The following is a 57,671-nucleotide window of genomic DNA, read 5'->3' as shown; positions in this document are numbered from 1 at the left end:
CGAACACCAACTCACCCACCCCGCCACGCCCGTCGGCCGCCCCGGCTTCGGCCGCCCCGGCTTCGGTTGTGCCGCCGAAGGCGGCTGGGGTGGCGGCCAGTGAGGCTTTGAGGTCTTCGAAGTCGATGGTGACTGTCAGGTGCGGGACGCCGGGTGAGTCGGGGTTGCCTGCGGCGCGGTCCAGGATGATCTTCAGCGCGTCGGCGCCTCGCTGGTCGGCCGTGCGTGGGTCGCGTTCGCCGTCGACGGTCTTGTGGGGTTTGGACAGGGTGTGGAGCTGGGTCTTGAGGAGTTCGGCGTAGGCGCCGGCCACGAACCCGGTGATCTTCACGCCGTCATCAGTGGGCCGCAGCCGCAGGAACTCTTTCGCGCGGGCCTGCTCTTCGGCTGGTTCGGGGCCGTCGGTGTCCAGCGTGGACAGGACCTTCACACCGAACCTGGTCAGCTCACGCGGGTTCGTGATCCGGGCCGCTTCGACCATCTGCTCCTCGGCCACCGTCAGGGTCTCGACCGGGACGGTCGCGGGGGCTTTCTCCAAGGTCTTGACGATGACCTTGGCCTGGTCGGGAGACACCACCGCGGGCCGCGCGAGGTCGGCGGGGTCGGGCAGGGCGGCGGTCACGGCCGGGTACTTGTGCAGAGCGCTGGTGAAGGCGAGGTCTTTGCGGACCTCGACCGGATCGCGGCGGTAGCGTTCGGCGACCAGTTCGACGGTGTTGCGGGCGCCCAATTCTTGGGCGATGCCCATGTCGTCCAGGCCGCCCAGGAGTTGGAGTTTGTAGGTATTCAGCACAGCGGTGGCGGCCTCGACGGTGTCGAGAGTGGACAGCAGTTCGCTGCCGCTCAGCGACCACACCGGGGGTAATGCCAACGTCTCCATACCCAATAGCTTAGACATGGCCACCGACAGTTTTCGAGGCCAGAAGCCCTTATTTACAAGGGATGTGTGGGCTGTTTGGGGGCTGGTTGTGCGCTCAATTTGCCCACAGTTGGGATCAGGGTTTGTAGGTGTGGGTTGTCGATGGCGGGGGCGAGAGAGCGTGCTCTGGTGGTTGCTTGCGGGTCTCCGAGGGCGGCTAGGTGGAGGTAGGCGCGGGCTTGGAGTTCGCGGAGGTCGCAGCGTGCAGCGAGGGTCGACAGGGCGGCGGCTAGTGGGTGGGCTCGGTTGGTGTCGTTGCGGGCCAGGGCTGCGGTGATGGCTGCGTCCAGGACGTGGGCGTGGACCCATTGGTAGCGGTCGGGTTCCTGGCCGGCGCGTGAGAGAGCGCGATCCAGCCATTCGGTGGCTGTTGAGTGGTCGCCGCGGGCGGTGTGTAGGAGGGCGAGGCCGCGGCCGGCCATGCCTTCCCAGCAAGGGTCGTTGAGTTGGCAGCCGAGGGCCCAGGCCTCCTCGAAGCCGGTGGTGGAGTCGTTGAGGTTTCCGGCGTACAGGTCGAGTTCGGCTGCCAGGGCTTGCGGCCATGGGAGGAAGGCGATCCAGCGTTCGCGCCGGACTAGGTCGAGGGTGCCCTGGATGGCGGTAGTTACCGAGGCGTACTCGGCCCGCAAGAGGTGTGCGCGTCCGACGAGGGACCAGGACCAGGCTTGCTGGCGGGGATCGCCGCAGCTCGCGGCAAGTTCGACGGATTCGCCTAGTTGCTCGAAGGCTGTGGGGTAGTCGCCGCGGTCGGAGGCGTTCATGCCGCGGACGCCGAGGATGGCGGCGCGTTCGCTGGCGGTGTCGGTCAGTTGTTGGGCGCGCGTGAGCCAGCTGTCGGCGGTTTGGCGGCGGCCGGCCTGGACTTCGATGAAGCCGAGTTCGCGGAGGGCGAGAACGGCCGTAGAGCGCTCTCCGGCCTGTTCTGCCACGAGAAGCGCTTGGTGCAGGACGATGGCGCCTTCCTCGTCGTGACCGCGGATCGCGTGGACGAGCGCACCGCCGAGTGCTGCGAGTGCGCGGGCTTCGAGTGTCTTGTCGCGACATTGGACGGCCAGGGTGGCGGCTTGGCGCAGGCACTGGAGGCCGGCATCGACGGCTCCCGCGACGATCGCTGCTCGGCCGGCCTGGAGTTGGCTCACGGCGGCGGCCCGGCCGCTGAGCGGTGGGGTGGGATCTGGGACGAGTGTCGCAGCTTCGTGTAGTGACGAGGTGACCTCGACGCCGAGCTCGCGGCGGAACAGTTCCGCACACTGCGAGATCCGTTGCAGGGCTGCGACCCGGTCGCCGGACGCGGCCAGGCTGCGGACGAGCAGCTCGTGATTCCCTTGCTCGTGCGGACTGATGGCAACGGCCTTGGCGGCAAAGGGAATGGCCGCCTCGGCCTGGCCGGACGCGAGCCGGGAGATCGCTCTCTGGCGTAGCTGAGCCTCGATCTCACTCGCGATCCGACGACGTTCGAGCAGCAACCAGGACTCGAACTCCGGGCAGGACTCGAGCTCGATTCCCTCGAGCAACTCACCGGTCGCGAGCAGGTCGTCGTCGCTCGCGGCTGCCAGGCGCAGTACGTCGGCAGTCATGGCGCCGGTCAGGACCGGGTCGCCGGTGAGCAGGCCCGGTACGCCGATCGCCCGGCGGAGCTCGGCCAACGACCAGCGCAGTGCGCCGAGCGGATCGTCGGCGTCGGCGAAGAACAGGTCGGACAGTCGTCGGCGGCTGGGTGGCCGCTCGGCCAGTAACAGATAGCCGAGCAGCCCCCAGGCCTTCCGCCCTCGCGGTTGCCGGACCGCGGCGCCGCTCCGCTGCACCCTCGGCGGACCGAGCAACCGGATCTCGACGACCGGAACATCCCGCACCAGAGATCTCGCCCCCTCGCCTGAGGTCTCCAGTGTCACCCGGAGAGCGCGATCCGCCGAGGCTTCGCCGTACTGGATCAGCGGCGGATTCCCACCACCTCGAGATATTCGGCGCGGGCGGCGACTGTGCCGTCGGTTGCGTAGTCGAACGCTCGCGGTACGTCGGCGAGTTCGGCAGCGAACCGTCGGTGGTCCTCACCGTCGAGCGTCCCGGCCAGCCGCGTGATCGGACCGTAGTTGTCGATGAACCACTGCGCGAAGTGCTCCGGCGAGTGGTAGCGGAACACGTGCTCCCGCTTGGTGATCGCGGTGAATTCGACCCGGTCGCCGAACAGCTCGTGCAGGTGCTGTTCGGTGCCCCACAAGGTTGGCGGCCGGACGCCGGCCGGCGGCGGGGCCCACTTCGACACGGCCTTGAAGAGCTGGCCGATCATGCCGGCCGGAGTCCAGCTGGAGAGCGCGATCCGGCCGCCCGGCTTGGTGACCCGGACCAGTTCGTCCGCGGCCTGCTGATGGTTCGGCGCGAACATCACGCCGACCGTGCTCAGCACTACGTCGTACGACGCGTCCGGCAGCGGAAGGTCTTCCGCATCGCCCTCGACGAAGGTCACCGGAAGGTGTTCGGCGATGGCTCGTTCGCGACCCTGATCGAGCAGGTTGACCGCGTAGTCGACACCGGTCGCCTCTGCGAACCGCCGAGCTGCCGCCAGCGCCGCGTTGCCTTGGCCGCAGGCGACGTCGAGAACGCGCTCTCCGGCGTGCACATCGGCGGCCTCGGCCAGCAGCTCCGCGATCAGCTGCAACGTGTTGCCCACCCGCGGGTAGTCACCGGTCTCCCAGCCCGCCCGCTGGTTCTTCTTGATCGCCTCGTAGTCGATCGTCGTACTGCTCACTTGTCGTTCCCCCAAAGTTGCCGATACCGGCCACGGGATGCGGCCGTTGCACCAAGAGAAACCGGTCACCGTGTGACGCGGCGTGTGACCACCACGGTGTGACCACTCGTTCACGTGGTCACGGACAGCGAAACATCGTTGTCAGAGGTTGGTATATCGACTGATCTGCGGGTTTGGGCTCAGTTTTGCAACGTGGCAATGAACTCTTGCCAACGTTGTCAACGCTACTTATAGTCCGTGGCACCTCTCGGTCGGTGATGGTCCGGTCAACGCAACGGAAACTGAGGTGACTTTCGTCATGAGCACAGTCCCTGACAGGAACACCGCGCCCGCCAGCAACGAAGGGCCGCGCCCGCAGTTCGAAGACGTCGCCGAGGTTGTCCGCTACCAACTCAGCCGGCGCAGCCTGGTCGGCGGAGGTGCCGCGGCCGCGCTGACCGGTCTGCTGGCCGCGTGCTCGGGTGGCGGCTCGTACTCGGACAAGCCCGCGAACAACAAGCCCGTGGCGACGAAGTCGGTGCAGATCGGCAAGGCCAACATCCCGGTCCCGCGGGATCAGACATTGATCGTCGGCCAGGTCGAGTTCACCGTCTTCGACAGCTTCAACAACCTGATCCCGAACGGCGCGCCGGGCAGCGGCGGCTACGAGATGTGCCGCGAAGCCATGTTCTACCTCAGTTTCGCCACCGGTGAGCTGACGCCCTGGCTGGCCACCGGGTACAAGTACAACGCCGACCACACCGAGCTGACGATCAACTTCGATCCGGCGGCGAAGTGGAGCGACGGGAAACCGCTCACTGCGAACGACTTCAAGTTCACCGTGATGCTGCTGCGCGACCGCCCGGAGCTGTTCGGTGGCGGCGGTGAGCTGAAGGAGTTCGTCAAGGAGATCACGGTCCCGGATCCGCAGACCGCGGTGATCAAGCTGACCAAGGCGACGCCGCGGTTCCACTACAACTTCATCTCGGCGATCTACGCCGGGTTCGACATCATGCCGGAGCACATCTGGAAGTCGCAGGACCCGACGAAGTTCAAGAACAACCCGCCGGTCAAGAGCGGACCGTACAAGCTCAAGCAAGCGATCCGGAACCAGAAGATGTTCGTCTGGGAGAAGGACCCGAACTACTGGAACAAGGGCAAGCTCGACGTCGGGCCCCAGTTCGTCGTCTACCAGAGCACGTCGAAACAGGCCGACCAGGCCGCGCTCGCGTTCGAGCGGGCCGAGTTCGATGTCGGCTCGATCGACGAGCAGCACGCCAAGCAGCTGCGCAACACCGGGTACCCGAACCTGGTCACCACCCAGTTCAACGACCCGAACCCGCGGGTGCTGTGGCTGAACTGCGACCCGTCGCGCGGGGTCATCTCGGAGCCGAAGATGCGCTGGGCGATCAACTACTGCCTGGACCGGGAGAAGATCGGCAAGTCGATCTGGCCGGTCGAGGTGCCACCGGCGATCTACCCGTGGGCGGACTACCCGACCAACGAGAAGTGGAAGAACGACGAGATCGCGAACAAGTACAAGTTCGAGTTCAACCCGCAGAAGGCGACCGAGCTGCTCGACCAGATCTGCCCGAAGAACGCCGCCGGGAAGCGCGCGTACAAGGGTAAGGAGGTCAACCTCGAGATCATCACCGCGTCACCGGTCGACGGTGGCGAGTACGCGATCGCCAACGTGCTCAAGACCGAGCTGGCGAAGGTCGGCGTACCGGCGACTCTCCGCAGCCTGTCCGGCAGTGTGCACGGTGAGAAGTTCGAGCGCGGTGAGTACGACATCGACTCCAACTGGGCCGGCATCTCGTTCGACCCCGCGCAGCTCTACGCCGACTGGGAGAGCACCCGGGCGCAGCCGATCGGCAAGAACGCCGCAGGCAAGAACAAGATGCGCTACCGGAACCCGAAGTTCGACACCCTGTCGCGCCAGCTCGCCGCGATGGACCCGGCGGCTCCGGAGGCGAAGCCGCTGCTCGACCAGGCGCTGGAGATCTACTTCCAGGACCTGCCGCTGCTGCCGGTGATCCAGACCGGCTACCCGTCGTACTTCAACACCGTCTTCTGGACCGGCTGGCCGACCGACGAGGACCTGTACCAGGTGCCGCTGAACTGGTGGCAGCACTTCATGTTCATCCTCGCCAAGATCAAGCCGACCGGTACGAAGGGCCCGGCGTGACGGCGGAGGCCCCGCCGACGGTTGCTACAGGCAACAGCCAGGACACCGCATCCCCGACGTCGGGGGTGCGGGCCTGGATGTCGCGGCACCCGCTGGCGGCGTACGCCGTGCGCCGGTTCGGGCTGTACCTGGTGGAACTGTGGGGAGCGCTCACCATCGCGTTCTTCTTCTTCCGGTTGATGCCCGGTGACCCGATCCAGACGCTGATCCAGAGCCTGCAGCAGAACTACATCTACAACCAGCAGGCCTCGGCCGAGATCATCGCCCGGTACCGCGCCGAGTTCGGACTCGACGGAAACCTGCTGTCGCAGTACCTGGTCTACATGAAGAAGCTGATCCTGCACGGCGATCTCGGGCCGTCGCTGATCAGCTATCCGACGCCTGCGCAGGACGTGATCCTGCGATCGTTGCCCTGGACAATCGGTCTGCTCGGGATCTCCGCCGTACTGGCCTGGATCCTCGGGCTGGCGCTCGGCGCGGTCGCGGGCTGGCGGCGCGGCAAGCTCGGGTCGCGGATCATGACGAACCTGTCGATCGCGCTCTCTCACGTTCCGTTCTTCTTCGTGGCGCTGATCCTGGTCTACATCTTCGCGTACTCACTGGGCTGGCTACCGGCGCGCTCGGCGTACGACTCCAATATCAATCCGGGCTTCAGTCCGGCCTTCATCGGCAGTCTGCTCAAGTACGGGTTGCTGCCGGGGTTGTCGATCGTGCTGATCGGGACCTTCGGCTGGATCCTGTCGACGCGGATGCTGATGGTGCCCGTGCTCGGCGAGGACTACCTCGTGTACGCCGAGGCCAAAGGCCTGAAGCCGTGGCGGATCCTGACCCGGTACGCGCTGCGCAACTGCTACCTGCCGCAGGTCACCGCGTTCGGTATCTCGCTCGGCTTCATCTTCAACGGCAACGTCCTGGTCGAGCAGCTGTTCAACTATCCGGGTCTCGGGACGACCCTCGTCACCGCGATCCAGCAGCTCGACTTCAACACCATTCTCGGCGTCACGGATATCGCGATCTTCTCCGTCCTGACCGCCGTCCTCCTGCTCGATCTCCTCCTCCCGTTGCTTGACCCGCGCGTCAAGTACTGGAAGTGATGCTCATGAGAATCCTGACAGCTGTACTGCGGACGATCCGGAACAGCCGGCGGTTGGCGATCGGGCTGGCGATCCTGTTCGTGATGGTGCTGATCGCATTGCTCAGCCCGCTGATCGTCAAGGGGATCGGCGGATCGACGGACCCGCTGGAACTGGCGGCGTACGAGCGGTGGCTGGTGCCCGGGCCCGATCATCTGCTCGGCACCGACCAGTTCGGGCGGGACGTGCTCGCGATGGTGGTGAGCGCTCTCTCGGTGTCTCTCCAGATCGGGGCGATCGCCGGCGTGATCTCGACGGTGGTCGGGGTGATCGTGGCATTCGTGGCCGGGTACAAGGGCGGCTGGATCGACGGGATCCTGTCGACGTTCACCGGGATCCTGCTGGTGATCCCGACGTTCCCGTTGCTGATCGCGCTCTCTGCGTACGCCAAGAACGTGAGCCTGTTCCAGGTCGGCGTGATGATCTCGATCTTCGCCTGGCCGTTCGCGGCCAAGACGATCCGCGCCCAGGTGCTCAGTCTGCGGTCGCGGCCGTACGTCGATCTGGCCCGCGTGAGCAAGGCCCGCGACCTGGAGATCATCACCACCGAACTGCTGCCGAACCTGCTGCCGTTCATCGGGGTCGGGTTCGCGTCGTCGGCGCTGGGCGCGATCTTCGGGCTGGTCGGTCTGGAGATCATCGGGCTCGGGCCGGGTGGCGTGATCGACCTCGGGCAGATCATCTTCAACGCGATCAACACCGGCGCGCTGACGCTCGGCGCCTGGCCGATGTTCGTCGTACCGATTGTCTTGCTGACGTTGCTGTTCGCCGCACTGAACATGGTGAACATCGGGCTCGAAGAGGTCTACAACCCACGGCTGAGGGGAGTAGCCGGTGAGTGAATCGGTGAAGGAATCCGCCAAGCACAAGGGGACCTCGACCGACTCCGGGTCGGTGCTGGAGATCAAGGGTCTCGACGTCGCCTACTCGACCAACCGCGGCGACGTACAGGCTGTTCGCGGGCTGGATCTCGCCGTCCGCCGGGGCGAGATCCTCGGGATCGCGGGGGAGTCGGGCAGCGGGAAGAGCACGCTCGCCGTGGCGCTGCTGCGGCTGCTCAAACCGCCGGGCAAGGTGACGGCCGGTTCGGTGATGTTCCATCCGGCCGGGCGCTCGCCGGTCGATCTGCTGAAGGTGAACGGCGAGGAGCTCCGGGTCCTGCGATGGAGCGCTCTCTCGTATCTCCCGCAGGGATCCATGAGTTCGCTGAATCCGGTGATGCGCGTTCAGGACCAGTTCAAGGACGTGATCCTGGAACACGCTCCGGCGCGCAAGGACTCACTCGGTGAGCTGATCCCGCGGCTGCTGAGTCAGGTGGGTCTGGAGCCGCGCGTCGCCCGGATGTACCCGCACGAGTTGTCCGGCGGCATGAAGCAGCGCGTGCTGATGGCGATCGCGGTCGCTCTGGAACCTGATCTCGTGATCGCGGACGAACCGACCACCGCTCTGGACGTGACGATCCAGCGGGTGATCCTGCAGTCGCTGGCCGATCTGCGGACCGACTTTGGCGTGACGCTGATGGTGATCTCGCACGACATGGGCGTGCATGCGCAACTGGCCGACCGGGTCGCGGTGATGTACGAAGGCCGGCTGGTCGAGGTCGGCGACGTACGGCAGGTATTCAAGGATCCGCAGGACACCTACACCCGCCAGCTCATCGACTCGATTCCGCGGGTCGGAAGGAGAGCACAGTGAAGTCTGGTCGTGAGCATTTGGCCGAGCTCGAGCTCCGCAATGTCCAGCAACGATTCCACGCCCGCGGGGTCGCCGCCGGATACATCACCGCGGTCGACGACGTGAGCTTCACCCTCGCCGCCCAGCCCCCACAGGTCGTCAGCCTCGTAGGCCAGAGCGGCAGCGGCAAGAGCACGATCGCTCGCAACGTCCTGGGTCTGCAGAAACCGACTTCAGGAAGCGTTCTCTACGGCGGTAAGGACATCTTCAAGCTCAGCCGCGCCGAGTACGACGCCTATCGGCGCGATGTGCAGCCGGTGTTCCAGGACCCGTACGCGATCTTCAACCCGTTCTACCGGGTCGATCGCGTGCTCTGGAAGGCCGTGAAGAAGTTCGGCCTGACCAAGATCCGTTCCAAGGGCCTCCAGCTGATCGAGGAGTCCTTGAGAGCAGTGCGTCTCGAGCCGGAGAACGTTCTCGGGCGTTACCCGCATCAGCTCTCCGGCGGTCAGCGCCAGCGCATCATGCTGGCCCGCGTGCACATGCTCCGGCCGTCGTTCATCATCGCGGACGAACCCGTGTCGATGCTGGATGCCCAAGTCCGCAAGCACTTCCTGGACATCCTGCTCGACTTCCAGCGCGAGCACGGCATGACCACGCTCTTCATCACCCACGACCTGTCCACCGTCTACTACCTCGGCGGCGAAGTCATGGTGATCACCAAGGGCGAGATCGTCGAACGCGGCCCGGTCTCCACAGTCATGCACGAGCCGAGCCACCCGTACACGAAACTCCTGCTCGACTCCATCCCGCAACCCGACCCCGACAACCGCTGGACCAACCGCATCACGGTCGACGAACTCGAGGACCAGGAACGTTCCGACGCCAAGGCTGCCCCGGCGCCGGAAGCTCCCATCCTCTAGGTCAGACCGTGCGGATGGCCGGATCGCTGAGACCAGGCGCGCCGGTTTCGACGTGGCCGGCGAAGCGGCGTTGGTACGACGTGTCGGTCGGAGTGGTGACGGTGACGTCGTACCAGCGGCGGGTGGTGGTGATGGTGTGAGTGGTGGTGCCGGGTTGGAGGTTGAGGGTTTTGGGGGTGCCGCCGTAAGCGTTGGTGATGGTGACCTTGCGGGCGACGTCGGTGGTGAGGGTGAGTTTGAGGTCGCCGGTCCGAGTGTCGCGGGCGGTGATCTCGAGGGCGGTGGCCGGCTTGCCCTTGAAGCCGCGGAGGAAGCCGTTCGCGCTGTGCACAGTGAGGTCGTAGATGCCGCCGTACACGGTGGCGTTCCAGCTGTCAGAGAGCGATTTCCCGGCCGAGGTCGTGTAGGTCCAGGGGCCGTCGGTGCGGTTGGCCGCGGTCACCAGGAACTGCGCGCCGGCGTGAGCTCCGGAGGCGAACGTCAAGGTGTAGCGGCCGTTTGCCGAAGCGCCGTCGATGGTCGATGCATAGGGCAACGGCCTGGTACGGCGGGAGCCACGTTCCTGAGCGGGGACGGCGCCGACCGCGGGTGGCGCGGGGACGTACGACGGGTGCCGCTCGTTGTCCGGCGGCTCGTAGTCCGAGGTGTCGGGGAGCGGGACCGGGCGGCTGTCCGCCGTACCGAAGTCGAAGGCGGAGGTGAGGTCGCCGCAGATCGCGCGCCGCCACGGCGAGATGTTCGGCTCCTCGACACCGAACCGCTTCTCCATGAAGCGGATCACGGAGGTGTGGTCGAAGACCTCGGAGCAGGTGTACCCGCCGGTGCTCCACGGGGACACGACGAACATCGGGACGCGCGGGCCGAGGCCGTACGGGCCGGCGGTGTACTTCTTGTCACCGGGGAAGTTGTCCGGGGCAACGTCGACTGTGGACAGACCTTGGTTCGCGTCCTTCGGGGGGAAGGGTGGGACGATGTGGTCGAAGAAGCCGTCGTTCTCGTCGTACGTGATGAAGAGCGCGGTCTTGCTCCACACCTCGGGGTTCGAGGTGAGCGCGTCGAGGACGCGGGAGATGTACCAGGCGCCGTAGTTGGTCGGCCAGTTGGAGTGCTCGCTGAACGCTTCGGGGGCCGCGATCCAGGAGATCTTCGGGAGCCGGTTGGCCTGCACATCCGCGCGCAACTGGCCGAAGTAGTCCTCGCCGGCCTTGGCGTTCGTACCGGTCCGGGCCTTCTCGTAGAGCGCTTCCCCGGGTTTCGCGTTGCGGTAATTGTTGAAGTACAGCAACGAGTTGTCGCCGTAGTTGCCGCGGTACGCGTCCTCGATCCAGCCCCAGCTGCCCGCCGCGTCCAGGCCGTCGCCGATGTCCTGGTAGATCTTCCACGAGACACCGGCCTGCTCGAGCCGCTCCGGGTACGTCGTCCAGCCGTAGCCGAGCTCGTCATTGCCGAGAACCGGACCGCCGCCGGTGCCGTCGTTCCCGGTGTAGCCGGACCACAGGTAGTACCGGTTCGGGTCGGTCGCGCCGATGAACGAGCAGTGGTACGAATCGCACAGCGTGAACTTGTCGGCGAGCGCGTAGTGGAACGGGATGTCCTCGCGCGTCAGGTACGCCATCGTGGGGACACCCTTGGCCGGGATCCACTGGTCGTACTTGCCGCCGTTGATGCCCAGGTGCCCGTCCGGCCAGCTGTGCGGAAGCCCGGTCAGGAACTGCAGCCCGAGGTCGTCAGCGTCCGGGTGGAACGGCGGGATCTCCTTGCCTGTCTTGTCCCGCTGGTAGTAGACCGGCTTCCCGCTCGGCAACGTCACCGGCCGCGGATCCCCGAAACCGCGAACCCCTTTCATGGTGCCGAAGTAGTGGTCGAACGACCGATTCTCCTGCATCAGTACGACGATGTGCTCGACGTCGTTGATGTCGCCGCACTGGCGATGCGCCGGGATCGCAGCGGCCTGCTCGATGCTGTTCGCCATCGCAGCGAAGCCGGCCGAAGCGCCGGCCAGCTGCAGGAACCTGCGGCGATTGATGTCTGGCATGGGTGTCTCCTGTCGGACGGGTGGGGCGGATGGAGTGTCAACCACGGGCACTGCATCGCAGGCACCCTAACCTGAACGATTAACCGACGGAAGATGAACTTTCCTGTTCCCAATTAAGCAGTTTCACACCTTTATGATCACTCGAAGCGGAAGGCAACTCTCGGTGGATCGCGTCTGGTACGTCGCGTACGGCTCCAACCTCGCCCTCGATCGCTTCACCTGCTACCTCTCCGGCGGCCGCCCAACCGGTGGAGCCCGGACCTATCCAGGCTGTCGTGATCACACCGCGCCGACCCGGATCGAGGGCGTCGAGGTTGACGGCGGCCTGTTGTTCGCGGGGGAGTCGAAGGTGTGGGGTGGCGGGTCTGCCTTCTTCGATCCCGCGGCACCGCGCAAGGTCGCCGGGCGCGCCTACCTGCTGACCGCGGATCAGTTCGGCGATGTCGCGGCGCAGGAGATGTGGCGAGAGCCTGGCGGGGAGTTCGCGCGCAAGCTGGCGGCGTTGCTGCCGGAGGTCGTTGAGCTGCACACGATGGGGCCGGGGCGGTACGAGACTGTGGTGCGGCTGGGGGAGTACGACGGGTTTCCGATGTTCACCATCACGCATGGGGCGGTGGCTGAGCTTGAGCCGGTGGCGCCGGCGGCGTCGTACTTGCGATGGATTGTCACCGGGCTGCGCGAGGCGCATGGGTGGGAGGACGAGCGTGTACGACGCTATCTGTTGAGTGCGCCCGGCGTGGAGAGGTGGAGCTGATGGTGGTGGACGCGTGGATGCAGCATCCGACTCGGCGGATGTTGGAGCAGGACTGGCTGGAGTCGTTGCGGCGGTGGACTGGTGAGGAGTTCGCGGCCGAGGTGCCGGTGGGGCGGACGATTGCGGCGATGGATGGGGGTGGGGTTGATGTTGGGCTGATCAGCGCTTGGTACGCGCCGGAGGGCGTGCTTGTCAGCAACGACGAGGTGGCGGGGTTTGTGGCGCAGTACCCCGAGCGGCTGGTGGGCGTCGCGTCGGTTGACGTACGGCGGCCGATGGACGCCGTACGGGAGTTGCGGCGGGCCGTCCGCGAGCTGGGGATGTGCGCGCTGCGCGTGGTGCCGTGGTTGTGGGGGTTGCCGCCTAACGATCGGCGCTACTACCCCTTGTACGCCGAGTGTGTTGAGCTCGGGATTCCGTTTTGTACGCAGGTCGGGCACACCGGTCCGTTGCGTTCGTCCGAGCCCGGACGACCGATCCCGTATCTCGACGAGGTCGCACTGGACTTCCCGGAGTTGACGATCGTGGGCGGTCACATCGGGTACCCCTGGACCGTCGAGATGATCGCGCTCTCCACGAAGTATCCGAACGTCTACATCGACACGTCGGCATACACGATCAACCGCTACCCACCCGAGCTCGTCGCCTACCTGCGCACGCACGGCCGCAGCAAGGTGCTCTTCGGGACGAACTACCCGATGATCTCGCCGGAGAAAGCGCTCTCTGGTCTCGAGATCCTGGATCTCGACACCGAAGCTCAAGACCTGTTCCTGAGCGGCAACGCGCGCCGCGTCTTCGGCCTCACCTGAGACCGAAGACGCGGCGAACCGTGGTCAGCGCTTGATGGCGACGCAGGTCGCGGTGGCGGTCTTCGAGGGATCGCTCTCCGACTTCGCGGTCAGGGTGATCTTGGCGACCGGGCCCTGACCGGCCTTCGCGTAGACCGGGACGGTGACCTGCTGGCCGGCGTTGGCGGTGGTGAGGGCGTTGGGGAGCGAGACCGACCACTCCTTGCCGTTCACCTTGGCGGACAGGCGGTAGACGTCACCCTTCAGGTACGCCGAGATGTCCTCGGGGTGCTCCGACGTGGCGCCGGCCTTGCCGGTGTTGGTGAGTTTGAAGTTGCAGGTCTGCACACCGGCACGACCGGGTACGGCGACAGTCGGCTGCACGCGGACACCGCGCTTCTGCGCCCCGGAACCGTCGAGTGAGCGGATCGCGACCGTGTACGAGAGCACACCGGCGCGGTCCCGCCGTACGTTGGTGATGTAGAACTGCAGACGGTTGGCGGTGTCGGTGTACTCGTACTCGCTGCCCGAGTTCGTGCCCGCGTGGAAGAGGGCGTCGGACAACTGGCGATAGTCGCCGATCGTGATCGGGACCTTGGTGCCGTCCGGCAGCACGTAGTCCGTCATGTTGATGTCCTGCGGGTTGGCGTCGATGACCCATTCGAACGGCGCCGCGTCCTGGTTCTTGGTCTTCGCCAGCAGGACACCGGAGTCCGGAGTGAACGAGTCCGTGCCCATCCGGTCGACGACCTCGACCGTGTAGTTCTGGTAGCCGCGGCCGTCGCAGAACGGGTCCTTCGACGTGTCACACGGCGGCGCGAGATCACCGGCACCACCAAGCTGGATGTTGACGCCGGCGAGTCCCTTAGGACCCGGGTCATTGGTCCGCGCGGTGACGTCGGCGATCACGACCCCGGAACCAGAGAGCGCTTCCCGGGACAGGCGCAGGACGTTCTGCTCATCGACCATGTTGAGCTTGATCTTGTTGCGCAGCATGTGTTGCGCACCCATCGAGGCCCCACCGGTCGCCGGGATCATCCACCGGCTGTGCGGACCACCGGGCCCGTTGAACGTGCCGCGGCTGAGCATCTCCCACGGTCCGCTGTAGTCACGCCGCGCCGGGATGCTGAACGGGTTGTTGTAGTTGTCGCCGATCCCGAGGATGTGGCTGAACTCGTGCGCGTACACACTCATCCCGGAGCTCTCGGCCTGCGTCGACGACCCACCGCCGGCGTTCGGCCAGATCGTCGAACCGGACGCCCACGACGTCCACTCGACGTACCGGGTGTCGGACCAGTTCGGCATGGCCGGGTCCGGCGGGCCGAACTCGTCGCTGACGTCTTCCTTGGTCGGGAACTTCATCGGCCCGAACTCCTGCCAGGTCGACGACTCGTCCTGACCCGCGCTGAGGAAGAACACGAAGTCGAACCCGGCCGGCACCTGGGTGCCCTGGTCCGCCACCCACGCGGCCCGGCCGTCGGTGCGGATGTTCTTGGTGCAGGTGTCGCCGGCCGGACAGTCGCTCGGCTTCTGCATCTCCATGGCGTACTCGTGCGACTTCCCCGGCATCCGGTACGGACCGAACGACGTGAGTTCGACGCCGTACCGGCCGCCGGAGTCCTCCATCCAGTACTCGTGCAGGGTGTGACCGCGGTTGAGCTCGCCGGGCGTGTTCAGCAGGTTCTGGTAGAACTTCCCGACCTGATCACGCGGTACGCCGCTCGCCTCCGCACTCGGGTTGCCGAACACGGTCGACCCCTTGGGCTTCGTGACGACGAAGTCCGCGTTCGGGTAGTCGAGCAGCACCAACGCACCCTTGAACGTGCGCTGCGACCCCTTCACGTTCGGGTCCGACCAGTTCGTCCCGGGCGGCTTCTTGTAGTCCGACCACGTCATGTGGTCCGGGTTCTCCCAGTTCTGCGGATCGATAGGCCCCGGCAGCCCGTTCGCTCCGACGGTCGCGACGCGCTTGTCCGCGCCGGACTCCTGCCAGGGCTGCTGCTGCGGCCAGTGCGGGTACTGCCAGGCATTCGCGGGATCCGGGGGAGCGGTCGCACTCGGTGACGCAATGGCCAGACTCGGCACCGAAATGGCCGCCAGGACGGCGACCACACGCAGGGCGACACGATATTTCCGTTGCTCAGACACGGGCGGGCATCCGATCGACGATGGGCGGGGATTTTCGAACAGCCATGAGCATGCCTCCTTACACCCCTGACCACAACAAATGAGATGACTGTATACAGTATGTGATTCTGTGGTTAGTCTGGCCGGGCATTGGCGGCGTGGGATGGAGGAGCTATGTACACGGTCACCGACCCGGCGACGGGTGTGCTGGTGGAGGAAGTGGCGAACTCGACGGAGGAGGAGGTTCGCGACGCGATCGGGCGGGTGCACGCGGCGTACCCGGGGTGGCGGGCTCGGCCGGTGGCCGAGCGGGCGGGGATCGTGGGGCGGGCTGCGGATCTGTTCGAAGAGCGGGCTGCCGAGCTGGCCTCGATCATGACGCAGGAGATGGGGAAGCGGGTCAATGAAGGGCTGGGGGAGGTTGGCATCGTCGTCGACATCTTCCGGTACTACGCCGAGCACGGGCCGGCGTTGCTGGCGGACGAGCCGTTGGCGGTGAAGGGCGGCCGGGCGGTGATCACCAAGGGGCCGATCGGGGCGCTGCTGGGGATCATGCCGTGGAACTTCCCGTGTTATCAGGTGGCGCGGTTCGTGGCGCCGAACCTGGTGCTGGGGAACACGATCCTGCTCAAGCACGCGTCGATCTGCCCGCGGTCGGCGCAGGCGATCGAGGACATCCTGCACGCGGCTGGCGTACCGGACGGCGTGTATGTGAACACCTATGCGTCCAGCCGGCAGATCCCGGGCATCCTGGCTGACCCGCGCATCATGGGCGTCTCGCTGACCGGCAGTGAGCAGGCCGGGATCTCGGTCGCGGCCGAGGCCGGGAAGAACCTGAAGAAGACCGTGCTCGAACTCGGTGGGTCGGACCCGTTGATCATCCTCGACACCGCGGACATGGACGAGACGGTCAACGCCACCGCGACCGCCCGGATGCGGAACTGCGGTCAGTCCTGCAATGCGCCCAAGCGGATCATCGTGCTCGCCGACCTGTACGACGAGTATGTCGACCGCCTGACCAAGCGTGTCGCCGAGTACTACGTGCCCGGCGATCCGGCCGACCCGAAGACCAAGTTGCCGCCGCTCGCGTCGATCGCGGCCGCCGACGAGGTCGCCGGCCAAGTGGCGAAAGCGGTCGAGCAAGGCGCAACGCTCAAAGCAGGCGGCCGCCGAATCGGCCCCGGCGCCTACCTCGAGGCGACCGTCCTCACCGATGTCGCGCCCGGCATGGACGCTTACCACGAAGAGATCTTCGGCCCGGTCGCGATCGTCTTCAAGGCGGCTGACGACGACGATGCGATCCGTATCGCCAACGACACGCCGTTCGGTCTGGGTGCCAGTGTCTGGGGCACGGACCCGGACCGGCTGCGTCGGGTGGCGGATCGCATCGACGCCGGAATGGTCTATTTCAACCGCGCCGGCGGTTCCCAGGCCGACCTCCCGTTCGGCGGCATCAAACGCTCCGGCATCGGCCGCGAACTCGGCCCTGCCGGCATCGAGGAGTTCATGAACCACAAGTCGATCCGGCTCTGATGGCAGCTTGACGCCACAGCGCGTGACGACGGGTTGTCAGCGGTCAGGCTTTCGGTATGAAAGATGACCGGTTGGCTGCTGCCCTTGGGAACGCGTCGTTGCTCGGTGTCGGCTACATGCTGTTGCGTCGCTGGCGGTTGGCGATCGCTGCGCAGGTGATCACGGTGGCGCTCGTGCTGATCCTGGTGTCACAGAAGGCGTTGTGGTGTGAGATCGCGCTGGCGGTGTGGTGGGTCGCGGTCGTGGTGCACGGCTGGACTGCGGCCGGGAAGCCCGGCACACGGCCGGTGCGCGAGCAGCGCGTGATCGCCTTGTGTGTCACGGTTCCGGTCCTGCTGGCCGGCGGCTTCTTCCGGTACGACGCCGCCGGCATCCAGCGCGATGTCGCCGAGGCTCGCGCGGCCGGGGACTGCGCGGGCGTCACGGCTGCCCAATCGAAGGCCCGGTACGGCGATCGTGTCGCGGACGCGCCGGGTATCGAAGGGCTCGGTGTCGATGTCGAGGCGTGTGCGGAGCTCCGGGAAATCGCGCGGATGCTGCCAGGCACGTTGCCCGGCCACACGAACCTTCTGGCCGAGCAGTTCGCGAAGCTCGATGCGGTGCTCGCGAAACCGGGGCAGGACAAGACCGTGGAGAAGGTGCTCGACGAGTACCTCGGCAGCCTGACCGCGCAGAGCCCGTGCAACACCGTCAAGCTCGCCACCTGGCTGCGGGATCGCCAGAAGACGCGGAACGTACTGGACAAGGCGGGTCCCGTCGGCGACGGTCTCGTACCCGGCAACCAGTTCGCGTGCGCGCAGTCCGAGGCCAAGGCCGCTCAGTGGCGCGCGGCGTCGTACCGGTATCGGGAGCTGATCGCCCGGTATCCCAAGGCTCCCGTCACCTCCAAAGCGCGGGCCGCGCTGGTCGTGGCCACGCTGAAGGTGCAGCTGCTCGACATCCGTGGACTGATCGACTCGGGGGAGTACTGCGCCAAGCCGGCCGCGTACGGCGGTGCGCCGCGCTACCGCCGTGGGGTGAACCGTGCCCTCATCCTCGGTGCGCAGGAGGAGTACACGAGCCAGTTGCCGAGCCAGTGGAAGACCACAGTGCCGACCAACGCCTCGGTGGTGATCTGCACCGAAGAGGTGGAGGACGGACCGGCGATCAGGACCTGCCCGTACGTTCGCGAGGGCTACAACTTCGACTTCTACCGCACGTTCCGCAAGGTCGTGGTTCCGGTGAAGATCTACGCGATGCGTACCGGCCGACTGGTGAAGGCCGCCAAGGTGGTGATCGACGGCCCGGCCTGCCCAGCGGTCTACACCGACAGCTCGGGTCTGCTTCCGATCGCCGGGGAGACGATTTCGACGCCGGTGGAGCCGACTGCGGCGAACATTCGGGCTGCGTTCCAACCGTTGCTGGTCCGGCCCTGAAGGCCTATCGTTTCGCGCACCTAATGTGACCGCCCGCTCACTGTGAGGTGCATTGTGCGATTCCGCCCAGTTTTGCCCGCCCTGCTGGCCATTTCCTGCATGGTGGCCGGTGCTACGACCGCTACCGCGGCGAGCCCGTCGACTACGCATGAGGCCGCAACCACCAAAGCCCAGCAGGCCAAGGTGGCCGACTTCTGGACTCCCGAGCGGATGCGATCCGCCGTACCGATCGATCAGCTACTCACACCCAAGCAGCGCATCAACACCGGCAAGATTGCTGCTGGCAAGCCAAGCACTGTGTCACCGACTGCGTTCCCGAGCGGAGGAGGCGCGTGGACGGGTGGCGGCAAGATCGTTGCCACCGAGGGTCGCGTGTTCTTCACCTACACCGGCCGTACGGCGTCCTGCAGCGGGACCGCGGTGACGAGCGGCAACAAGAGCACGGTCATCACGGCCGGGCACTGCGTGAAGCTTGATGGCGCGTTCCACACCAACTGGGTGTTCGTCCCGGCGTACAACAGTGGCGCGACGCCGTACGGGACGTGGACCGCGAAGAAGACCTACGCGACCCCGCAGTGGGTTGCCAGCGAGGACATCAACTACGACGTCGGCGCGGCGGTTGTGAACCCGCTGAACGGCGCGAGCCTGACCGATGTGGTCGGTGGGCAGGGGATCGCGTTCAACCAGGCGCGCGGCCAGAACATGTACGCGTTCGGGTACCCGGCGGCGGCGCCGTACGACGGCTCCAAGCTCATCTACTGCAGCGGCAAGGTGTTCAACGCGTTCATCTCGGACGGCATCGGCATGACGTGTGACATGACCGGCGGCTCGAGTGGGGGCGGCTGGTTCCTGCAGTTCAGCGAGTCGACCGGCGCCGGCATCGTCAACTCGGTGAACAGCTACAAGATCAACTTCATCCCGACCTGGATGTTCGGCCCCTACTTCGGTGCCGACGCCCAGAACCTCTACAACACCGCTCAAGCAGGCTGATCCCTGCGGTGCGCACCGGGTCCGGGGCGCGGTACGGCGTCGCGTGGTGAAGCGACGTGATGACCGGCCGCGCAACGGACCTCGGTGTGCACGAGCGCACCGCACTCGCGGTGGGTGACCTCGAGCGGCGCGCCCTCGTCGCCGGCCAGATACTTGTCGCCCCAGTCGCGGATCGCGATCAGGATCGGGTAGAGATCGAGCCCTTTGGCCGTCAGCCGGTACTCGAAGCGCTGCCGCGCGCCCGGCTCCTGGTATGGCGTCCGCCGCAGGATCCCGTGGTCGACCAGCGTCGCGAGGCGGTTCGACAGCACCTGTCGCGGTACCTGCGTCCGCGTCCGCATGTCGTCGAAGCGGCGGATGCCGTTGAACACCTCGCGCAGTACGACGACCGTCCACCGCTCGCCGATGATCTCCATCGTCTTGCCGACCGGGCAGTTGTCCGCCGACCAATCCAGCGCGTTGTACATACAAGGCATCCTAGTGAGCTCTAGGTCTCGTTGACAGACCCAGCTGCGAGCTGTGAGGCTCGGCGTATGACGGACATCCAGGACGGTCCCCGTACCCGCACGTTCAGCTGGCCGGATCCGGCGGTGATCGCGGCCCGGGTCGGTACGACGTCCGGGCTGGAGATGCTGCAGGCGCTGCGCGACGGGGAGATCCCGGCACCGCCGATCCTGCAGCTGGTCGGGGCGACCGGGATCGAGGTCGAGGAGGGTCAGGTGACGGTCTTCATGCCGGCCCAGGAGTACCACTACAACCCGCTCGGCACGGTGCACGGCGGCGTGATCGCGACGCTGCTCGACACCGCCGCGGGCTGCACGGTCCACTCGACGCTGCCCGCCGGAACCGGCTACACGTCACTCGACCTGAACACGCGCTTCATCAAGCCGGTCACCGTGAAGTCCGGCGAACTGCGCTGCACCGGTTCGATCATCAGCCGCGGCCGCCGTACTGCGGTGGCCGAAGCCCGGCTGGTGGACGAGCGCGGCACCTTGCTGGCGCACGCCACGTCCACCTGCCTGATCTTCGAACTAGGCGGTCAGTAGCTTCTCACTCTGCAGCTTTTCTATGGCCGACAACCGCACGCAGACCGTCAGGCCGGCGACCGCGGTCTCGAGCTCGTCGAGCTCCGGGTACGTCGGTGCGATCCGGATGATGCTGTCGGCCGGGTCATCGCCGTACGGGTGGGTGGCGCCGGCCGGGGTGAGCGCGATCCCGGCCGCCTTCGCCTTGGCGACGACGTCGGCGGCGCAACCCTCGGGCACCCGCAGCGTGATGAAGTAGCCGCCGGTCGGCGCGTTCCAGGACGCGAACCCGCTGTCGCCGAGCTCGGCGGTGAGGATCTTGTCGACCGCCTCGAACTTCGGCCGGATCAGGCCGGCCAGCTGCCGCATGTGCTCGTGCAGGCCGTCCTCGTCGCGCAGGAACTGTACGTGCCGGAGCTGGTTGACCTTGTCCGGCCCGATGCTCCGCTTGGCCGTGTGGCTCGACCACCACTTCAGGTTCGCCGGCGACGAGCCGAAGAACGCGACACCCGCTCCGGCGTAGGTGATCTTCGAGCTGGACCCGAACACGAACACGCGATCCGCGTTCCCGTGCTCAGCAGCCAAAGCCAGTACGTCGGCCAGCTCCGCGTGCTCGTCGGTCAGGTGGTGCACGGCGTACGCGTTGTCCCAGAAGATCCGGAAGTCCGGCGCGGCCGTCGTCATCGCGGCGAGCCGGCGCACGGTCTCGGCCGAGTACGTCGTGCCGTCCGGGTTGCTGTACTTCGGCACGCACCAGATGCCCTTGATCGAGGCGTCGCCGGCCACCAGCCGCTCGACCTCGTCCATGTCCGGGCCGTCCGGCGTGAGCGCGACCGGGACCATCTTGATCCCGTAGCGCTCGCAGATCCCGAAGTGCCGGTCGTAGCCGGGGACCGGGCACAGGAAGGTGATCTCGTCCTCGTCGGCCCAGCGGCGCTCGGCGCCCGGCACCTGACCGAGCAGCGCGAACACGATCGCGTCGTGCATCAGCTCGAGGCTGGAGTTGCCCGCGGCGAGCAGCTGGTCGGCCGGCACCTGCAGGTCCGCGGCGAAGATCGCCCGCAGCTCGGGCAGCCCGTTCGGGCCGCCGTAGTTGCGCAGGTCGGTCCCGTCGGCGGCGAACGGCCGCTCCATCGCCCCGAGGATCGCGTCGGCGAGATCGAGCTGGCGCGGCGACGGTTTACCGCGGGTCAGGTCGAGCTTCAGCCCCTTCGCGGCAAGTGCGTCGTACTCCGCCTGGGCGCGGTCCCGCTGCGCCGTCAACTCTTCCACCGTCAAGGCCGAACCACCCACGACATTCCCCTTCGCTGCCATCGTTACGGACAGCTTAGTGGGATCCGACGGGTCGCTATACCACGGGTCAGCGGCCGTTGCACTTGGGGAACTTCGGGTCCCACGGCGGACAGGTCGGACGTCCTGGCCCGGTCGGCTTGGTGGGCGGCGGAATCGGGATCGTCGGGATGCCGGGTGTCACCGGGGGAGTGGGCGGCGGCGCCTTGCTGCCGTTCGACAGCCACAGCGTGACCAGGGCACCCGGCAGCGCGCCGTCCTCGGTCCGCGGGCTGGTGTAGGCGACCGTGCCGGAGACCGCGTCGGAGTCGACCAGGGTGTCGGAGACCGCGACCTTGAAGCCGAGTGCCTGGAGCGCGGCGGTCGCCTGCTCCGGCGTCATCCCCTTCACCATCGGCAGGTCCTTGACGTTACCGCGGATGGTCTTCTCGTCCGGCTGCACGAACCTCGACGACGGCAACCCGGCCAGGATGCCGCGCATCGCGGTCTCCCAGATCGGACCCGCCGTACCGGAACCCGAGACCTCGTGCCCCAGTTTCCTGCCGTTGAAGGTCTGGTTCATGAGGTTGGTCGCCGGCGGCGTGGCGTCAGCGACCACCGAGGCGGCCGCGTACTTCGACGAGTAGCCGGCGAACCACACGGCCTTGTTCTCGTTGACCGTTCCGGTCTTACCGGCCAGGTCGCTGCGGCCGAACTTCAGCTTGCTACCGGTACCGCCCGGCTCCATCACCTCGTGCAGCACGTAGTTGACGCCGTCCGCGACCTGCGGGGTCATCACCGGCTTGCAGCTGCGGCCCGGGGTGGCGATCGACTTGCCGCGGACGCTGGCGACCGCGGTGACCACCTGCGGGTTGCAGAACACTCCGCGGGCCGCGAATGTCGCATACGCGCTCGAAAGCATCATCGGCGTGATCAGACCGGCCGAGCCGAGCGTCATCGACGGGACCTGCAGCAGCGGCTTCTCGGTCTGCGCGTCGCGCATGCCCATCCGTGCCGCGAGGGTGGCGATCGGGCACAGCCCGACCTGCTGGGACAGCTGCAGGAAGTAGGTGTTGGTCGAGGCGCGTGCGGCGTCGATCATCGACGGGTCCGGGACGGTCTTGGTCGAGTTCTTCGGGGTGTAGTCCGGGGCCGAGGTGACCCCGGTGCAGGTCTTGAAGTCCTGCCCGCTCAGATCGAGGGTCTGCGGGGAGTTGATCCGGTAGTTGAGCGGAACGCCCTTCTGGATCGCGGCGGCGATGGTGAACGCCTTCATCGTCGACCCGTTCTGGAACCCGCCGAACCCACCGGGGTAGGACTTCTCGACGTTGTAGTTGTACGCCGTCTGGTTCTTCTTGAACCCGTACGGCTTGCTCTGCGCCATCGCCTTCACCAGACCGGTGTTCGGCTCGACCACGGTGATCGCGGCGACCGCCTGGTCGGTCGGCTTGGAGTGCTTGTCGATGGAGCTCTGGGCGGCGGCCTGCATCTTCGGGTCGAGCGAGGTCCGGATCGTCAGACCGGCGGTCTGGATGTAGTTCTCCCGATCCTCCTTGGACCGGCCGAAGACCGGGTTCTCCTTCAGCTTGGCCACCACGTAGTCGCAGTAGAACGGGTACTTCGAGTTCGCGCAGCCGTTCGGCACGACCTGGATCTTGCGCGGGTCGATGACGGGTGTCTTCATCGCGGCCGCGGACTGCTTGGCGGTGATGATGCCGAGGTCGCGCATCCGCATCAGCACGGTGTCGCGGCGGTCCTTGGCCTTCTTCGGGGCATCGGTCGGGTCGTAGCCGACCGGGTTCTTCACCAGCCCGGCCAGCAGCGCGGCCTGCGGCAGGGTGAGCTTCGACGCGGGTACCCCGAAGTAGTGCCGGGCCGCGGCCTCGACGCCGTACGAGCGGCCGCCGAAGAAGGCGAGGTTCAGATAGCGGTGCAGGATCTCGTCCTTGGAGACCTTCTGCTCGACCGCGATGGCGTAGCGCAGCTCGGCGATCTTGCGCTCGTAGGTGTCGGCGGTCGCCGCCGCGCGCTCCTCGGGAGTCTTCGCCTTCGCGACCAGGCTGAGCTTGACGTACTGCTGGGTGATGCTGGAGCCGCCCTGGGACACCCCGCCGGCCGTCTGGTTCCGCAGCAGCGCGCGCAGCGTGCCCTTGGCGTCGATGGCGCCGTGCTCGTAGAAGCGGTCGTCCTCGATCGCCACGATCGCCTTCAGCATGATCGGGTTGATCGCCTTCAGCGAGACCTCGGTCCGGTTCTCCTTGTACAGGGTCGCGATCAGCGAACCGTCCGCCGCCTGGATGACCGTCTTCTGCTGCGATGCCGGGATCGCCAGGTCCTGCGGGAGGAACTGGACGGTGTTGTGCACCGTCTGCGTGGTCACGCCGGCCAGACCGGCCAGCGGGAGCGCCAGACCGGCAACGAGGGCGCCGGACAACGTGCTCACCAGGAGGAAAAGGAGCACCGACCGGAAGGCACCGGGGCGGGCCGGCTCACTTCTGTGCATGACCCGGCACAGTACGGCAGGTCAGGGGCCTTCGGCAGGCCGTACGTTACGGAATTAACACATTTGACCCGCAATTTCACCCTCTGTGGTCACGCTCTCACTCCCCGGTGGCACTGTGCCCGTTTTTGAGGGGCCGTGCCACTCCGTGATCAACCGGCCCTGTACGGCTAGCACCTCCGGAAGGTCGCCGTCGGCCAGGATGCCAAGGCGTTTGGTGGCCCGGGTGACGGCGACGTAGAGGTCGGAGAGTCCGCGGCGGGACTCGGCGATGATGCCGGCCGGATCCGCGATCAGTACCGCGTCGAACTCGAGACCCTTGGACCGCGTGACATCGAGCAGCGCGACCGGTGCGTCGAGAACCGCGGGATCATTGCTGTAGGCAACATCCTCCAGTACGGCGGCCAATTCGTCGTACCGGGGTCCCGGGACGAGCACCGCGAGCCGGCCGTCGCCGATCGCCTCCCGCTCGGTCTTGATCGCGTCGCGGAGCGCATCGACGAACTCCGCACCGGGTACGGCGCGGATCCACGGCTCGTCGTTGCCATCGCGTACCGACACCGGTGGTTGCAGCGTCGGATCGATCGCGGCAAGCACGTCGGCCGCCACCGTCATGATGTCGGTCGGCGTGCGGTAGTTGACGGTCAGCTCGGCACTGCGCCAGCGGCGTGGCGCGTACTGCTCGAGCAGATCGGACCACGACTTCACACCGGCGTCCGTCCCGGTCTGCGCGATGTCACCGACCAGCGTCATCGAACGGCGTGGGCAGCGGCGCATCAGGAGCCGCCAATCCATCGCCGACAACTCCTGCGCCTCGTCGACGATGACGTGCCCGAAGACCCAGCTGCGATCGGCAGAAGCGCGCTCGGACACCGTGCCCGGGTTCCGGATCAGCTCGGTGCGTTGAGCAATGAGGTTCTCGAACTGCTCGATCTCCCACGGCATCACGACAATGTTCTGCGCCTCCATCTGAACCTGCACGACTTCCTTGGCGTACCGCCAGTTCTCCTCGGCCTCCGCAGCTGCCGCGGCGGTCTGTTGCTTCCGGGCCGCCACGGTCGAGTCGAGTTCGCCGATCAATTCGGCGGCCTCGTCGAGCAGCGGTACGTCGGATGCCGTCCACGGCGCGTTGATCGGCCGGAGGATCGCGGCCTGATCGTCCGCACTCAGCTGCGGTGCCGCCGCGGCCAGGCGTTCGGCCGAGGACAGCAGCACGCTGACCAGGAGCTGCGGGGTGAGCTCGGGCCACAGGTGATCCAGAACGCCGTGCACACGCTCGTCCTCGGCCAGCTCCTTGCGGATGTCCTCGATGTCGTCCGTGCCGACGTACTGCCGGCCGATCGTGTCGACGACCTGGTTGGTGAGGACGGTCAGGATGCGGCGGACGAAGATCCGCCGGGCCGGGTTGTGCGGTTCGTCGGACTCAAGCGCCTTCTCCTTCGCCTTCCGCACCGCATCGGGTCGCAGGACGAGCTCATGTTGATCGACCTTGAAGTGGAGCGGCGCATCCGGGACCCGCTGGAAGTTCGCGACCGCCTGGGCAAGGACGTCGACCATCACCAGATCGCCCTTCACCCGCGCTGCGGCCGCGTCCTCGGCCGCAGTCGCCTCCACTCCCGGATACAGCTCGCCGACCGTCGCCAGTACGACGTCGGTCTCGCCCAGCGACGGCAACACCTGATCGATATAGCGCAGGAACGTCGTGTTGGGCCCCACGACCAGTACGCCGTTCCGTGACAGCTGCTCGCGATGCGTATAAAGCAGGTACGCCGCTCGGTGCAGCGCAACCACGGTCTTCCCGGTACCGGGCCCACCCTGGACGACCAGTACGCCGGGGAGTTCGGAGCGGATGATCTCGTCCTGCTCGGTCTGGATGGTCGCGACGATCTCGTTCATCCGGCCGGTGCGGTTGGCACCGAGTGACGACATCAACGCCGCCTCACCGATCAGCGTGCTGCGATCGCTGTCCTGCAACGCCTCGAGATCGAGTACGTCGTCGTCCACCCCGATCACCGTGCGGCCGTTCAGGCGGATGTGCCGGCGCCGGGTCACTCCGAGTGGCGCGGCCGGGGTGGCGCGGTAGAAGGACTGCGCGAGCGGCGTCCGCCAGTCGATCAGCAGCGGGTCGTACTCCTCGTCGAACAGCCCGATCCGCCCGATGTGGAACCGTTCGCCGTCGGTCTCGTCGATCCGGCCGAAACACAATCCGCGTTCCACCGACGAGAGTTGCGCGAATCGGCCGGAGAACAGATTGGTGAAGGATTCGCGTTCGCTGTAGCCCTGCAGATTGTCGACGGTGTTCTCACCCTGAACCCGGTCCAGCTCGCCGCGTGCCCTTTCGCGCAAGACGTCGAGCCGTTCGTACATGATCGCCACATGCCCTTGTTCTTCTGCCACCTGCTGTGCCAGCAGCTCATCCGTCACAGTGCCCCCGACCCTTCTTGAAATACCTGGGAATGTCTGATAATCTGTTCTTAGTTGCCCCAAAAGGGCAACTTTTTTTGTTTCAGACACAAACACCCAACGGTATCTATTTCCGGGGTTACTCGCAAGCAATAGGCGCGGCCGAACCGCGAACGATCAAGGTTGTAGCGAGTTCGACATGGTGCGAATCGATCGTCTCGCCCGCGGCCAGCCGCAGCGCGGTACGCAAGGCGACGGCGCCCATCTCGCGCAACGGTTGTTTGACCGTGGTCAACGGCGGCGAGGCGAGCCGCGCGACCTGCGTGTCGTCGAAGCCGACCACACTGAGGTCCTCCGGGATCCGCAGTCCGCGGGCCCGCGCCGCCTCCATCACGCCGAGCGCGACCTCGTCGCTGCCGGCGAAGATCGCGGTCGGCCGGTCCGGTAGGTCGAGGAGGACGGTTCCGCCGGCTACGCCGTCGTCGTACAGGAAGTCGCGTTGCCAGATGTAGTGCTTGGGGACGGTTGCGCCGACGGTCTCCATTGCGCTGCGGAAGCCGCTCATCCGCGCCTGGTTGCAGCCTGAGGTGGGTGGGCCGCCGAGGTAGGCGATCTTGCGGTGCCCGAGGTCGAGCAGGTGCTGGGTCGCCGCCATGCCGCCGGCGAAGTTCGTCGAGCCGACACTCGTCATGTCCGGCTCCGGGATGTTGGCCGGATCGATGACCACCAAGGGCAACCGGGCGCGAGACACGGCAGCGAGGTCGGCGGCGGTCAGCTCGCTCGTGATGCCGATCGCGGCCCGGCGACCGCCGCTGATCAGCTCGCGGATCCAGCGGCTCGCCCGGTCCGTCGGGCTGGACTCATTGCGCGGATGCGCGTTCAGTACGACGTCGACGTTCGCCGCCTGACCCGCGTCGACGACGCCCTGGATCACCTCGACCGAATAGTTGTTCAGGGCCCCTTGATAGAAGAGCTCGACCGAGGCCCGGACCACGGTCTCGGGCCGGCGGCCGACGTACCCGTGCTGGGTGAGGAGGTCCTGGACCCGGGCACGGGTCGCGGACGAGACATCGCTGCGGCCGTTGAGGACTTTGGAGACCGTCGCGATCGAGACCCCGGCGGTCTTCGCGACGGTGGACAGGGTGACCGTGGTCTTCGGACGTGGCATCTCGTTCCTCCTCCTGGTAAAGGTCCATTATCGAAACTTTTCGAAGGCTCTGACAAGCCTTGACAGGTGTTTCTCCGAAACCTACGTTACGAAACACCTTCAGGGAGACGGAGATCACAGTGGACCCGATCAGAACATCTCGACGGACGTTTTTGAGCCTGGCGGCGGTGAGTGCGCTCGCGGCCTGCGGCACGTCCGGCCCCAAGACCACACCCGGCTCGACTGGTGGCGCAGCCGGCGGTGGAGCGTCGTACTGGTTCCTCACCGGGCAGCCCGGGCAGGGCATCCGCGAGGGGCAGGTCAAGCGGTTCAACGAGGCGAACTCGGGCTCGCAGCTGAAGACGACCGAGTTCCAGAACGACGCCTTCAAGCAGAAGATCAAGACCGCCATCGGCGCGGGCCAGGGACCGACGCTGATCTGGGGCTGGGGCGGCGGCGGGCTGAAGGCCTACGTGGACGCCGGGCAGGTCGAGGACCTGACCGACTTCTTCGGGCAGAACGCGGCGCTGAAGGACTCGATCTTCCCGTCCGCGTTCGGCGCGGCGACGGTCGGCGGCAAGATCTACGCGATGCCGGTGGAGACCGTGGCGCCGATCGTGCTGTTCTACGACAAGCGCGCGTTCGAGAAGATCGGGGCGCAGCCGCCGCAGTCGTGGGGCGACATCATGGATCTGGTGCCGAAGTTCAACGGTGCCGGCATCGCGCCGTTCTCGCTCGGTGGGCAGTCGCGCTGGACCAACATGATGTGGCTGGAGTTCCTGTTCGACCGGATCGGCGGCAGTGAGGTCTTCGGCAGCATCTTCGAGGGCAAGGCCAACGGCTGGTCGGATCCGTCGGCGCTGAAGGCGCTCGACGAGATGCAGAAGCTGATCAAGGCCGGCGGTTTCATCAAGGGCTTCTCCTCGATCACCGCGGACTCGAACGCCGACCAGGCACTGCTGTTCACCGGTAAGGCCGCGATGATGCTGCACGGCGCCTGGACCTACGGGAACATGAAGACGTCCGGCAAGGACTTCGTCACCGGCGGGCACCTGGGCTACATGAACTTCCCGGGCGTCGATGGTGGTAAGGGCGATCCGAGTGACACCGTCGGCAACCCAGGGCAGTACCTGTCGATCTCGTCGAAGGCGAGTGACGCGGACAAGGAGACGGCGAAGAAGTTCCTCGCCAACAACACGCTGGACGATGCCTCGGTCAACGAATGGGTGACGACCGGGAACATCGCGGTCGCGAAGAGTTCGAAGGACAAGCTGGCCGGGATCACCGACAAGAACGACGCCGAGTGGCTGAAGTTCGTCTACGACACCTCGGCGAACGCGAAGACTTTCGCGCAGTCGTGGGACCAGGCACTCAGCCCGACCCAGGCCGAGACGCTGCTCGACAACATCGCTAAACTCTTCCAGCTCTCGATCTCGCCGCAGCAGTTCGCCGACAGTATGAACGCGGTGATCGGCAAGTGAGCTCGCCCGGCCGGACGGTTTCCAGGTCGGGTGCTGGGTCGGGTTCCGCGCATGGAACCGGGGCGGTGTCCTGGATGGTGCTTCCGGCGCTGGCGATGTTCGTGCTGTTCGGGGTGGTGCCGCTGGTCGGCGTACTGGTGCTGAGCTTTGCGCAGTGGGACGGGCTGGGCGCGATTCGCCCAGCCGGGCTGGCGAACTGGGGATCGGTGCTGTCCGATCCCGGGTTGCCGCATGCGATCTGGGTGACGTTCGAGATCATGATCCTGTCCTGGGTGGTGCAGACTCCGCTGAGTCTGCTGATCGGGACGTTCCTGGCCGGGCGGCAGCGGTACCGCGGGTTTCTCGCGGTGCTCTACTTCGTGCCGCTGCTGCTCAGCTCGGCGGCGATCGCGATCACCTACAAGGCCTTGCTCGACCCGAACTTCGGGCTCGGCGCCGGTCTGAAGATCGGCTTCCTCACCCAGGACTGGCTCGGTAGCAGCAGTCTCGCGGTCGGCGTGGTCATCTTCGTGGTGTCGTGGCAGTTCATCCCGTTCCATTCGCTGATCTACCAAGGTGGTGTCCGGCAGATCCCGACCACGATGTACGAGGCGGCCGAGATCGACGGCGCCGGGCGGATCCGGCAGTTCTTCAGCATCACGGTGCCGCAGCTGAAGTACACGATCATCACGTCGTCGACGCTGATGGTGGTCGGTTCACTGACCTTCTTCGACCTGATCTTCGTACTGACCGCGGGCGGACCTGGTGATGCGACGCGGGTGCTGGCGCTGGACATGTACAAGCGCGGCTTCCAGGCGAACCTGATGGGTCCGGCGAGTGTGATCGCCGTACTGCTGGTGCTGATCGGACTCGCGCTGGCGTTGCTGCTGCGCCGGCTCGGCGGCAGTACGACGGCCAGTCAGCAGGAGGGAGCCTGAGATGTCCGCCCGCAAACTCATCCGCCTGAACTGGCTCGGCGGCTCGGCCGCGTGGTTGTGGCTGGTGATCGTGATGATCCCGCTCTACTGGATCGTGGTGACCAGCTTCAAGGACCAGAGCGCGTATTTCAGCCAGAACCCGTTCGCATTACCGACCGCACCGACGGCCGAGAACTACCGGATGGTGATCGAGGCCGATTTCCCGCGGTACTTCGTGAACAGCGTGATCGTCACGGCCGGCACGATCATCCCTGCGGTGACGATCTCGTTCCTCGCGGCGTACGCGATCGTGCGTGGTGCCGGCAGCCGGTTCCTGGCCGGAGTGAACGGGTTGTTCCTGATGGGACTGGCGATTCCCTTGCAGGCAACGATCATCCCGGTCTACCTGCTGATCATCCGGATGCGCCTGTACGACAGCCTGCTCGCGATCGTGCTGCCGTCGATCGCGTTCGCGATCCCGCTCTCCGTGCTCGTGCTGACGAACTTCATCCGCGACGTCCCGAAGGAACTCTTCGAGTCGATGCGGGTCGACGGCGCGACCGAGTGGGGAATGTTGCGCACACTCGCGTTCCCACTGACCCGGCCGGCCTTGGTGACGGTCGCGATCTACAACGGGTTGGGAGTGTGGAACGGGTTCCTGCTGCCGCTGATCCTGACCCAGAGTCCCGAGCAGAGAACGCTCCCGCTGGCGCTCTGGACCTTCCAGGGGCAGTACAGCGTGAACGTCCCGGCCGTGCTGGCCTCGGTCGTCCTCACCACCTTGCCCATCGCAATCCTGTACGCCGTCGGTCGCCGCCAGCTCCTGAGCGGCCTAACCGCAGGCTTCAGCCGCTGATCACCCGCTAGCTGCTTGTTCGCCGGCCGGGGAGCGCTCTCTCCGGCCGGCGCACTCTTGGCGGCAGCTCATTCTTTGCGGTCGGACAGGGCGCGGGTGGTGAAGAGCGCGGCGGTCAGGATGGCGGCGCTCAGCACGGCCAGGAGAGTGAGCGGTACGGCGCTCTCGGCGGGGGAGCGCTCTCTGTCCGAGAGCACGCTCATCAGCGCCCGGATCGGCGAGATCCAGCGGATCAGGAGCACGGCGAGAATCGCGGCGGCCGCGGTCAGCATGGCGACGCCGATCCGCGGGATGACGAGCCGCGAACAGAGCAGTCCGATCGCGATCCCGACGAGCGCCGCGGTGAGATGCGCGACCACCCCGACCGCCAGGATGCCGGCGGTGACCACATGCTTGCCGGTGACGAGCGGGTAGCAGATCCCGATCACGATCAGCGGCACACACCAGGTCAGGATCACCGCGACCGTGACCGCCAGCACCTTGGCCGAGCTGCCGATCATCACGAGCGTGATCCGGCGCTGGGTCGGGTCCTCGTGATTCACGATCGAGACCGTCAACCACGTCGTACACACCAGCATCGCCAGGACACAGAACGCGTACGCCGACTGCAGCGGTCCGTTGTCCGACGTCGTACCGACCGCAAGCGCGGCCAGGAAGATCAAGGTCGGCGGCAAGTACCGCTGCGACAGCAGAACGCTGGTCAGCAGAAACCGGTAGAGAGCGCTCACCGGGCGTTCACCTGCCGAACCGAACAACCGTGCGAGAGCGCCTTCAGCAAAACCGCATCATGCTCACCAGTCACCACCAGCAACGTGGTCCCGCTGCTGCCACGCCGAACCTCAACCACCTCAGGCCGCCCCGACCAGTCGAGCTCGGGACCAGGCGCCAGCACGATCTCAGTGAGCGCTCTCCCGAGAAACGCGTTCGCGGGAGACGCGTTGTTGGGAAACGTGTTCGGGAAGGGCGCGCTCTCAGGAGACGCGTTCTGGGGCGGCGTGCTCTCGTGGAGCGCTCTCTCGTGGAGCTTGCACGTTCTGGTGGCGGTCAGACGGACGGTTTCGGTGGAGTGTTCGGTGAAGGCGACGGCGGCGCCTGCGTGGGCGGTCTCGGTCAGCAGTTCGCGGAGTGTTTCGTGGGCGGTGGCGTCGAGGCCGGCCCAGGGTTCGTCAAGCACGAGCAGCTCGGGCGGTGTTAGCAGCGCCTGCGCGAGGGCGACCTTCTGCGCGTTGCCCTTGGACAGCTTCCGCATCGGCGTATCCGCGCCCCCGGTCAGCGCCAGCCGCTCGAGCAACACCGAAGAGCGCTCTCTCGCCGCTCCCGCGCTGAGTCCCCGGATCCGGCCCAGATGCCGGAGATACGCCGACGCCGACAACCGATCATGCGAAGTGAACACGTCCGGAACGTAACTGACCACCCGCACAGTACGCCGTACCGTCCCCGACGTCGGCCGCGACAAGCCCACCATCAGCTTCAGAACCGTCGACTTGCCCGACCCGTTCGCCCCGACCAGCGCCAGCAGTTCACCCGCCCCGACCCGCAGATCCACCTCACTGAGAATCTCCCGCCGCCCGTACCGCTTGGAGACATTGGTCAGCCGCACAACCTCCATGCACCGACCTTATCCGCGGGACCTCATCACTCGAGCGAGCGGGACTGTGAGTACTGCCGAGGCCAGGAGCGAGGCGGCGGCGAAGAGAGCGATTGCTGGGGCGGGAGAGGCGAGGTCGACGAGGACCTCTTGCTGGGCGAGGGAGGCGGCGTACCCGCAGCTGCAGAGGGCGACTACTGCGGCCAGGACGGGGAGGGGGAGGTCGAAGGCGAAGGCCAGGAAGGGAACGGCGAGGACGAAGCGAAGCCAGCGGGCGGCTGCGCGGCGTTGAGAGCGGTTGAAGAAGCGGCCGATGACCAGGTCGCCCGACAGCATGCCGGCTACCGTCTCTGATCATCTCCGCGTTCTGACGGCGGCCGGGCTGCTCGAGCGACGGCGTTCCGGACGCTCAGTTCTGTACTGGCAGTCCGATACCGGTCATCGCGTCACCCAGGCTCCGCCGGAAGATCCTCAGTAATTGACCGTGTATTCCGGAAGTGGGTTGTCCGGAAGGAGTCCTAGCATCTGGGTCATGGAGCGAGAGTTCGCTGGCGAGGTGATCGAGTGGCGCGGGCCGGCGCCGTACTACTTCGTGCTTGTGCCGGAGGCGGACGGCTTGGCGCTGCGGGCTGCTGGTTCGGATGCTGGTTATCGGGAGTGGGGGATGCTGCCGGTTCGGGTCCGGATGGGGAGTGCCGAGTGGAAGACGTCGCTGTGCTCGCGGGACGGCGGGTACCTGCTTCCGCTGAAGGACGCCGTACGGAAACCTGCGGGGGTTGATGCGGGGGAGGTGGTGGAGGTTCGGGTCGAGTTCGCCGGGGTGCGGCGGGAGCCGAGGCCGCAGCGGGTGAGTGTTCCGCGGCCGCGGGGTTCTCGGGAGCCGGTTCGGGATGAGCAGCTCGCGATTGTGCCAGCGAATCAGGCGGCGTGGGAGGACCTGCGGGCGGTCTTCGGGGCGAGTGGTGATCCGAGTAGGTGCTGGTGTCAGCGGTTCCGGATGCTGCCGAAGGAGAGTTGGGCGTCTGAGGGGGCGGAGGAGTTGTCTGCCCGACTGCGCGATCAGACCGGCTGCGGTGATCGGGAGGCATCGGCGACGAGCGGGCTGGTCGCGTACCTCGACGGGGAGGCGGTCGGATGGTGCGCGGTTGCGCCGCGGGCGGATCATCCGAGGTTGTTGCGGGACAATCGCGTGCCTTGGGAGGGGCGCGATGAGGACAAGGCGGACGCGACGGTGTGGGCCGTGACCTGCTTCGTTACTCGGGTTGGGTATCGGCGTCGGGGTATCGCCGGGGCGCTTGCTCGGGCTGCTGCTGAGTTTGCCCGGGAGCGCGGTGCTCGGGCTGTGGAGGGTTATCCGGACTTTGTGGATGGTGGGTCGATCGGGACGCTCGCCATGTTCTCCGACGCCGGTTTTGTCGAGGTGAGTCGGCCGGGGCGGCGGCGCGCCGTACTGCGCATCGACTTCTGAGTACGCCGGTCCGTGGGGCGGGTGGGGTCGGCGGGGATAGTGGAGGCATGACGAGTTCGGTGGGCGAGCCGGGGGCGGCGGAAGAGTCCAGTACGGCGGCGGTCGGTGGGGCGGGGGAGGCCGGTACGGCGGGAGTCGGTGGGCTGGCTTCTCGGCGGGTGCTGGGGCGGGAAGTCTGGTTGGTGCTGGCGCTGTCACTCGGGGCTTCGGGGGTGGCGGCGTTGATTTCGTTTACGGGGGTTCTGACGTCGGCGAAGCCGATCAGTGGGCAGACGGCGGTGATTGTGGGGTCGCGGGCGCCGGGGCGGCCTTGGCTGGATTTGGCTTGGCAGATTTTCGCCGTGGTGACGGCGTTGGTGCCGGTCGCGCTCGTGGGGCATTTTCTGCTGCGGGGTGGGGAGTCGCTGCGGACGATCGGGTTCGATCTGCGGGAGCGGGTGCGCGACCTCGGGCGGGGGACTGCGGTCGCCGCGGTGATCGGTGGGGCGGGGCTCGGGTTCTATCTGCTGGCTTATGCGTCCGGGGCGAACTTGACCGTGGATCCGGCGCAATTGCCCGATCACTGGTGGCGGATCCCGATCCTGATCGCGGTGGCCGCGCAGAACGCCGTACTCGAGGAGGTCATCGTGCTCGGGTACCTGAACCGGCGGCTGGATCAGCTGGGGTGGTCGGTCGGGCGGAGTACGGCGGCGAGTGCGTTGCTGCGGGGGTCGTATCACCTGTATCAGGGGGTCGGCGGGTTCGCGGGGAACGTGGTGATGGGGGTGATCTTCTGCTACCTGTACCGCCGGTGGGGGCGGGTGATGCCGCTGGTGGTGGCGCACACGGTGATCGACATCGTGGCGCTGGTCGGGGCGACGTACCTGATCGGGAAGGTCGGCTGGCTGCCCGGGTCGTAACCGATCGATGCTTTGTCAGGTTGTGAAGGGCGTGACAGTCAACGGGGCCCAACTCAATCAGAACATGATCAGCGAGACCGAAACCACCGATCCACCCGGGATCGATCCCGGCCTGGCGGCTGCGGCTCTGGCCGTCTTCGCCCATCGGCACGAAGTCGTGCACCTGCTGTACGCGGCGACCGACGAGCCGGACGCGCTGACCCGGATCGCCGACCTGCTGAAGGTGGACGAGTCGACGATCGGGCGGGTGCTCGACCAGCCGCTGCGCTGGATGCTGCCGCAGTTCCGGGCAGAGCTGGAGATGATCTCGGCGGCGCCGGGCTGAGGGCGGTTACCGTGTCCCGGTGCAGACCTACCGGGCGGACCTTCTCGAGATCGCGGACGAACTGACCGAGGCGTACGTCGAGGTGTTCACCGCACCGCCGTTCGCGCACCGGGACCCGGCGGAGACCCGCACCGCCTTCCGGCAACGGCTGGAAGGTGATGTGCGGCGCGTCGGGTTCCAGGCGTGGATCGAGCGGTCGGACGACGGGCGGATCTCCGGATTCGTCACCGGGTGGACGACACCTGCGCCGTTCCGGACGGACCGGTCGTACGGGAGTGTGCTGAAGCGGCTCGGTGCTGAGCAGGTCGACGAGTTGCTAGTCGGTGCGTTCGAGATCGACGAGCTAGGTGTACTCGCTCACGCGCGCGGGACCGGTCTCGGCCGCCGGTTGCTGGGGGCGGCGACCGCGGAGCACCCGCGTGCCTGGCTCCTCGCCTGGAACCAGAACCACGACACCCTCGCCTTCTACCGGCGCATCGGCTGGACCGAACCCCCGGTCCACGGCCCCGAAACCGACATCATCGTCTTCCTGGCCCCGACCCCCATCCGCTGACCATCCCCAGCACCAACCGCCAGCCCACCCGGCACCCGGCGTTTGATGGGTTCACCCACGCGGTGGTGGGTTCCTGAGGCGCATGCGGTGGGGGAACCCACAAGCGGATGGGGGAACCCATCAGATGGCGACTGGACGGAGTGGTGATTGGGGCGGTCGGGTTAGAGGGCGAAGAGGGTGGAGGCGTTCTGCCAGTGGACGGCTTCGGCTTCGGTGGGGGTCAGGGCGGCGGCGGTGAGGGCGCCCAGGGCTACTGAGGGGTCTATCAGGGTGGCGTCGGTGCCGAACATCAGGCGGGTGGGGCCGATGCGGTCGAGGATCCAGCGGATGCGGTCGGCGTCGGGGGCGGACCAGCAGGGTTCGAACCAGAGGTTGTCCGCGCGGCGGGCGGCTTCGGGGACCTGGCGCCAGGCGGCGGCGCCCATGTGGCCGGCGATCAGGCGGGAGCCGGGGACGCGGGCGGCCAGGTCGGCGAGGTCGAGGACGGTGTCGCCCCAGGTGTGGACGAGGGTGGGCAGGCCGAACTCGGTGGTCAGCTCGATGGCGGCCTGCATGGCCGGCGTGGTGATCGGGGTGCGGCTGTACTCGGTGTGGATCTTGGCGCCGACCCAGCGGTCGTTGCCGGCGACCAGGTCGCGGAGGTCGGCGCGGGCCTCGTCGAGGCGGCGGGGGTCGATCACGAGCATGCCGCGGAGGCGGTCGTCGGCGGGGAGCTGTTCGGCGAGAGCGCGGTTGCCGGCCGGGGCGTCGTACACGATGCCTTCGATCGAGGAGACCAGTTGCAGGTCGATGCCGAAGCGGTCCATCAGTTCGAGGTTGACCGCGATCGGGCCGACCTCCATCGAGAAGAACCACGGGCCCCAGTGGGCGTGGACGTCGATCAGCATCACGGCTCCAGCAGCTTGGTCAGGGACTGACTGCCCGCCTGGGCGATCTCGGCCGGGGTCAGCTTCGAGCTGAGCAGGCGGCCGAGCACCGAGTAGGTCTCGTGGAACGGCGTCCGGGTGCCGAAGACGAGGCGGTCGGCGCCGACCTCGGCGGCCACGATCTCGAGTGCGTCCGGCCCGGTCAGCATCCGGGTCGAGGTGTGGAACCCGGCCTCCGCGCGAGCCAGCAGCACGAAGTCACCCAGGTAGTAGAAGTGCGTGTCCAGGAACACCACCCGCGCCCCGAGCCCCCGCAGCGCCGGACCAATCACCCGTACGTCGCCCTCCACGAACAGCGGGATCCCAGCCTCCGCGACCAGTCGCGTCACATGTCCGAACGACGGGTACGACGGCTCCACCGCCTGAGCCGTCGGAGCCAACCGGATCCCGGCGGGCCGATCCGGACCACCGAGCAGTCGATCCAGCTCACGTTCGGCACCCAGCGGATCTCGCAGATCGAGCACCGGGCAACTCGTCCACCCGTTGCCCTCGGCTACTTCCCGGGCCTCGTCGTTCCCCGACGGTACGTCGAAGTGGACCGCCCGCAACGAGGCCACGACCCCACCGGAGATCCCCGTCCCGGCGAACACCTCCCGCACCCGTTCGGGGCGGCTCCAGCGCCCGGTCGTCACGTCGTGCCCGACCACGATGTCGCAGTCGAGCAGCAGCGGGGCTTCGGTCATGAGGTCTCCAGGGCGGTGTGGACCTTGCGGATCGCGGTGGCGATGTCGTCCACGTCGGCGCCGCTGTAGTTCTCGTTCCAGGGGAGCACCAGGAGCCGTTCGTTGATCAGAGTCTCGGCGTTCGGGCACAACCCCGGCGGATACTCGACATCCTGCAGCGGGAAGCCGGAGCCGCCGTACGTGATCTTCGAGCGGATCGCCGGGGCGGCGTACAGGGGTTCTTTCAGATAACCGGGAGTGCAGGGCACGCCTTCGGCGGTGAGCGCGGCCGCCCAGGGATGGATGTTGCCGTCGAGTAGCAACGGGTACTGCCAGTAGACGTGATCATCGTCGTCGGGCGGCGGCAAAAGACCGATGAGATCACCGATCCCCGCGGTCAGCTTCGCGGCGCCGGTACGTCGGTCGTCGACCACCTGCGCGAGTCGCGTCAACTGGACCCGCGTGACGGCCGCGGTCAGCTCGGGCATCCGGTAGTTCAGGGAGAGGAACAGGTACGTGCGCTCGTCGGTATCGCGCGGCCAGCCCTTGTCGGTGAACAGCCGCATCCGCCGAGCCAGTGCGGCGTCGTCAGTGATCACGAGCCCGCCGTCACCGGCGCTGATGTGCTTCGACTGCTGGAGACTGAAGCACCCGATATCGCCGATCTGCCCGGCGTAGACATCGCCGACCGGTGCCAGGTACGCCTGCGCACAGTCCTCGATCAGCAGCAGACCGTGCTTGTCGCACAGCGCCCGCAGCTCGCGGGTCGGCGCGGGCTTGCCGAACAGGTGGACCGCCAGCACCGCCCTCGTCCGCGGGGTGATCGCCGCCTCGACAGCGGCCGGATCCAGGTTCCCGGTGGTCAGGTCGACATCCGCGAACACCGGTACGGCGTTCTGCATGATGATGGGGAAAACGGTCCCCATGTCGCTGATCGGGGTGGTGATGATCTCGTCGCCCGGCTCCGGGTTGACCGCGGCCACGGCCAGGTGCAGGGCCGCCGTACCGGAGCTGCAGGCAACGGAATAGGCCGAGCCCAGCAACGAAGCGAACTCGCTCTCCAACGCCGCCACCTCGGTACCCCAGGTGGCGGAGAGCATCCCGCTGCGCAGCACGCGCTCGGCCGCCGCGACCTCCTCGTCGCCGAAGCGCCGCCCGGAGGCGTTGAAGACCGAGGGCAGGGGAGTGGATCGGACCGGGGTTCCGCCGTTCACGGCAAGCTCGGACACAGTGCCTCCGCGGTGGTAATTACGGTCATGGCTGTAATTACCACCGACCCTACTGGATCAGAGGTGGACGCGGTAGACAACCAACGGCCGGCCACTGCCGGTACCGATCTGGGTGCCGGTCGCGTCGGCGAGACCGGCCCGCTCGAGCCGGTTCAGCACGCGACGCGCGGTGCGTGGCTGGATCCCCAGGTGGTCGGCCACCGAACGCGTGGTCAGCCCGTCCTCCGGCTCCGAATGCACGAGCTCCTGCAGTCGCTCGAGTGTTGCCTTCGACAACCCGGCCCGCTGTGCGAGCAACTGCAGCTTCGACCGCTGCTGCGCCCGTGGAGTCGCGCCGCCGACCAGGATCAGGTCGATGTCGTTGCGCAGCGAGACGACCGCCGCGGTCCGCCCGGCCGTCTTCGCACGGCCGAGAGCCCGCCGGGCCAGCGCCTCGGTCTCGATCCCGGAACCGCCGATCCCGAACCCGATCCGCACCGGCCCGAACTGCTCCTTCAGCCGGGTCAGCATCCCGAGCTCGGTGAACGACGCGGTCGCCTGCTCGAGCGGTCCGCGGGTCGCAATCACGAGATACCGCTTGTCGTCGTACGGGATCACGCTGCCGCCGAGCGAACCGGCCTCACGCCGGAGAGCGCTCTCGCCGGCCGCGGCGATCTCCACCAGGCCGAGCGCGATCTGAGCGTCGTCGCTGCGCAACGCGTCGTGGACGAGCAGCAGACCGTTCAGCGCGCTGCGCACCGAGTGGATCGACGGCGCGAGCCGGATCGTGGGCCGCTCGGCCCGAAGCTTGTCGTACGCCGACCGCAGGCAGGTGATCGCCACCGTCGCCTTGGCGTTCCGGTGAAACTCCAGTACGTCGTCCGAGCTCAGCCCGGGGCGGTACGGGAGCACCTTGACCCCGCGGGTCGGCAGCCCGGCCTCGGCCAGCGTCTCGTGCACCTGGGCCTCGTCCAGGACGTCGATGCTCATCGACTTGATGTCCTGACCGTCACCGAGCAGCTCGACCAGTGCCCGCAGCAGCGTGGCGCCGGTGTACCCGACGTGGGTCGCTGGGCGGTCGAGCAAGTCGTTCGCCGCCGCGATCTGGTACGGGACCACACCGGTGAACAGCCATGCGTCCACGCTCGGTGGCGCATCGGCCATCACCTTCGGAGTATCGGTCTCCCGGCGATATTTGAGAGGTACAACCTCGATACCGCGCTGGGATCCGATGATCTTGCACGTGGAGGTGACCAGGTCCGACGGCCCGACCACCCCGATCGTCGTCACCATCGCCGGTCAGCCTTCACCGGCTCAGTCTCACCAGATCATCGTGCCGTCGCAACAACCCGCGCCGTACAGTCGGCTGCGTGTTGACTGCGAAGGGGTTGGCGACCAGGGATCGGATCGTGGCCGCGGCGGCGCTGGAGATCCGCGAACGCGGGATCAGCACGGTGACGCTGGACGACATCGGGCAGCGCAGCGGGACCGGGAAGAGCCAGCTGTTCCACTACTTCCCGGACGGCAAGGAGCAGCTGTTGCTCGCCGTGGCGGAGCGCGAGGCCGAGCGGGTGATCGAGGATCAGGAGCCGCAGCTCGGCCGGCTGACGAGCTGGGATGCGTGGCAGGACTGGCGTGACGTGCTGGTCGCGAGGTATCGACGGCAGGGCGTGCACTGCCCGCTCGGCGTACTGATCACCGAGATCGGGCGGCACACGCCTGCGGCACAGGCGGTGACCGGGAAGCTACTCGAGCAATGGCAGCACCGCTTGCAGGCGGGGATCGAGGAGATGCAGGCCGCCGGCGAGATCCGCGCCGATGTTGATGCGACCCGTGCCGCGGGGGCGTTGATGGCCGCGATTCAGGGTGGGGTCACGATCCTGATGTCGTCGGGCTCGGCCCAGCATCTCGAGTACGCCCTCGATCTCTGCCTGGACTATTTGCGCGTCAAGACCAGTTGACGACCGGCGGTTGGTAACCAGCCGGCTTGTCGGCAACCTTCGTTCCTGCACTGACCAACCAGCCTTGGTACTCCGGGGTGAACATGCGATAGACCGACTCGGCCGGTACGGCGCTCGCCCTGTCGAGGTCGGCTCGCAACTCGGCCGGGATCTCGAAGTCGAGCGCGGCCATGGTGGAAGTGAGCTGCTCTGGTGAGCTGGCTCCGACGATTGCGGAGGCGACGCCGGGTTGGGTCGCGACCCAGTTCACCGCGACCTGCGCCATCGTCACGCCGAGCTTGTCGGCGACTGTTTCCAGGGTCTTGAGCAGGTCCCAGTGGCGATCGCTCCAAGAACGCGAGGGAGCGCTCTCTCCGGTCAGGCGGCCTGTTCCGGTGACGCCTTCGAGTTCGTCGCGGCGGTACTTGCCGGTGAGGAATCCGCCGGCCAGTGGGCTCCAGGCAGTGATGCCTAGGCCGAGTGTTTGGGCCATGGCGACGTGTTCGGTCTCGATGGTTCGCTCGGCCAGGGAGTACGGGAGTTGCAGGCTGACCATCGGTACGGCGTCGTTCTGTGCGCGAGCGGCATACCAGGCCGGTACGTCGGACAGTCCGGCGTACCGGATCTTCCCGGCGCGGGTGAGGTCGTCGAACGTGCGCAGGACCTCGTCGATCGGGGTGACGCGGTCCCAGGTGTGCAGCAGGAAGAGGTCGAGATAGTCGGTCTGGAGTCGGCGTAGTGAGTCCTCGACTGCGCGGATCATGTGCTTGCGACCGTTGCCGCCGGCGTTCGGGTTGCCGGGGTCGACGCTGTTGGTGAACTTGCTGGTGAGCACGATGCGATCGCGGAGAGCGCTCTCTGCGATCAGTTTCCCGAGGAGTTGTTCGCTCTCGCCCGCGGTGTAGAAGTCGGCGGTGTCGATGAAGTTGCCGCCGGCATCGACATAGGTGTGGAAGAGCGCGCCGGCCTGGTCGGCGGTGCGGCCGTAAGGTGCGTGGAAACCGCCAGTGCCGAAGTTCATCGTGCCGAGGGCGAGCCGGCTGACGCGGAGGCCGGAGCGGCCGAGCAGGTAATAGTTGTCGAGTGCCATGTGGCCAGCGTTCCTCGGGAAAAATGGACCGGCAAGTACAAACCAGGCGGAGGCGAATGTGGTGCTGACCGAGTCCCAGCAGCAGGTGCTCGAACAACTGGCAGCCCTAGCCATCCCCGCCGACGACTACCCCTCCGCGGCGGAGGCCGGTGCGGTGGAGTTCATCGAACGAGTGCTGACGACGGACCGCCCGGACTGGCGCCCCCGGATAGACCGCGCACTCGCGGTCGCGGAGAAGGCGATGAGCGCGGGACAGGGCGAGGCGGCGCTCGCGGGGGTGCTTGCGGATGGGGATGGGGCGTGGCTGGTCCGGCTGATCGCCCAGGGGTACTACGCGGGGGAGTCGGCTTGGTCGATGGTGGGGTGGCGGGCGGATGTGGCGGGGGACTGGGATGCGGTGTCGACTGAGCTGACGGTTACGCCTCGGAGTGCGCTTGCGGGGCAGTATGACGTGGTGGTGGTTGGGTCGGGGGCTGGTGGGGGTGCGGCGGCTCAGGTGATTGCGGAGTCTGGGCGGACGGTGTTGGTGGTTGAGGCGGGGCGGTATCCGACTACTGCGTCGCTGGCGCGGGATCATCTGCGGAATCCGCGGTCGGTGGCTGGGTTGCCGGCGGTGACTGATCCGGATCCGCAGGGGCGGCCGCGAGTAGCAGTCGTGGACGGGGTGACGTCGTACCCGTTGCCGCCGGATGGGGAGTGGGGGAACAACGCGTTCACGGTGGGTGGGGGTACGCGGGTGTACGGCGCGCAGGCGTGGCGGTTCGTGCCGCGGGACTTCCGGATGGCGAGCACGTACGGCGTACCGGAGGGGAGTGGGCTGGCGGACTGGCCGATCTCGTACGACGACCTGGCGCCGTACTACGCGTTGGCCGAGCAGCGGTTCGGGGTCAGCGGTGGTGGCACCGACCCGTGGCACGCACCACGTGAGCTCCTGATGCCGCCATTGCCGCGCACCGGCCCGGCGCACCGCCTCGCCGCGGCTGCGGAAACGCTCGGCTGGGGCACGCTCGACGTACCGCTGCTGATCAACTCGGTCGACTACCAGGGCCGGGCCGCCTGCGTCCGTTGCGGGCAGTGCGTTGGTTTCGCCTGTCCGGTCGAGGCGAAGTCGGGCATCCACAACACCGCACTCCCCGCCGCCCTCGCGACCGGCAACTGCACCCTGCTTACTGAGACCACGGCAGAGCGCCTCGTAGTCCGCAACGGCCGAGTCGTCGGGGTAGCGCTGGTCGACGGGCAGCTCTGGCGACGCACGATCGAGTGTGACGAGGTGGTCGTCGCCGCGGGTGCGTCCGAAACCCCGCGGCTACTGCTCAACAGCGCACACGACGCCGAGCCGAACGGCCTAGGCAACAACCAGGACCAGGTCGGCCGCTATCTCCAGGCTCACGTGTACGCCGGTGCCGTCGGCCTGTTCGACGACGAGCTGGCCGATCTGATCGGTCCTGGCGTCTCGATCGCGACCTGCGACTTCCGGCACGGCAACCACGGGATCGTCGGCGGCGGGATGCTGGCCAACGAATTCGTGCCGACCCCGGCCGCGACGTACGACTATCTGACCGGAGCCGGCCTGATCCCGCGCGCCGGCCTGGCCGGCAAACAAGCCATGCGCCACGAAGCCCGCCGAATGCTGCGTGTCGTCGGCCCCATCCAGGAGGTCACCTCAGCCGACTCCCGCATCCAAGTAGACCCAACACTGAAAGACCGCTTCGGCAACCCGGTCGCCAAGATCAGCGGTTCGATCCACCCCGAGGACGTCCGCGCCCACGCCTTCATGAGCGCGAGAGCCAACGAGTGGCTGCTAGCGGCAGGCGCGCAAAGGACAGCCGTCGGATCAGTCGGTACGACGGGTCGCGCCAGCACCGGTCAGCACCAGGCAGGCACCTGCCGGATGGGCGATGACCCAGCCAGGTCGGTCACCGATCCATACGGCCGGGTCTGGGGCCACGACAACGTTCGCATCGCCGACGCCTCCGTGCATGTGACGAACGGCGGCGTGAACCCGGTACTGACGGTGCTTGCCGGATCGCTGCGGATCAGCGAGCACCTGGTCCGTGGGTCAGCGTGAGATCCCGACACCGCTGCGGGCGTCCTGCCCGTACTTCGCCACTTCCGCGTCGAGGTCGAGTCGCCGGATCCCGCCCTGTTCGCGGTCGGCGTCGGTGAGCAGGTCGGCCGGGATGATCCAGACGATCTCGAACTCGAGCCCGTCCGGGTCCTTGCCGTACAGGGACTTCGTGGTGCCGTGGTCGGACGAGCCGACCAGTGCGCCGGCCGCCTGGAGTTTCGCGGAGAGCTCGGTCAGGTCGCCGAGCTTGTCGACCTCCCAGGCCAGGTGGTACAGCCCGACGTTGGTCTTGCCGGCACCGGACGGGCCGGCTTCGGCGCCGATCTGGAACAGGCCGAGGTCGTGGTCGTTGGTGGAGTCGGGCGCGCGCAGGAAGGCCGCGGTCGGGTACGCGTCGCCGCCCTCGGTGTAGCTGAAGCCGAGGACGTCGCGGTAGAACGCGACGCTCGTGGCCACGTCGCGCACGTACAGCACCGCGTGGTTGAGCCGGAAGATCGCCATGGTGACAGTATAGTTGAAGGCTCAACTGAAGACTAGCGGCGCCGATACTTGCGCTTGGGGGTCGGGCCCTTCGGCGCCGCGGACTTCTTCTTCTGCGGCCGGCTCGGCTGCTTCTTGGGCTCGGCCTTCTTCGCTTCGGGTTCCGGGCGGCTGCCGCGGGTGCTGTTCGCGGTGCGGCCGCGGACGATGCCGACGAACTCCTCCACCAGGGCGGAGTCCGCGCCCTCCGGCCAGACCAGCGCGACCTGGGACGACGGCGCCTCGAGCAGCGGCCGGAAGGTGAGGTCCTTGCGATGGTGCAGCCGTGCCAGTGACATCGGTACCACGAGCAATCCGGTGCCCATGGCAACCAGCTCGATCGCCGCTGCGGTCGTCGCAGGCCGTTCGTCGATCACCCGGCCCGGTAACGGCTGCTCCCACGTCAGTACGTCGTCCTGCGCGTGCAGCATCAGTTCGTCCGCGAGGTCCTCGAGCGCGACCTCCTCGACCGCCGTGACCACGTGGTCCTTCGGAACCACGACGACCGTCTGCTCGACGTACAGGGGGATGGCGTGCAGGCCGGTCCGGTCGATCGGCAGCCGGACGAGGGCCGCCTCGGCGCCGGCGTCGCGGATCAGCGCGACCGCGTCGGCGGACGCGACCTGGATCAGCTCGATCGGTGTCCGGGGCAACCTCTCGGCCCAGATCCGCGCCCACTTGGCCGGTGTCACGCCAGGTACGTACCCGAGGCGGAAGGAGGAGTCGGTCACGCGGTCAGGCTACCGGTCGAAGCCGGGATACCCTGACTCAATGACTGCACGCAAGACCTCTCAGGACATGAAGCCCGCGACCGCGGCGAAGAAGCTGGACATCTACCTTCCGGCGACTCCGGCCGAGTTCCAGGACGGGTTCATCTCCCGGGAGGAGCTGACGGAGCTGCAGAACAACCCGCCGGAGTGGCTGCAGGAGCTGCGGCAGCACGGCCCGCACCCGCGCTCGGTGGTGGCCGCCCGGCTCGGCGTCTCGATCAGCGGCCTGGCCCGCGCCGGGGTCACCGACGCGCTGACCACCGACGACATCGACGCGATCCGGGACGAGAACCCGGACTGGCTCGAGCACGAGCGGGGCATTCAGGCGGACGTCCGGGCCGAGGCCGCCCGCCTGAAGGACGAGAAGAAGCCTCGCCGCTAGCTCACCGGCCCATAGGGGAAGCGCCGCTCCGGGTCGTACGTCGCGCGGACCTCGTCCAGCCGGGCCCGGGTCTCGGCCGGCCAGCTGGCCTCGTACGAGCCCGGGATGGCGAAGCCGTCGGCGAGGTTGATCGCGTTCTCGGCCGAGGTCCACTTCTGCACACTGCCGAGTACCTGACCGGCCACGGCCGGCAGGACGGTCTCGAACAGGCTCGGGTCCGGCGCCCCGACCATGAAGAGCGTGTAGGCACCACCGCGCCCGCCGACCGCACTGCCCTCCGGTACGTCGCGACTGACCGCCCCGCCGAGGTGTCGCAGCTCGACCGCGACCAGCGGCACCTGCTGGTCCGGGCCGACCGCACCCAGGAAGGCATCGGCGAAGTCCGCGTCCAGTTCGTCGAGCATGACCCCGCGGTCCCAGGACAGGGTCGGCTCGGTCGGGTCGTTGTGGATCTGCGCGATATTCGCGGCCGGCATCTCGCCGAGCATGTCGATCAGAACCGCCCCGGCCGCCCGGATCGGGGCGAACAGCTTCTCGCCGTCCGCCGCGTCACCGACGTACGCGAACCGGACGCTGACCACGTTCTTGCCGCGCAGCGGTTCGGGGATGAACGGCAGCGGCGGCAGTCGCAGGATGATCGCCGACGTGGTCGCGGCCTCGGGCAGAGTGGTCGTCCAGTCGATCCAGGTGCGGACGACGGAGTCGATCTCGGGTGCGTCGAAGAAGACCGAGCCGCCGTACAGGGTGGTCAGCTCGACCAGCTCGACGTCCACCGAGGTGACGACGCCGAAGCCACCCTTGCCACCGCGCAACGCCCAGAACAGATCCGGGTGCTCGGTGGCATTCGCGGTCACCACCTCACCGGCACCGGTGACAAGCTCGAAACCGCGCACCCAGTCGGACGCGACCCCGAACGTCCGCGCCAGCGGCCCCAACCCGCCGCCCAGCAGCATTCCGACACAACCGACCGTCGCGGACGCGCCGGTGATCGGTGCGAGCCCATGCTCAGCCGCCGCCGCGACCACCTCACCCCAGCGGCACCCCGCCTCGATGTGCGCGATCTTCGTCGCCGGGTCAACGGTCACACCGTTGAGCCGCGAGGTCGTGATCACGACACCCTCGGTCACATGCAGCGGCCCGTGCCCCGTGGCCAGCACGCGGATCGGCGTACCGGCCTGGTTCGCCGCGGCGACCACGGCCGCGGCGTCGCTCGTCGAGGTGATCCCGACGACAACCTCCGGACTGTGTTCCGCATTGAGCCTGAACCCGGCCAGCTCCGCCGCGAAGCCTTCGTCCTCCGGCGTCAGCACCGGCCCGGTGACGTTCTGCCGGAGCTGTTCGATCACTGCGGTTCCGTTCGTCATGCCGTTCCCCTCTAAAGACATCACTGTCGGTGACGATTTCCAGACGGATCGAAACCGTCGCACGGCAACGGTTCAGCCTGCACGCTTGGCTCACGCCCGTGAGCGAGGAGAACCCGCATGCCGGATCCGTCCACCCCACGCATCGGACGTCGAGTCCGCCCACTCGTTCGTACTGTACTGACCGGAGTTGTCGGCCTGTCCCTGGTCGTCGGCAGTCAGCAGTCCGGTCTGACAGCGGCCGCCGTCGCCCCCGAACCCGACAAGCCGGTCGCGCTCCGCAAGGACAAGCCGGTCAAGGGCGTCACGTCGAAGCCCGTACCGCGCCCGGTCGACCCGGCGATGGTCGACGCGACCCGCAAGAAGGAGCTCCGGACGAGCTGGCCCGCCGCAGGTTCGGCAGCGGCCGCCGTCCCCACACCGGGCGGCGGTACGGCGCTGGGCCGGTGGAACGCCGTACTGTCGGGGGAGCCGGAGGTCGCCACGGAACGGGCCGGAAGTCTGCCCGTCTGGGTAAGTGCCGGTGCTCAAGCCACCAAGGCGTGGATGGCCAACGGTGCAGCCAGCGGTCCGGCGAAGGTGGAGGTCGCGATCAGTGGCCGGCGCGGCGACCGGATGCAGGTCGACGTGCGCCGAGCGGATGGCAGCAAGGCTGCCGGGACTGTTCGGCTGACCGTGGGTTACGCGGAGTTCGCGGACACCTACGGTGGTGGCTGGTCGAACCGGCTCCGGCTGTACGACGCCAAGACCGGCAAGTCCTATGCGAGCAGCAACAAGGGCGACGGGACCGTCCAGGCAGAGGTGCCCGCGACGTCGACGTTGATGCTGGCGGCAGCCGAATCCGGCGGTGGCGGTGACTACGCTCGCGGGGACCTGAGTGGTGGCGCTGCGAAGTGGAGTATCGGCGGACCGTCCGGTGCGTTCGAGTGGTCGCTCCCGATGGAGGCGCCGCCGGGGATCGGTGGTCCGCAGCCGTCGGTGGCGCTGCAGTACTCGTCCGGCTCTCTTGACGGGCTCACCTCGGCCACGAACAACCAGGTGTCCGCGGCCGGGCAGGGTTTCGACATCAGTGGCGGTGGCGCGATCGAGCGCCGGTTCAAGTCGTGTTCGAAGGACCCGGGCAACAACGGCACCCGGTCGACCGGCGACCAGTGCTTCGCGACGGAGAACGCCAGCATCGCCATGACCGGTAAGTCCGGCGACCTGTTGCTGGTGTCGAAGACCGACACGTCGGAGACCTGGCGGATGCAAGGTGACGACGGCACGGTGATCGAGAAGTTCTGGGGCGCGGCCAACGGCGACGACGGCTTGGTCGCGAAGGACAAGGGCGAGTACTGGCGCGTCACCACCAAGGACGGCTCGAAGTTCTACTTCGGTCTGAACCGCTTGCCGGGCTGGACGTCCGGACAGCCCGAGACCCGGTCCGCCCTGACCATGCCGGTGTTCGGCAACAACGCCGGCGAGCAGTGCAACCGGACCGCCTTCGCGGACTCGTGGTGCCAGCAGGCGTACCGCTGGCAGTTGGACTACGTGGTGGACCGGCACGGCAACACGATGAGCCTGTTCTACGACGTCGAGACCAACAACTACGCACGCAACATGACTGCGACGGCAGTCAGCTCGTATGCGCGCAACAGCATCCTGAAGTCCATCGAGTACGGCCAGCGGGATGGACAGGTCTACAGCCAGAAGGCGATCGGCCGGGTCCTGTTCACTCCGGCCGAGCGCTGCGAGGGCACGAACTGCGATCCGGGTCAGCCGGCGACGTACCCGGACACTCCCTGGGACCTGAACTGCGCCAGCACCAGCAACTGCGACAACCACTTCACGCCATCGTTCTGGACGCAGAAGCGGCTGAGCCGGATCACCACGCAGGTGTGGCGCGACAATGCGTTCACCGACGTACAGACCTGGGACCTGCGGCACGAGTACACGACCGGCGCAGGCAGTGGCCGGGCGCTGTGGCTGGAAGGCGTCACGCAGACCGGCCGGGTCGGTGGCGACGTGCAGATGCCGGAGACGAACTTCGACGGCGTCGGCATGGACAACCGGGTGAACCCCGCCGACCCGAACCTGCCCAGCCTGATCTGGTACCGGATCGACAAGGTCCACTACGGCACTGGTGGCGACCTGGCGGTCGGCTACTCGTTGAAGGACTGTACGCCGACGTCCCTCCCGGACCCGGCCAACAACACCCGCCTGTGCCGGCCGCAGAAGTGGACGCCACCGAACCAGGCAGAGCGTCAGGACTGGTTCCACAAGTACGTCGTGAACGAAACGAACGAGGTGGACCGCAGCGCGGCCACCACGGTGCCGGCGGCCCCGATTCCCGTCACGACGAAGGTCCAGTACGTCGGCACACCCGCCTGGCATTTCGACGAGCAGGACGGTCTGTCCGAGACCACCACGAAGACCTGGAACGAGTGGCGGGGCTACGAGAAGGTCAAGGTGATCAAGGGCGCCGCCGGCGAGACCCAGTCCACCGAGGAGACGCAGTACTTCCGGGGGATGAACGGCGACAAGGACGCCAACGGCGGAGTCCGGACGGTGAAGATCACCGACTCGACCGGTACGTCGGTGGAGGACACCGCGGAGTTCTCGGGCCAGGTGCGTGAGCAGATCACCTACAACGGCGCCACTGTGGTCAACAAGTCGATCAACGACTTCTGGCGTTCGCCGGAGCCGACGGCCACCGAGACGAAGCCGTGGGGCACGCGGTACTCGTATCTGACTGCCCAGAAGGGAGCTACGCAGTACCAGGCAGTCGACGGCGGCACGCTGAACATCGCGAACCGTCACGAGTACGACGCCAAGGGCCGCCTGCTGTCGAAACACCTGGCCAACGACGTGAACACCACGAACGACGACACGTGCACGCGGTACGAGTACCTGGACAACCCGGCCGCCGGCCTGCAGGAACTGCTCAGCCGCGAGCAGACGGTCTCGGTCGGCTGCGACGTCAAGGACTGGACTCCTGCTCAGGTGCTCAGCGACGAGCGAATGTTCTTCGACGACCACACCTCGCTGGCGGCGACCCCGACACGTGGTGTGCCCACCAAGGGCGAGCGGCTGACCGGACACGACAGCAACGGCAATCCGACGTACGAGACCGTGTTCACTGCGACGTACGACGAGTACGGCCGCCGGACGAGTGTCACCAACGCGTTGAACCAGACGACGCGAGTGGCCTTCAACCCGGGCTACGGGCCGACGACGAAGGTCGTCCGGACCGCCCCGAACGGTATGCAGGCCGCAGAGGAGTACGAGCCGGCGTGGGGCGAGCAGATCGCCCAGGTGTCCACCGACGGGTTGCGGGCCGAGATCGCTCTGGACCCGGTCGGCCGGACGTCGAAGATCTGGCACGCAGGTCACCCCAAGGCCACCACCTCACCGGACGTCGAGAAGGAGTACCTGCTGCGCGGTGAGGGGTCGTCCGCGGTCATCACCAAGTCGCGGCTCGCCGAGAACCGTTTCGACACGACGTACGAGCTGTTCGACGGACTGCAGCGCATCCGGCAGACCCAGGAGGCCACGCCGGCCGGTGAGCGCCTCGTGACCGACTACCGCTACGACAGCCGTGGCAAGCGCACCATCGTGTCCGGCGCCTACCTCGCGGCCGGCAGTCCGGGCACGGACATCCTGTACGTCGGCGACACCGCGATCCCGAAGTTGGACGTGACCCAGTACGACGGCGCGGATCGCCCGGTGGCGCAGATCTTCCTGTCCGAGGGCCAGGAGAAGTTCCGCACCAAACACGAGACGACGGCGACCCGGCAGAGCATCGACCCGCCGCAAGGACAGGCGCCGACGACTCGCATCACCGATGCCCGCGGCCGGCTGGTCGAGCAGCGGCAGTACACCGGTGACACGTGGAGCGGTGCCTACGACAGCACGAAGTACACCTACACCGCGCTCGGCCAGCTGAAGTCGATCACCGACCCCGCGGGCAACATCTGGAGCTACGAGTACGACGTCCGCGGCCGGCGGATCTCCGAGACCGATCCCGACCGTGGCAAGACGACCTTCACCTTCAACCCGGGTGACCAGATCACGTCCAGTACCGACGCGCGTGGGATCACCACTGCGTTCACGTACGACGAGCTGGGGCGCAAGAGCACCCAACGCAGCGGATCGGACACCGGGCCGGTCCAGATCGAGTGGAAGTACGACTCGCTCGCCATGGGCAAGCCGACCTCGACCACCCGCTACGTCGACGGCAAGGCCTACACCTCGGCCGTCACCGGTTACGACAGTGCCGGTCGACCGACCGGGCAGTCGTTGACGCTTCCGGCATCGGAAGGCGCGCTGGCCGGGACGTACAACATCGCCCAGACCTACACGACCGATGGGAAGCTCGAGAGTCGTTCGCTGCCCGCTGTGGGGGATCTCGCGGCGGAGAAGCTGTCGCTGACCTACAACGACCAGAGTCTGCCGACAGCGATGAGCAGTGAGCTGGGCACGTACGTGCGGAACAGCAGCTACACCGCTCTGGAGGAGACCCAGACACTGACACTCGGCGCGGCCAACGGTCGCTGGGTGCAGCAGAAGTTCGAGTACGAGTACGGCACCCGGCGGGTGACCAGAGTGATCACCGACCGGGAGACGTCGGCCAGGCGGATCTCTGACACGCAGTACTCCTACGACCCGGCTGGAAACATCACGAAGGCAGTCGACGGCTCGGCGTCCGCTACTGCTGAGGCAACCGACACACAATGCTTCACCTACGACCACCAGCGGCGACTGACCGAGGCCTGGACGCCGGAGTCGGGCGACTGCACGGCTGCTCCGACTGCGGCCGGCTTGGGCGGCCCAGCGGCGTACTGGCAGAGCTGGACGTTCGACAAGGTCGGCAACCGGCTGAGCGAGAAGAGCACCACGCCGGCCGGCGTAACCACTACCAGTGCTTACGCGTACGGCGGTACAGGGTTGTCCCCGAATGCCCTCAAGAGCGTCACGACAACCGGGCCCAGTGGGACGGCAACCACCGACTACGGCTACGACAAGACCGGCAACCTGACCACTCGCACGAAGGGTGGTAGCACCGAGACACTGAAGTGGACGGACGAGGGCAAGCTGGAGAGCAGCAGCAAGGGCACGTCGTTCGTGTACGACGGTGAAGGCAACCGGATGCTGCGCAAGGACGCCAGCGGTACCACGCTGTACCTCGGTGAGACCGAGATTCTGCTCGGTACCGACGGCAAGCTGCACGGCACCCGGTACTACACCTTCGGCGACGACGTGATCGCCGTTCGGACCAACGGCAAACTGAGCTGGCTGCTGAGCGACCTGCACGGGACACCGAACATCGTGGTCGACGCCGGCAACCAGAGTGTGCAGCGGCGCCGGACCACGCCGTACGGGCAGACCCGGGGGACCGCCCCGACCGACTGGCCGGGGCAGCGCGGATTCCACAAGGGGACCGAGGACCCGGGGACCGGGCTGGTCCATCTCGGCGCCCGCGAGTACGACCCGGCGATCGGGCGGTTCATCTCCGTCGACCCGGAGATCGATCCGGAGGAACCGGGTCAGCTGAACGCCTACTCCTACGCCAACAACAACCCCGTCGTCTTCGACGACTCCGACGGCCGGGCCGCGGTGCTGGCGATCCCGGTGGTCATCGCGGTGCTGGAGATGGCGTTCATCATCGTGATGGCCATCATCGTGGTCGTGCTGATCGTGATGATCCTGGTCAAGGTGATCGAGCTGGTCATCGAAATGGTCAAGAACTTCTTCACCTGGCTGTGGGAGAAGATCACCAGACGGGTGGAACGGTGGGTCGAGACGTTCCGCACGGTCTGGAAGTTCATCGAGCAACGCATCGTGCAGTTCACGGTCCGGATCGTCAACAAGATCAAGTGGATCTTCAAACGGATCGCGGACAAGATCAAGAAGCCGGTGCGCAAGCCGGACGTGGTCAAACCCAAACCGGAGACCCCCAAGCCACCGAACAAGCCGGAGACGCCCAAACCGCCGAACAAGCCGAACAAACCGGACCGGCCGGGCAACAAACCGGAGAAGCCGACCCGCGGCAACGCCAGCGAACGCATCAAGGCCGAGCGCGAGCGCAGGTCGCAGGAGCAGGCCGAGATGAAGCGCCGGATGGACGAGATCCAGGAACGGCTCAACGAGCAGATGGGCAATCCCAAGCGCGGGGACTGGAAGAACGAGACCCAGAAGGAGGTCAACCCCGACCCCGTGCGGTACCCGGACGGTTCGCCGAAGTGGCAGAAGCCGTACGACAGCAAGGACTTCTCCTCGATGTCCGGCTCGGGCAAGGGCTGGAAGGGGGTGCTGGTCGGTGATGTCCTCCGGAGGATCGTGGATGCCTTCAAGTGGTTCAGCTAAGCGGGCAGGCCTGGCGGCGGCGGTTGCGCTGCTCCTCGCCTTTCCCGCGGTCGGAGTACCGCAGGTCGAGGCTGGGGCACCTCGCTCAGCCGAGGCCCCGGCCGCCGCACCCCGCGAGCGAGCCGAGCTGACGCACCTGCGGACCGAGAACACCGAGGTGTACGTCGAACCTGACGGAAACCACACGCTGGTCGCGCACCCGGCGCCGGTGCGTGCCCGGCGCGGTAAGGAGTGGGCACCGATCAGCACGACCCTGCGGCGTACCAAGGACGGCACTGTCCGCCCTGGTGCGACCGTGACCGACCTGGTGCTGTCCGGAGGCGGCGACCGCGCGATGGTCAGTATCGGTGTCGGTGCGAACCGGCTCCGGCTCCTCTGGCCGGCCGTGCTGCCGAAACCCGTGCTCGACGGCGACACGGCGACGTACCCGGAGGTCTATCCGGGAGTCGACCTGAAGCTGCGCGCCGAGGCCGACGGGGTCGCACAGGTCCTGGTCGTCAAGAACCGGGCCGCTGCCGAGCGGCTGCGTACCGTCGACGTCGGCCTGACCACCACCGGGCTGCAGGTCCGGGTCCGGCCGGATGGCTCGACTGTTGCCGTTGACAACAAGAACCGCACCGTCCTGTCCGGTGACCGGGCAGTCATGTGGGACAGCAACGGAGCAGCGGCCGCGGTTCGGAGGAGTGGCGCACAGGAGTCTCGGCGAGCAGTCATGCGCACTGTCCGCACCGAGTCCGGCCTGCGCGTCGTACCGGACCAGAAGCTGCTCACCGCGGCGACGACCAAGTACCCGGTCTACATCGACCCTCCGTGGTCCATCGGCCACCAGTTCTGGACGCATGTCAACGAGATGGCCGCCGACCAGTCCTACTGGAACTACGACCGAGACGAAGGCGCCAAGGTCGGCTTCGCGTGGGGCGGCACTGTCCGCTACCGCTCGTTCTTCCAGTTCGACACCACCAAGCTCGCCGGATCGAGGATCGTGGCGGCAGGCTTCCGGATCATGCTGAACCACTCGTCGGCCACTGGTGCGACACCGACCGACCTCTGGTCGACCAAGGCGATCGACCCGAGTGTGCCGTTGAAGTGGAACAACTCCGGAGGCCACTGGCTGAACCAGTTGGCCCAGGCCAGTGGCAATGCCAATACCGACGCAGGACAGCCGGACCAGGAGATGATCTTCACCAGTCCAGCGGTGAAATCCATGGTCCAGGACGTTGCCGGGAATCGAGGCCCGACGGCGACGTTCGGACTGCGAGCACCGAACGAGGGCAGTCAGTACCAGTGGAAGAAGTTCCACCCGGGCACCGCGGAGCTGCGGGTCACCTACAACAACGCGCCGCGGCCGCCGATCAAGCTGAACTTCACCCGGCCACGTCCGTGCGGGACAGTGCAGGCGCCGACCGTGGTGACCGGTCTGGTACCGCCGACCTTCAGTGCGGTCGCCAGCGACCCGGACAACGACAACGTCACCACCAAGCTGTCCATCCGCCGGGCCGACAACGACGCGGCGGTCTACGAATCGACATCGAGTCTGACGACCTCCGGTGCGGCGTTCGCCTGGCCGCAGGTGCCGAGCACCGCGCTGTCGGCCGGTGTTCCGTACTACTACGTTGCCAGTAGCAACGATGGCATCCCGGACGACGGGATCGAGTTCGGGGACGAGACCACTCGCTGCTACTTCATCCTCGACTCCACGCCGCCGAAGGTCGCGCAGGTGTCGTCCAGTGACTTCCCGAACAACGGCGAGGACGGGATCCCGGCCAAGACCACCGGCGTCGTGACGCTGCGCCCCGGCTCCGGCGACACCGATGTGGCGGAGTTCCTGTACGGCTTCACGCAGGACGCGATCCTGTCCCGGATCAAGATCGGCCCGGACGGTACGGCGAAGCTTCCGGTGACCGTGTGGCCGAATCCGCAGACCGGGATCCCGGAGTCGACGCTGTTCGTCCGGGCGGTCGACCGGGCCGGCAACTCGAGCTCGGTCGGGCTCGGCTACGACCTGCTGGCCGCGAGCAACTCGAATCCGATCCCGCGGGTACGTGGAGACATCAACGGTGACGGCCGGGCAGACATCAGTGCGGTGCTCGACCACGGCTGGGGCCGCACCGGGGTCTGGAACGTGCTGTCCAAGCCAGGTGGGCTGCAGACCGGCACGTTCGCCTGGGACTCCGGCGAGAACGGCGGTTACGCGCTCTACAAGACCCGTCCTGTCCAAGGCGACTTCGACAAGGACGGCCGCGCCGACATCGTCCTGTTCAGGGAGGAGGCCGGCCGAAGGATCGGTGCGTACCTGCTGAAGTCCGACGGCAACCGGTACGTCACGCAGTCCAACCCGGTCTGGCACTCCGGCGCTGCGGGCTGGCCGCTCAGCACGGCCCGGATCATCTCCGGTGATGTCAACGGGGACAGCGCCGACGACATCGCGGTGCAACTCGACAACGGCAATGGCACTTGGCGAGTGCTGCTGTTCCTCGGCGGTCCCACCGCCATCGGTGCGCCGGTGCAGTGGGTCTCCACGTCCGGAGACTGGTCGCGCAGTGCACCACTGCTCGCGGACATCGACGGCGACAACAAGGACGACCTTGTCGACATGTCCAACCTGGGCAACTGCCGCACCCAGGTGACCGTTCGCAAGTCGTCCGGTACGGCGTTCGCCACGACACCGGTCACCTGGTACGACAACTCGTCGTACTGCTGGGAGAAGAGCCGGCCGGTCGTTGCCGATGTCAACGGTGATGGTCTGGACGACATCGTGGCGATGTACGAGCACGGACAGAGTGATCTGGCGCTGCGCGCGTTCGTCTCGAGCGGGACAGCACTGACGGAGTCGCAGTGGTACCGCGGTGCGCTCGACCCGGCCAAGGCGGCGCTGAGTGCCGGTGACTACACCAGTGACGGCAAGGACGACGTCGCTCTGACCCAGGCGCTGGACGACGGCGGCCGGGAGGTGTCCACGCTGGCATCGACCGGTACGGCGTTCGGCGCGCCGGTCAGCGGCTGGAAGGAGACCACCGTCGCGGCGACGACCGGGCCCAAGTTCGACATCGACCGGCGGGCCTACGAACTGGTCGCCCGGCACAGCAGCAAGTGCCTGGACATCCCAGGGGCTAGTCAGACCGACGCTGCGCCGGTGCACCAGTACGAGTGCAACGGGAACATCCAGCAGCGGTTCCGGCTGAACCCGATCGCCGGAACGGACCAGTTCGAAGTCCAGACCGTGCACGGGAACGGCGTGAAGGACGACGGCAAACCACGCTGCGTCGACGTCGAGAACATGTCGCTCGGTGACGACGTACCGCTGCTGCAGTGGCCGTGCTCTGGGACCGGTAACCAGCAGATGACCGTGGAGTACCTGGAAGGAAGCAGCTACGACACGGTGGTTCGGCTGCGGTTCGCGCACAGCGGCAAGTGCGCCGGTGTCCGCGGGAGCTCGCTGGGCAACGCCGTACCGGTGGTGCAGCAGACCTGTACGGCGGATGCGAGCCAGCAGTGGATTCTGCGGCCGGTGTTCACCGGGCAGTCGCTGGCCGGGCGCTACAAGATGGCGTCGGTCCGTGGTGGCAAGGTGCTGGACATCCAGGACTGCGGGACGAATCCGGCGAGCACCGAGATCCGGATGTGGGACTGGGTCCCGGGAAGCCCTTGCCAGCGCTGGCAGATCGTGCCGAAGGGTGACGACATCTACCAGATCTACGACCCGAACTCCCAGAAGAACGTGGATGTCCAGGGCTGCCCGGGTGGGCTCGGGTCACCACTGGTACCGATCACACCCAGTGACAGCGTGGAATGCCAGGGCTGGCGGATCGAACCGGCGATCGACGGCTCCTGGAGCATCCTGCAGAACAAGTCCGGCCGCGCGATGGACGTGGCCCATTGCAGCGCGGCGGCCGGTGCCGACGTGATCACCTACACCTACTGGAACGGGCCCTGCCAGCGCTGGATTCTGACCTCTGCCAACTGACCCGCCACACCGAACTGGCACCCCGACTCGACGGTAACAGCCGATCCCTGAAAGTCTGTCCGGGCGGCCCGGCCAAAACTTGTGTTCCACAAGGGCCGGGCCGTTACACGTTTGTGGTGCGACAGGGAGGCGGTCGATGTTCAAGCGTATCGCAGTGGTGAACCGAGGCGAGGCCGCGATGCGGCTCATCAACGCGGTCCGGGAGGTCAACGCCGAGGGTGGCGAGCCGATCGAGACGGTGGCCTTGTTCACGGACGGCGAGCGTACGGCGACCTTCGTGCGCGAGGCGGATCGGACGTACCCGCTGGGGCCGGCGTCGGCGCGGCCGTACCTGGACCTGGTGGTGCTGGAGCGTGCGCTGCGCGAGAGCGGTGCGGATGCCGCTTGGGTCGGCTGGGGGTTCGTCGCCGAGGACCCGGCATTCGCCGAGCTGTGCGAGCGGATCGGAGTCACCTTCATCGGGCCGTCGCCCGAGGCGATGCGCAAGCTGGGCGACAAGATCGGTTCCAAGCTGATCGCGGAGGAGGTCGGCGTACCGGTCGCTCCGTGGAGTCGCGGGCCGGTCGAGTCGCTCGAGGCGGCGCTGACCGCGGCCGAGACGATCGGCTACCCGTTGATGCTCAAGGCAACGGCCGGTGGCGGTGGGCGCGGGATCCGCGTGGTCCGCTCGGCCGACGAGCTGTCGGACGCGTATGCCCGGACCAGTGAGGAGGCGGCTCGCGCCTTCGGTAGCGGCATCGTCTTCCTGGAGCGCCTGGTCACCGGCGCCCGGCATGTCGAGGTGCAGGTCATCGCGGACGGCCAGGGCACCGCGTGGGCGCT

General features: G+C 67.1%; 45 protein-coding genes (2 of these 45 cut by a window edge). 24 read left to right on the top strand and 21 right to left on the bottom strand.

All coding sequences use genetic code 11. The features are described 5' to 3' along the window. From ABD231_RS05570 to ABD231_RS05560, 3 genes are all read right to left on the bottom strand, one after another. A protein-coding gene (locus ABD231_RS05570; protein ID WP_344145994.1) for an HNH endonuclease signature motif containing protein crosses the window boundary here: on the bottom strand, nucleotides 1-880 show its 5' portion. Its footprint begins 662 nt before the window's first position; the window shows 880 of its 1,542 coding nt (coding positions 1-880); its start codon is at nucleotides 878-880; its stop codon lies off the left edge, out of view. 53 nt (nucleotides 881-933) lie between these two features. Beyond that, entirely contained in the window at nucleotides 934-2,772 is a 1,839-nt protein-coding gene (locus tag ABD231_RS05565) for an AfsR/SARP family transcriptional regulator (RefSeq protein ID WP_344145991.1), read from the bottom strand. 77 nt (nucleotides 2,773-2,849) lie between these two features. After that, nucleotides 2,850-3,665, bottom strand: coding sequence for a class I SAM-dependent methyltransferase (locus ABD231_RS05560; RefSeq protein ID WP_344145988.1), 816 nt, complete (start codon nucleotides 3,663-3,665; stop codon nucleotides 2,850-2,852). 298 nt (nucleotides 3,666-3,963) lie between these two features. Here ABD231_RS05560 and ABD231_RS05555 point away from each other — a divergent pair, with 298 nt between their 5' ends. From ABD231_RS05555 to ABD231_RS05535, 5 genes are read left to right on the top strand one after another with little or no spacing between them, the layout of a single operon-like run. Beyond that, nucleotides 3,964-5,832 carry an ABC transporter substrate-binding protein gene (locus tag ABD231_RS05555; RefSeq protein WP_344145985.1) on the top strand — a complete coding sequence of 623 codons (1,869 nt, stop codon included), beginning with the start codon at nucleotides 3,964-3,966 and terminating at the stop codon, nucleotides 5,830-5,832. Beyond that, nucleotides 5,829-6,926, top strand: coding sequence for an ABC transporter permease (locus tag ABD231_RS05550; RefSeq protein ID WP_344145982.1), 1,098 nt, complete (start codon nucleotides 5,829-5,831; stop codon nucleotides 6,924-6,926). Before ABD231_RS05555 ends, ABD231_RS05550 begins: the two co-directional genes overlap by 4 nt. Before the next feature lie 5 nt (nucleotides 6,927-6,931). Continuing rightward, a complete protein-coding gene (locus tag ABD231_RS05545; protein ID WP_344145979.1) occupies nucleotides 6,932-7,807 on the top strand; it encodes an ABC transporter permease in 876 nt (291 codons plus the stop codon). Beyond that, a complete protein-coding gene (locus ABD231_RS05540) occupies nucleotides 7,800-8,660 on the top strand; it encodes an ABC transporter ATP-binding protein (RefSeq protein WP_344145976.1) in 861 nt (286 codons plus the stop codon). Before ABD231_RS05545 ends, ABD231_RS05540 begins: the two co-directional genes overlap by 8 nt. Further along, nucleotides 8,657-9,562 (top strand): ABC transporter ATP-binding protein, encoded by a 906-nt coding sequence (locus ABD231_RS05535; protein WP_344145973.1) that lies wholly within the window; start codon nucleotides 8,657-8,659, stop codon nucleotides 9,560-9,562. Before ABD231_RS05540 ends, ABD231_RS05535 begins: the two co-directional genes overlap by 4 nt. A 1-nt stretch (nucleotide 9,563) precedes the next feature. Here the strand turns inward: ABD231_RS05535 and ABD231_RS05530 are convergent, their stop codons facing one another. Beyond that, nucleotides 9,564-11,597, bottom strand: coding sequence for a phosphocholine-specific phospholipase C (locus tag ABD231_RS05530; protein WP_344145970.1), 2,034 nt, complete (start codon nucleotides 11,595-11,597; stop codon nucleotides 9,564-9,566). Between the two features lie 163 nt (nucleotides 11,598-11,760). Between ABD231_RS05530 and ABD231_RS05525 the strand changes: the two genes are divergently transcribed. Both ABD231_RS05525 and ABD231_RS05520 read left to right on the top strand, forming a co-directional pair. Further along, nucleotides 11,761-12,351 carry a histone deacetylase gene (locus ABD231_RS05525; protein ID WP_344145967.1) on the top strand — a complete coding sequence of 197 codons (591 nt, stop codon included), beginning with the start codon at nucleotides 11,761-11,763 and terminating at the stop codon, nucleotides 12,349-12,351. Continuing rightward, nucleotides 12,351-13,160, top strand: a complete 810-nt coding sequence (locus tag ABD231_RS05520; RefSeq protein WP_344145964.1) for an amidohydrolase family protein — start codon at nucleotides 12,351-12,353, stop codon at nucleotides 13,158-13,160. The genes ABD231_RS05525 and ABD231_RS05520 overlap by 1 nt, the downstream gene beginning before the upstream one ends. Nucleotides 13,161-13,184: 24 nt before the next feature. Here the strand turns inward: ABD231_RS05520 and ABD231_RS05515 are convergent, their stop codons facing one another. Continuing rightward, entirely contained in the window at nucleotides 13,185-15,287 is a 2,103-nt protein-coding gene (locus tag ABD231_RS05515; RefSeq protein WP_344145961.1) for a M6 family metalloprotease domain-containing protein, read from the bottom strand. Between the two features lie 153 nt (nucleotides 15,288-15,440). On the opposite strand from ABD231_RS05515, the gene ABD231_RS05510 reads away from it, so the two are divergent. Genes ABD231_RS05510 through ABD231_RS05500 form a run of 3 tightly spaced genes read left to right on the top strand, consistent with a single transcriptional unit; the run spans nucleotide 15,441 to nucleotide 19,204 of the window. Next, nucleotides 15,441-16,799: an NAD-dependent succinate-semialdehyde dehydrogenase gene (locus ABD231_RS05510; RefSeq protein WP_344145957.1), complete on the top strand. Its 1,359-nt coding sequence runs from the start codon at nucleotides 15,441-15,443 to the stop codon at nucleotides 16,797-16,799. Between the two features lie 56 nt (nucleotides 16,800-16,855). Beyond that, entirely contained in the window at nucleotides 16,856-18,214 is a 1,359-nt protein-coding gene (locus tag ABD231_RS05505) for a hypothetical protein (RefSeq protein ID WP_344145954.1), read from the top strand. Nucleotides 18,215-18,268: 54 nt separating this feature from the next. Beyond that, entirely contained in the window at nucleotides 18,269-19,204 is a 936-nt protein-coding gene (locus ABD231_RS05500; protein ID WP_344145951.1) for a trypsin-like serine peptidase, read from the top strand. Here the strand turns inward: ABD231_RS05500 and ABD231_RS05495 are convergent. Then, complete coding sequence (locus ABD231_RS05495) at nucleotides 19,192-19,671, bottom strand: winged helix-turn-helix transcriptional regulator (protein WP_344145948.1); 480 nt, start codon at nucleotides 19,669-19,671, stop codon at nucleotides 19,192-19,194. The two genes, ABD231_RS05500 and ABD231_RS05495, sit on opposite strands and share 13 nt — an antisense overlap. A gap of 66 nt (nucleotides 19,672-19,737) precedes the next feature. Here ABD231_RS05495 and ABD231_RS05490 point away from each other — a divergent pair, with 66 nt between their 5' ends. Continuing rightward, a complete protein-coding gene (locus tag ABD231_RS05490) occupies nucleotides 19,738-20,250 on the top strand; it encodes a PaaI family thioesterase (RefSeq protein WP_344145945.1) in 513 nt (170 codons plus the stop codon). Here ABD231_RS05490 and ABD231_RS05485 read toward each other — a convergent pair. The 4 genes from ABD231_RS05485 to ABD231_RS05470 form a co-directional block, all read right to left on the bottom strand. Further along, the gene (locus ABD231_RS05485) at nucleotides 20,236-21,543 is read right to left on the bottom strand and encodes an aspartate aminotransferase type Ic (protein WP_344145942.1); all 1,308 of its coding nucleotides are present in this window, start codon (nucleotides 21,541-21,543) and stop codon (nucleotides 20,236-20,238) included. The two genes, ABD231_RS05490 and ABD231_RS05485, sit on opposite strands and share 15 nt — an antisense overlap. A gap of 46 nt (nucleotides 21,544-21,589) precedes the next feature. After that, nucleotides 21,590-24,001 carry a penicillin-binding protein gene (locus tag ABD231_RS05480; protein ID WP_344145939.1) on the bottom strand — a complete coding sequence of 804 codons (2,412 nt, stop codon included), beginning with the start codon at nucleotides 23,999-24,001 and terminating at the stop codon, nucleotides 21,590-21,592. A 54-nt stretch (nucleotides 24,002-24,055) separates the two neighbouring features. Continuing rightward, nucleotides 24,056-26,422, bottom strand: a complete 2,367-nt coding sequence (locus tag ABD231_RS05475) for a HelD family protein (protein WP_344145936.1) — start codon at nucleotides 26,420-26,422, stop codon at nucleotides 24,056-24,058. 118 nt (nucleotides 26,423-26,540) lie between these two features. Continuing rightward, on the bottom strand, nucleotides 26,541-27,569 hold the full coding sequence (locus ABD231_RS05470; RefSeq protein WP_344145933.1) for a LacI family DNA-binding transcriptional regulator: 1,029 nt from the start codon (nucleotides 27,567-27,569) through the stop codon (nucleotides 26,541-26,543). Nucleotides 27,570-27,736: 167 nt separating this feature from the next. Here ABD231_RS05470 and ABD231_RS05465 point away from each other — a divergent pair, with 167 nt between their 5' ends. The 3 genes from ABD231_RS05465 to ABD231_RS05455 all read left to right on the top strand — a co-directional run bounded on the left by ABD231_RS05465 (nucleotide 27,737) and on the right by ABD231_RS05455 (nucleotide 30,781). Beyond that, a complete protein-coding gene (locus tag ABD231_RS05465; RefSeq protein WP_344145930.1) occupies nucleotides 27,737-29,029 on the top strand; it encodes an extracellular solute-binding protein in 1,293 nt (430 codons plus the stop codon). A 74-nt stretch (nucleotides 29,030-29,103) separates the two neighbouring features. Then, nucleotides 29,104-29,946: a carbohydrate ABC transporter permease gene (locus ABD231_RS05460; protein ID WP_344145927.1), complete on the top strand. Its 843-nt coding sequence runs from the start codon at nucleotides 29,104-29,106 to the stop codon at nucleotides 29,944-29,946. A 1-nt stretch (nucleotide 29,947) separates the two neighbouring features. Continuing rightward, nucleotides 29,948-30,781 carry a carbohydrate ABC transporter permease gene (locus ABD231_RS05455; RefSeq protein ID WP_344145924.1) on the top strand — a complete coding sequence of 278 codons (834 nt, stop codon included), beginning with the start codon at nucleotides 29,948-29,950 and terminating at the stop codon, nucleotides 30,779-30,781. A gap of 68 nt (nucleotides 30,782-30,849) precedes the next feature. Here ABD231_RS05455 and ABD231_RS05450 read toward each other — a convergent pair whose 3' ends face one another. The 3 genes from ABD231_RS05450 to ABD231_RS05440 are packed head-to-tail and all read right to left on the bottom strand — an operon-like array spanning nucleotide 30,850 to nucleotide 32,705. Next, nucleotides 30,850-31,509: a hypothetical protein gene (locus ABD231_RS05450; protein WP_344145921.1), complete on the bottom strand. Its 660-nt coding sequence runs from the start codon at nucleotides 31,507-31,509 to the stop codon at nucleotides 30,850-30,852. After that, nucleotides 31,506-32,390 carry an ABC transporter ATP-binding protein gene (locus ABD231_RS05445; protein ID WP_344145918.1) on the bottom strand — a complete coding sequence of 295 codons (885 nt, stop codon included), beginning with the start codon at nucleotides 32,388-32,390 and terminating at the stop codon, nucleotides 31,506-31,508. Before ABD231_RS05445 ends, ABD231_RS05450 begins: the two co-directional genes overlap by 4 nt. A gap of 9 nt (nucleotides 32,391-32,399) precedes the next feature. Continuing rightward, the gene (locus ABD231_RS05440; protein ID WP_344145915.1) at nucleotides 32,400-32,705 is read right to left on the bottom strand and encodes a hypothetical protein; all 306 of its coding nucleotides are present in this window, start codon (nucleotides 32,703-32,705) and stop codon (nucleotides 32,400-32,402) included. Nucleotides 32,706-32,901: 196 nt separating this feature from the next. On the opposite strand from ABD231_RS05440, the gene ABD231_RS05435 reads away from it, so the two are divergent. From ABD231_RS05435 to ABD231_RS05420, 4 genes are read left to right on the top strand one after another with little or no spacing between them, the layout of a single operon-like run. Continuing rightward, the gene (locus tag ABD231_RS05435) at nucleotides 32,902-33,837 is read left to right on the top strand and encodes a DUF1905 domain-containing protein (protein ID WP_344145912.1); all 936 of its coding nucleotides are present in this window, start codon (nucleotides 32,902-32,904) and stop codon (nucleotides 33,835-33,837) included. A 47-nt stretch (nucleotides 33,838-33,884) separates the two neighbouring features. Next, nucleotides 33,885-34,736, top strand: coding sequence for a CPBP family intramembrane glutamic endopeptidase (locus ABD231_RS05430; protein ID WP_344145909.1), 852 nt, complete (start codon nucleotides 33,885-33,887; stop codon nucleotides 34,734-34,736). A gap of 31 nt (nucleotides 34,737-34,767) precedes the next feature. Beyond that, the gene (locus ABD231_RS05425; protein WP_344145906.1) at nucleotides 34,768-35,061 is read left to right on the top strand and encodes a hypothetical protein; all 294 of its coding nucleotides are present in this window, start codon (nucleotides 34,768-34,770) and stop codon (nucleotides 35,059-35,061) included. 19 nt (nucleotides 35,062-35,080) lie between these two features. After that, a complete protein-coding gene (locus ABD231_RS05420) occupies nucleotides 35,081-35,614 on the top strand; it encodes a GNAT family N-acetyltransferase (RefSeq protein WP_344145903.1) in 534 nt (177 codons plus the stop codon). A gap of 161 nt (nucleotides 35,615-35,775) precedes the next feature. Here ABD231_RS05420 and ABD231_RS05415 read toward each other — a convergent pair whose 3' ends face one another. The 4 genes from ABD231_RS05415 to ABD231_RS05400 are packed head-to-tail and all read right to left on the bottom strand — an operon-like array spanning nucleotide 35,776 to nucleotide 39,703. After that, entirely contained in the window at nucleotides 35,776-36,501 is a 726-nt protein-coding gene (locus ABD231_RS05415) for an amidohydrolase family protein (RefSeq protein ID WP_344145900.1), read from the bottom strand. Next, entirely contained in the window at nucleotides 36,501-37,223 is a 723-nt protein-coding gene (locus ABD231_RS05410) for an amidohydrolase family protein (protein WP_344145897.1), read from the bottom strand. The genes ABD231_RS05415 and ABD231_RS05410 overlap by 1 nt, the downstream gene beginning before the upstream one ends. Continuing rightward, nucleotides 37,220-38,431, bottom strand: coding sequence for a DegT/DnrJ/EryC1/StrS family aminotransferase (locus ABD231_RS05405; protein WP_344145894.1), 1,212 nt, complete (start codon nucleotides 38,429-38,431; stop codon nucleotides 37,220-37,222). Before ABD231_RS05405 ends, ABD231_RS05410 begins: the two co-directional genes overlap by 4 nt. Nucleotides 38,432-38,488: 57 nt before the next feature. Next, a complete protein-coding gene (locus ABD231_RS05400; protein ID WP_344145891.1) occupies nucleotides 38,489-39,703 on the bottom strand; it encodes a helix-turn-helix domain-containing protein in 1,215 nt (404 codons plus the stop codon). A 77-nt stretch (nucleotides 39,704-39,780) separates the two neighbouring features. On the opposite strand from ABD231_RS05400, the gene ABD231_RS05395 reads away from it, so the two are divergent. Then, entirely contained in the window at nucleotides 39,781-40,371 is a 591-nt protein-coding gene (locus ABD231_RS05395) for a TetR/AcrR family transcriptional regulator (protein ID WP_344145888.1), read from the top strand. On the opposite strand, the gene ABD231_RS05390 is transcribed toward ABD231_RS05395, so the two are convergent. Continuing rightward, nucleotides 40,358-41,440, bottom strand: coding sequence for an aldo/keto reductase (locus tag ABD231_RS05390; protein ID WP_344145885.1), 1,083 nt, complete (start codon nucleotides 41,438-41,440; stop codon nucleotides 40,358-40,360). The genes ABD231_RS05395 and ABD231_RS05390 overlap by 14 nt on opposite strands. 61 nt (nucleotides 41,441-41,501) lie before the next feature. On the opposite strand from ABD231_RS05390, the gene ABD231_RS05385 reads away from it, so the two are divergent. After that, a complete protein-coding gene (locus tag ABD231_RS05385; protein WP_344145882.1) occupies nucleotides 41,502-43,508 on the top strand; it encodes a GMC oxidoreductase in 2,007 nt (668 codons plus the stop codon). Here the strand turns inward: ABD231_RS05385 and ABD231_RS05380 are convergent. Together ABD231_RS05380 and ABD231_RS05375 are read right to left on the bottom strand one after the other, a co-directional pair. Further along, complete coding sequence (locus tag ABD231_RS05380) at nucleotides 43,500-44,009, bottom strand: VOC family protein (RefSeq protein ID WP_344145879.1); 510 nt, start codon at nucleotides 44,007-44,009, stop codon at nucleotides 43,500-43,502. The two genes, ABD231_RS05385 and ABD231_RS05380, sit on opposite strands and share 9 nt — an antisense overlap. A gap of 32 nt (nucleotides 44,010-44,041) precedes the next feature. Continuing rightward, nucleotides 44,042-44,758: a LysR substrate-binding domain-containing protein gene (locus tag ABD231_RS05375; protein ID WP_344145876.1), complete on the bottom strand. Its 717-nt coding sequence runs from the start codon at nucleotides 44,756-44,758 to the stop codon at nucleotides 44,042-44,044. 40 nt (nucleotides 44,759-44,798) lie between these two features. Between ABD231_RS05375 and ABD231_RS05370 the strand changes: the two genes are divergently transcribed. Continuing rightward, nucleotides 44,799-45,179, top strand: coding sequence for a DUF5997 family protein (locus ABD231_RS05370; RefSeq protein ID WP_344145873.1), 381 nt, complete (start codon nucleotides 44,799-44,801; stop codon nucleotides 45,177-45,179). Here the strand turns inward: ABD231_RS05370 and ABD231_RS05365 are convergent. Continuing rightward, nucleotides 45,176-46,543 carry an FAD-binding oxidoreductase gene (locus ABD231_RS05365; RefSeq protein WP_344145870.1) on the bottom strand — a complete coding sequence of 456 codons (1,368 nt, stop codon included), beginning with the start codon at nucleotides 46,541-46,543 and terminating at the stop codon, nucleotides 45,176-45,178. The genes ABD231_RS05370 and ABD231_RS05365 overlap by 4 nt on opposite strands. Nucleotides 46,544-46,660: 117 nt before the next feature. Between ABD231_RS05365 and ABD231_RS05360 the strand changes: the two genes are divergently transcribed. The 3 genes from ABD231_RS05360 to ABD231_RS05350 form a co-directional block, all read left to right on the top strand. After that, complete coding sequence (locus ABD231_RS05360; RefSeq protein ID WP_344145867.1) at nucleotides 46,661-52,885, top strand: RHS repeat domain-containing protein; 6,225 nt, start codon at nucleotides 46,661-46,663, stop codon at nucleotides 52,883-52,885. After that, entirely contained in the window at nucleotides 52,863-56,849 is a 3,987-nt protein-coding gene (locus ABD231_RS05355; protein WP_344145864.1) for an RICIN domain-containing protein, read from the top strand. Before ABD231_RS05360 ends, ABD231_RS05355 begins: the two co-directional genes overlap by 23 nt. 136 nt (nucleotides 56,850-56,985) lie before the next feature. After that, on the top strand, nucleotides 56,986-57,671 hold the 5' end (the start) of the coding sequence (locus ABD231_RS05350) for an ATP-binding protein (RefSeq protein WP_344145861.1). The gene runs 4,834 nt beyond the window's last position; 686 of the gene's 5,520 nt are visible here — the first part of the coding sequence; the start codon lies at nucleotides 56,986-56,988; the stop codon falls past the right edge of the window.

This window comes from Kribbella yunnanensis, from assembly GCF_039529655.1.
Lineage (GTDB): Bacteria > Actinomycetota > Actinomycetes > Propionibacteriales > Kribbellaceae > Kribbella > Kribbella yunnanensis.
This window is presented reverse-complemented; position numbering and strand designations above follow the sequence as displayed.

What these genes read in the sequence shown, in the direction of transcription:
- ABD231_RS05505 (WP_344145954.1), top strand. Translation starts at nt 16,856, where the DNA reads ATGAAAGATGACCGGTTGGCTGCTGCCCTTGGGAACGCGTCGTTGCTC.
- ABD231_RS05435 (WP_344145912.1), top strand. Translation starts at nt 32,902, where the DNA reads ATGGAGCGAGAGTTCGCTGGCGAGGTGATCGAGTGGCGCGGGCCGGCG.
- ABD231_RS05530 (WP_344145970.1), bottom strand. Translation starts at nt 11,597, where the DNA reads ATGCCAGACATCAATCGCCGCAGGTTCCTGCAGCTGGCCGGCGCTTCG.
- ABD231_RS05520 (WP_344145964.1), top strand. Translation starts at nt 12,351, where the DNA reads ATGGTGGTGGACGCGTGGATGCAGCATCCGACTCGGCGGATGTTGGAG.
- ABD231_RS05390 (WP_344145885.1), bottom strand. Translation starts at nt 41,440, where the DNA reads ATGGCACTCGACAACTATTACCTGCTCGGCCGCTCCGGCCTCCGCGTC.
- ABD231_RS05415 (WP_344145900.1), bottom strand. Translation starts at nt 36,501, where the DNA reads ATGCTGATCGACGTCCACGCCCACTGGGGCCCGTGGTTCTTCTCGATG.
- ABD231_RS05430 (WP_344145909.1), top strand. Translation starts at nt 33,885, where the DNA reads ATGACGAGTTCGGTGGGCGAGCCGGGGGCGGCGGAAGAGTCCAGTACG.
- ABD231_RS05360 (WP_344145867.1), top strand. Translation starts at nt 46,661, where the DNA reads ATGCCGGATCCGTCCACCCCACGCATCGGACGTCGAGTCCGCCCACTC.
- ABD231_RS05460 (WP_344145927.1), top strand. Translation starts at nt 29,104, where the DNA reads ATGGTGCTTCCGGCGCTGGCGATGTTCGTGCTGTTCGGGGTGGTGCCG.
- ABD231_RS05355 (WP_344145864.1), top strand. Translation starts at nt 52,863, where the DNA reads ATGCCTTCAAGTGGTTCAGCTAAGCGGGCAGGCCTGGCGGCGGCGGTT.
- ABD231_RS05485 (WP_344145942.1), bottom strand. Translation starts at nt 21,543, where the DNA reads ATGGCAGCGAAGGGGAATGTCGTGGGTGGTTCGGCCTTGACGGTGGAA.
- ABD231_RS05495 (WP_344145948.1), bottom strand. Translation starts at nt 19,671, where the DNA reads ATGTACAACGCGCTGGATTGGTCGGCGGACAACTGCCCGGTCGGCAAG.
- ABD231_RS05365 (WP_344145870.1), bottom strand. Translation starts at nt 46,543, where the DNA reads ATGACGAACGGAACCGCAGTGATCGAACAGCTCCGGCAGAACGTCACC.
- ABD231_RS05555 (WP_344145985.1), top strand. Translation starts at nt 3,964, where the DNA reads ATGAGCACAGTCCCTGACAGGAACACCGCGCCCGCCAGCAACGAAGGG.
- ABD231_RS05400 (WP_344145891.1), bottom strand. Translation starts at nt 39,703, where the DNA reads ATGGTGACGACGATCGGGGTGGTCGGGCCGTCGGACCTGGTCACCTCC.
- ABD231_RS05410 (WP_344145897.1), bottom strand. Translation starts at nt 37,223, where the DNA reads ATGACCGAAGCCCCGCTGCTGCTCGACTGCGACATCGTGGTCGGGCAC.
- ABD231_RS05510 (WP_344145957.1), top strand. Translation starts at nt 15,441, where the DNA reads ATGTACACGGTCACCGACCCGGCGACGGGTGTGCTGGTGGAGGAAGTG.
- ABD231_RS05380 (WP_344145879.1), bottom strand. Translation starts at nt 44,009, where the DNA reads ATGGCGATCTTCCGGCTCAACCACGCGGTGCTGTACGTGCGCGACGTG.
- ABD231_RS05480 (WP_344145939.1), bottom strand. Translation starts at nt 24,001, where the DNA reads ATGCACAGAAGTGAGCCGGCCCGCCCCGGTGCCTTCCGGTCGGTGCTC.
- ABD231_RS05445 (WP_344145918.1), bottom strand. Translation starts at nt 32,390, where the DNA reads ATGGAGGTTGTGCGGCTGACCAATGTCTCCAAGCGGTACGGGCGGCGG.
- ABD231_RS05490 (WP_344145945.1), top strand. Translation starts at nt 19,738, where the DNA reads ATGACGGACATCCAGGACGGTCCCCGTACCCGCACGTTCAGCTGGCCG.
- ABD231_RS05455 (WP_344145924.1), top strand. Translation starts at nt 29,948, where the DNA reads ATGTCCGCCCGCAAACTCATCCGCCTGAACTGGCTCGGCGGCTCGGCC.
- ABD231_RS05470 (WP_344145933.1), bottom strand. Translation starts at nt 27,569, where the DNA reads ATGCCACGTCCGAAGACCACGGTCACCCTGTCCACCGTCGCGAAGACC.
- ABD231_RS05370 (WP_344145873.1), top strand. Translation starts at nt 44,799, where the DNA reads ATGACTGCACGCAAGACCTCTCAGGACATGAAGCCCGCGACCGCGGCG.
- ABD231_RS05545 (WP_344145979.1), top strand. Translation starts at nt 6,932, where the DNA reads ATGAGAATCCTGACAGCTGTACTGCGGACGATCCGGAACAGCCGGCGG.
- ABD231_RS05440 (WP_344145915.1), bottom strand. Translation starts at nt 32,705, where the DNA reads ATGCTGTCGGGCGACCTGGTCATCGGCCGCTTCTTCAACCGCTCTCAA.